Below are 57,671 nucleotides of genomic sequence, written 5' to 3' on the forward strand. Positions count from 1 at the left end.
ATCGCGATCGGCTTCCTGTTGAGATGCGTTGCTCATTGCATGGCTTCCTTGACAGAATCAATCAGCCAGCTTGCATACGCGCCAGTGTTGGCAGCAACATGACGCCATTGAATGTCTTTGTAGGCAATCAGGAGTGTTTCCTGCATCTCGTCATCATTAAAGTCAACAACATGAGGCATATGCATAGATACCGATCGAATCAGTGCGCCGGTTAGCTGGATTTCATAAAAAAGCTCAACACCACCCTTGGCGTTCGGTCGGTAAAATGACAGTTTGCATTTCAGTTCCTCACCATCTGAGCAGGCCTGTGCCAGAATGGGGGAGCTTTTATCGACTCTTTTCACGATTTGAATCGGATGGTGAGTTGAACGGTTATCAAAGGCAATGGCGTGTGAGTAAGAAAGCACGGTAATTTCGTCCTCATGCCCTAACTGGTAAGCATTACCCATGGACAGGGGAGTGTTACACCCTTGGGTTAAGCAGCCAGTAGTTGTTCCTTCAATTGATAAATATGCGATAGTTGCCATGATAATACCTGTCGTAAAAAATCACATATTATCAATCATATATATTGACAGATAGCTGTTAAAATGACTGTGTTGGCAGTCGAATTGACGGTTGCGACCGTAAAAAAGAAAAATGGGGGCGAGATCTAAAATTGTGTTTTCGCAGATAAAAAACGCCCGTCCGCGGCGGTGTTAGAGACGTGAATACCGGGACGGGCAAGGATAGACGCATTGTGGAGACGCGAGTTTTTAGCTCGCTTTTTTCTTAGTTACCATTTCTGGTTCGGTTGTGCCTTCGGCATCGTAGGCTTTTTCGCCATAGACGAAGGTTTTGCTGACGGTGCGGTCATCGCCCAGACTCATCAGCACAAAAAGTTGCTCTTCCAGCGTTTTTGCTTGCTGCATGCGGAAAGACATTAACGGTGTTGCGTGCAGATCCAGTACCACGAAATCCGCTTCTTTACCCGGTTTCAGGTTGCCGATCTTGTCGTCCAGATACAGCGCTTTGGCGCCGCCCAGGGTCGACAGATACAGGGATTTCAGCGGATGCAGTTTCTGCTGCTGTAACTGCAGAATCTTATAGGCTTCGCTCATGGTCTGAAGCATTGAGAAACTGGTGCCGGCACCAACATCGGTTCCCATACCAACACGAATACCGTGCTGCTCCATTTTCGGCAGGTTGAACAAGCCGGAGCCAAGGAACAGGTTAGAGGTCGGACAGAAAGCAATCGCTGAGCCGGTTTCAGACAGACGTTTGCACTCACAGTCGGTCAGGTGCACACCGTGGGCAAAAACGGCCCGGTTTTTCAGCAGTTTGTAATGGTCGTACACATCTAAGTAACTGTCGCGCTCAGGGAAGAGTTCCAGCACCCACTCAATTTCTTTCTTGTTTTCAGAAAGATGAGTGTGCATATACACATCCGGATACTCTTCCAGCAGTTTGCCGACAGTCGCCAGTTGCTCGGGTGTGCTGGTTGGCGCGAAACGCGGTGTCACGGCATACAGCAAACGGTCTTTGTTGTGCCATTTTTCGATCAGCGCTTTTGAGTCCTGATAACCGGATTCCGGGGTGTCTGTCAGGTAATCCGGCGCATTGCGATCCATCAGAACTTTACCGGCTATCATGCGCAGTTTGCGTTTTTCAGCTTCTTCGAAAAACACATCAACAGATTCTTTATGCACTGTACCGAAAACCAGGGCGGTGGTTGTCCCGTTGCTGGCCAGCTCATCAAAGAAAATGTTGGCGACCTGGCGTGCATACACCGGGTTTTTGAACTTCAGTTCTTCCGGGAAAGTGTAGTTTTCCAGCCAGTCTAGCAACTGCTCGCCGTAAGAGGCGATCATGCCGGTTTGCGGATAGTGAATATGGGTATCAATAAAACCGGCAGTGATCAGCTTGTGCTCATATTGCGTGACGGACATTCCGGACGGGTGGCGAGCCAGTACCTCGTCAGCCGGACCCAAGTCCAGAATGTGGCCGTTCTCAACCACCAGAACACCGTCTTCAAAAAATTCAAAGCTGTTATCAAGGCCGACTTCCTGGGGATCGGCAATGCTGTGTAAAATCGCTGAGCGATAAGCCGTGCGTTGTAATGTCATGTATTTATCCTTCGTTAATCGCTGTCAGGCGACTTGATTGTCGGGGCTGTCATCGGGCTCTGTGGCAGCAGAGTCCTCGCGTTTATCGGCCAGGGTTTCGCCCTGATAGTGGGCGATCAGCTCGCCCGCGACAGAAACCGCAATTTCTGCCGGATGCTTACCCTTGACGGCATCAATCCCAATCGGGCAGACCATACGCCGTATGGTTTCATCATCGTAGCCGCGTTGTGACAGTCGATAATCAAACTTCTTCCTCTTGGTCAGCGACCCTATCATGCCAAAATAGGCAGTATCATTTCTGTTGAGGATTTCCCTTGCCAGCTCAAAATCCAGCTGATGATTGTGCGTCATCACCAGATAGTAACTGTTGGCGGGCATATCGCGGATATCACCCACCGGATCATCAGACACCAGCTTGGTCACACCGAGTGGCAGCTCGGCCGGGAATTCACTTTCCCGTTGATCGATCCAGGTAACGCGAAACGGCAATGTACTGACAATATGGATTAATGCTTTCGCAACATGACCTGCACCAAAAAGCACCAGATGGTGTTGTTGCTGACCAATCGGCTCCAGGCTAAGGGTGGCCATGCCACCGCAGCACTGACCGAGTCTGGCACCTAAATTGAAGTGCTCGACTCGCGGGTGTCTGTCTCCGGTCAGCAGCATTTCCCGTGCCAGTTTGATCGCTTTGTGCTCAAGATGGCCGCCGCCAATCGTGGCGATGATCTCGTTACGTGTCACCAGCATTTTGGTACCGGCATCGCGGGGTACTGAGCCCCGATCAGCCAGCACAGTGACCATGACACAAGGTTCACCACGTTGATCCAGTTCAGCCAGGGCATGAATCCAGTTGTCTTTAAACATCGCGCTTTCCTCATCAGGCGAGCCCGAAGGCCCGCCATATACTACTTTTGGCTGTTTTACTGGGCTTGTTCACTGGTTGCTGTCTCGGCCTCTTCTTTCTTCCTGCGACTCAGGAAAGGTTGAGACGAAGACGGTTGCACTTCGTTGATCGCCCAGAGTACGCGTTCTGGTGTTGCAGGGGTGTCCAGTTTGACCAGCGCACCCGGCTCGGCAACCGAACGGATGGCGTCTTTAATGGCACTCCAGACCGACATACCCAGCATGAATGGCGGTTCACCCACGGCTTTTGAGTTGAAGACTGTGTCTTCAGGGTTACTGCGGTTTTCCAGCAGATGCGTGCGGAAATCAATCGGCATATCGGCAATGGCCGGGATCTTGTAGCTCGCCGGGCCGCTGGTCATCAGACGGCCCTGATCGTTCCACACCAGCTCTTCTGTGGTCAGCCAGCCCACACCCTGAATAAAGCCACCTTCAACCTGGCCGATATCAATGGCCGGGTTCAGAGATGCCCCTACATCATGCAGTATGTCAGCACGCAGGATCTTGTATTCACCGGTCAGGGTATCCAGTACCACTTCGGCACAGGCTGCACCGTAGGCGTAGTAGTAGAATGGGCGACCGCGGGCTTTCTCATGATCGTAGTAAATCTTAGGTGTGCGGTAGAACCCTGTGCTCGACAGCGAAACCTGATTGAAGTAAGCCATCTGAATGATTTCTTCAAAGGTTTTCAGCTCCTCACGGATTTGCACCAGGCCGTTTTTAAAGATCACTTCTTCCGGGGTGACTTTAAAGTGGCTGCAGGCAAAGTCGATCAGCCGCTGTTTGATGGTCAACGCTGCGTTCTGCGCCGCTTTACCGTTCAAGTCGGCACCTGAGGAGGCTGCCGTTGGCGAGGTGTTCGGTACTTTGTCGGTGTTGGTCGCCGTGATCTGAATCCGGTCGATATCCACCTGGAACACTTCAGCCACTACCTGAGCCACTTTGATATTCAGGCCCTGACCCATTTCAGTACCACCGTGGTTGAGGTGAATACTGCCATCGGTGTAGATGTGGATCAGTGCACCTGCCTGGTTCAGGAAGGTGGCTGTGAAGGAGATACCGAATTTAACCGGTGTCAGTGCCAGGCCTTTTTTCAGTATCGGGCTGGTTTTGTTGAACTCGGCAATGGCTTTACGGCGCGCTTTATACTCACTGCTGGCTTCCAGCTGCTCGGTAATGTCATGAATGAAGTTGTCTTCCACTTTCTGATAGTAGTGGGTGACATTGCGATCCTCATGGCCGTAATAGTTCACCTTGCGCACATCCAGCGGATCTTTACCCAGATGCTGGGCAATTTCGTCCATGATGTGTTCTATGGTCATCATGCCCTGCGGGCCACCGAAACCACGGTAGGCGGTATTCGACGCTGTATTGGTTTTACAGCGGTGACCTGTCACTGTGGCATCGCCTAAATAGTAGGCGTTGTCAGAGTGGAACATGGCACGGTCCACGATAGAGTTAGACAGATCCGGTGAATAACCACAGTTACCAGATACCGTAATATCAATACCGTGGATCCGGCCGTCATCATCAAAACCGACTTTGTACTGGTTGAAGAACGGGTGACGTTTACCCGTCATGACCATGTCTTCCATACGTGGCAGACGCATTTTGGTCGGGCGGCCGGTCAGGTGTGCAATGACAGCAGCCAGACACGCCGGGCTTGCAGCCTGCGTTTCTTTACCACCGAAACCGCCACCCATGCGGCGCATGTCGATCACCACTTTGTGCATAGGGACGCCCAGCACTTCAGCGACCAGTTTTTGCACTTCAGTAGGGTTCTGGGTAGAGGTGTACACTATCATGCCGCCGTCTTCGGTTGGCATCACAGAGCTGACCTGGGTTTCCAGATAGAAGTGTTCCTGACCGCCGATATGCAGATCGCCTTCCAGCACGTGCTTCGCACTCGCCAGTGCGCCTTCGGAGTCACCGCGCTTGTGCTGGTGACTGCCTGAGACGAAGTGTTTCTTGGCCAGTGCCTCTTCAACATCCAATACGGCTTCCAGTGGTTCGTATTCGATGATGGCCGCCTGAGCGGCTTTGCGGGCAGTTTCCATATCATTGGCGGCTACTGCAATGACTGGCTGGCCATAGAATTCAACAATGCCGTCTGCCAGCAATGGATCACCCGGCAATACTGCACCTATGTCCAGTTGTCCCGGTACATCTTTGCTGGTGATGGCAATGGCGACGCCTTCAAAGGCGTAACACGGGCTGACATCCAGTTTGGTAATTTTGGCGTGCGCGTAGGTACTGGTACGAGCATACACGTGTAATTGGTTGGGAAATTCCAGCCGGTCATCAATGTAAACGGCTTCGCCAGTCACCTGTTTGGCAGCGCTGTCATGCTTTACGCTTTTACCCACGCCGGAAGTCAGATTCTGCGCGAATTTCGCCACCATTTCATCGTGACTCAATGTGTTATGGTGATGATTAGACATAAGCAGTTACCCTTGTTTCAATTTGGCCGTTGGACTGTTGTTCGAGATAGAAACGGTGCAGCATGTTCGCGGCCGTTAATGCACGATATTCCTTGCTGGCCCGGAAATCAGACAGCGGCTCGAAATCGTCAGACAGCGCAGCCATCGCGGTCTTGACCGTCTCCAGATTCCACTTCTGACCAACCAGTGCGGCTTCGCAGTTGGCGGCTCGTTTTGGCACTGCCGCCATACCACCGAAGGCAATACGGGCATCAGCCACTTTTCCGTCATCGCTCAACGCAATAGTGAACGCACCACAGACGGCGGAAATATCATCGTCCAGACGCTTCGACAGTTTGTAAGCCCGGAACTGGCTGCCAATCACAGGCTTAGGCACAATGATTTTCTCGATGAACTCGGAAGGCTGCTGCGCTGTGACTTTATAACTGATGAAGTAGTCTTCCAGCGGCATGGTGCGGCGGTCGTTACCACGACGCAGCACGATCTGCGCATTCAAGGCAATCAGCAGTGGCGGACTGTCTCCGATTGGCGACGCATTCGCCACGTTACCGCCGATTGTGCCCTGGTTGCGTACTTGCAGAGAAGCAAAGCGGTGCAGCAGTTCTCCGAAATCCGGATAGTACTTTTTCAGTGTGGCATAACAGTCGGAAATCGGCAGGTTTGCACCAATTTCAATGCTGCTTTCAGTCTCGGTCAGGATCTTCATATCGCTGACCAGACCCACGTTGATCAGTTTATCGATCGGACGGTGGAATTGAGTGACTTCCAAAGCCAGATCTGTACCACCAGCAACCATACGGGCATCCGGGTGCGTCAGCAGCAGGTTGGCCAGTTCATCGCCAGAGGTTGGTGAGAAGCCATACTGGCCTTCAAACTTCAGTGTTGCATTGGACAGATTGATTTTCGACAGCTTGGCAACCGTCTGGCGCTCCAGCTCTGCGAACTGGTCCATCAGCTGCTCTTCCTGGCTTAGCGACAGGGCAGCATCAACGATAGGGCGATAACCGGTACAACGGCATAAGTTGCCCGCTAACGCTTCCATGACATCTTCTTTATCTGCAGCCGGCTTGTTTTTGCTCAGCGCAAACATCGACATAATAAAGCCTGGTGTACAGTAGCCACATTGTGAACCGTGGTATTCGACCATGGCTTGCTGAACAGGGTGGAGCTGCTTGTTGGCATTCTGCAGATCTTCAACCGTAATCAGCTGCTTGCCATGCAGAGAAGATACAAACGTCAGGCAAGAGTTGACTGAGCGGTATTGCAGTTTTCCGTCGACAAGTTCACCCAGCACTACGGTGCAGGCACCGCAGTCACCAGAGCCACAACCTTCCTTGGTGCCTGTTTTCTTTACATGGGTACGCAGGTAGTTCAGTACCGTCATATTCGGGGAAACATGCTCTTCTTCCCGAATGTCCTGGTTTAACAAAAAAGTAATCAAGTGACCTCCTCACAGGCTCATGATCTGACCTATAAGTCAATTCTGGATATACTTGACCCAGTAGTCAACTTTTGTGTTAACGCTGTGTGACAGACCAGCTTGAGTGAAAAAATACAGTTAATTCTTTTTAATCAATATGTTGCTTCATTTTTGTGCTGTTGCGGCATACCTTCTGTGTCAAATTTGTTTCTAAATGTTGTGATATAGGTAACAAGTCATAGTTTTGATATCACTGTCACCAATTAAACGGAATCTTCATCTGTAAATTTTAGTATTTATTGGTGGAATGTGCTGAGTGATAGGTGTGAGATTGTTTGTGGGTGGTGATATTAACTTATTGATATATATGAAAATAGAATGATTTTCTGCCAATTGGGATTTAATGTAGAGACTCTGTGATCTGACAAGCTTTTTTACGGTAGCAAGCCGTATCCAACCACCGGGCTGAACTAAACTGAAGTGAAGGCAGAGCTGTAATGAGGGACTAGACTGTGCAGAGTACCGGCTTTGCCGGGCGGTGTGTTTTTTAACAGTTGCAGTGGTACGGATGTTAATCGCCTGTGAAAAGAAAGCCTTCGTCATCAAACAGGCTGAAATAGATAAATCAGAGCATGAGTATAAATATGATGAATGAATATGGGAGTAGCATTTTTTTATTTTGTGGATTATAACAGCCCGGTAATACTGAATATTATTCTGCACTGCTTCATAGGTTACTGTCCCTGTATATTTTTGACTTAACAGGCTGAAACAGGATGTTTTCATCCGTTTATGTGGCTTAATACGATGAGTAATTCGTGTGCTTTTACACATAAACAGTCTGTGAGAACATTCCAAGTTCAGGCAAAATTGGGTACTATCAGCAAAAGTTATCCCGCCAATTCCGGCAGGGTGCAGAGCCAAATCATATTGGAGATACAGCTTGATCAATGTATTCCTTGTAGATGATCACGAACTGGTTCGCACAGGGATCCGACGTCTTCTGGAAGATGTCCGTGGTATTAAAGTGGTAGGGGAAGCCATCAGTGGTGAGGACGCCGTAAAGTGGTGTCGAAACGAGCATGCCGACATAATCCTGATGGATATGAATATGCCTGGCATTGGTGGGCTGGAAGCGACACGAAAGATCCTTCGCTTCAATCCGGATGTGAAGATTATCGTGCTGACTGTCCATACGGAAAACCCATTCCCGACTAAAGTGATGCAAGCCGGCGCTTGTGGCTACCTGACTAAAGGTGCCGGTGCCGATGAAATGGTCAACGCTATTCGCACAGTCAATAGTGGTCAGCGTTATATTTCACCGGAAATTGCACAACAAATGGCGCTGAGCCAGTTTGCATCCAACTCAGAGAACCCGTTTAAGGATTTGTCTGAGCGTGAATTACAAATCATGATGATGATTACCAAAGGCCAGAAAGTGACCGAGATTTCTGAGCAGCTGAACTTAAGCCCTAAAACGGTGAACAGCTACCGTTATCGCTTGTTCAATAAGCTGGATATCAATGGTGATGTCGAACTGACCCACCTCGCAATTCGTCATGGCATGTTAGACACAGAGACCTTGTAGTGTCAGAAACCTTCGATGCAAAAAGTTTCCTGAAATCAGTCACAAACCAGCCTGGTGTATACCGGATGTATGACCAGGCTGGTGACGTTATTTATGTCGGTAAAGCCAAAGATCTGAAAAAACGGCTGGCGAGTTACTTCCGTGTTCAGGTGTCGAGTGAGAAGACCCGGGCGCTGGTACGCAACATCTGTAAAATCGATGTCACTGTTACGCACACCGAAACGGAAGCCCTGATCCTCGAGCATAACTACATCAAGCAGTACCTCCCCAAATATAATGTACTGCTGCGCGATGATAAGTCTTACCCCTATATTTTTCTGAGCGGCCAGCATCATCCAAAACTGGCGGTTCACCGGGGGGCGAAGAAACGCAAAGGTGAATATTTCGGCCCGTATCCGGATTCAGGCGCTGTTCGCCAAAGTCTGCACCTTCTCCAGAAAATCTTTCCTATCCGGCAATGTGAAGACTCGGTATATGCTAATCGCAGCCGTCCCTGCCTGATGTATCAGATTGGTCGCTGCCTTGGCCCTTGTGTCAAGGGGCTCGTCAGCGATGAAGAGTATGCTGAGCAGGTCAATTTTGTTCGTCTTTTCTTGCAGGGCAAAGACCGCCAGGTGATCACTTCGCTGGTGGACAAAATGGAAGTGGCCAGTCAGCAGCTCGCGTTTGAGAAGGCGGCACGTTACCGGGATCAGATTCAGGCGTTGCGCCGAATTCAGGAGCAGCAATTTGTCAGCCAGGACAGCGACGATGATCTGGATGTTATAGGTATCGCTCACGACAAAGGCATGGCGTGTATTCATGCCCTCTTCATCCGTCAGGGCAAGGTGCTGGGCAGCCGCAGTTATTTTCCGCGTATGCCAGCCGATACGGATATGAATGAGGTGATCACCAGCTTCATCAGTCAGTTCTATTTCAATCAGGCGGAAGGGCGGACCATTCCTTCCGTTATTCTTGTCAGTGAATCCTTGGGTGATGAACAGGCGGCCCTGTCTGCTGCGCTGACTGAAGTTGCAGGTCGTAAAGTCGAACTGCGTTCACAGGCCCGGGGCTATCGCGCCCGCTACCTGAAACTGGCGCAAACCAATGCCCTGACAGCATTAACCAGCAAACTCAACCATAAAATGACGGTTCATCAGCGTGTGACGGAACTGCGTGAATTGCTGGGACTAGACTCACTTTCCCGTATGGAATGCTTTGACATCAGCCATACGATGGGCGAGAAAACGGTAGCGTCTTGTGTTGTCTTCAATCAGGAAGGGCCGGTCAAGGCTGAGTATCGACGGTTTAACATTACCGGTATCACGGGCGGCGATGATTATGCTGCGATGGGACAAGTGTTGAATCGCAGGTATAGTAAACAGATTGATCCTGATAAGATCCCCGATATTATTTTTATCGACGGGGGCAAAGGGCAACTCTCCCGCGCCCATGAGGTTGTGAGTCCGTTGTGTAGTGACTGGCCAAAAAGGCCGCTGCTGGTGGGGGTGGCGAAGGGCACAACCCGAAAACCCGGCCTGGAAACTTTGTTGCTGGTCACCGGAGAAGAATTTTCATTGCCTGGCGATTCACCGGCGCTGCACTTAATTCAGCACATTCGTGATGAAAGCCATGATCATGCTATCAGTGGTCACAGGGCGCAGCGTGGAAAAGCCCGTAAACGAAGTACACTGGAAGATGTTGAAGGTATCGGGCCGAAACGCCGACAGGCATTGTTGAAGTACATGGGGGGATTACAGGAACTGAAACGCGCAAGCAGGGAAGAAATCGAAAAAGTGCCGGGCATAAGCCGATCTCTGGCCGAAAAAATATACGACGCATTGCAACACGGCTAGCTTTGCGGCACCCTTAAGGTCTGTTTACAGCGGAAAGGCTTTCGTTGGCAGGCACAATACGTTAAACATAAGAACGAACAATATGCGCTTAACAATTCCAAATATCCTGAGTTTCATCAGGCTGGTGCTCATTCCATTCTTCGTGATTACCTTCTACCTACCTTACGAATGGTCACCGTTTGCCACCGCTCTTATCTTCACCATAGCAGGTATCACAGATTGGTTTGACGGTTACCTGGCCCGTAAACTGAACCAGACGTCAAGATTCGGTGCTTTTATTGACCCGGTTGCCGATAAAGTCATGGTAGCAACGGCGCTGGTGCTGGTGACAGAACACTATCATTCGGTCTGGGTAACCATACCGGCGATTACCATGATAGGCAGAGAGATCATTATTTCAGCATTGCGCGAGTGGATGGCTGAACTGGGCAAGCGTTCCAGTATTTCTGTTTCCTGGGTGGGCAAGGTGAAAACGGCCGCGCAGATGTTTGCTCTGGTGATGCTGATGTGGCATCCCAACGAGCTGTTGGAGACAGTGGGTTTTGTTGCCCTCTACATTGCAACAATTTTGACTTACTGGTCAATGTACCTGTATCTGAAAGCTGCAAAGGGTGATTTACTCCATCCCGACAATATGTGACAGAACAATCACCTACCTATTGATAGAAAGCGGCCTTGGCCGCTTTTCTTTTTCGCTTGTAACCAGTGTGTTGAAACAAAGTAGATGAATTTTTTTATTCAATCGCAAATTCTGCTTGGCAATGAAAAGCGCAATATGTTATTTTTCGCGCAATCTCAGGGGGCAACATATCTGAGACACATCCGTCATCATGAACTCAGGCTGATTGCATGTTGACGATCCGTAGGTACTGCTAGCGATGGCGCTGTCAGTAGAAGGGCATTAATAGTGCAATCTTGCGTAATGAAGCAAGGGCATCATTGAGGGAACCCAACTGTGAATACTTTAACGTCTCTAACCCAAATCAGCTTTGTCTTACCCAATTGCAGTATTATTACTGAGCCTTGATCGTCCGATCACCATGTCTTCAGCTGACTATCTATCAAACTACAGTGATGTTTATCGCTGGGGTTGTTAGTTGTGTGCTGAGTGCGCTTTACCGATAAGTTACTGACTTATCAATGTCTTTTATACTCAAAAGTACCACCTTTGGTGGGCTTCACTATTTTGGATTAAAAACCAATGAGTAATGTGTTTGATTTTGACGATGTCAAGCATGCGTCCAATGTTCCTGTAGTTCATGACCTGTATGACCTGACCCCAGATGAGTTGCTGCTCAGTCAGGAGCATTATGAGTCCGAAGTTCGCTCTTATCCGCGTCGTTTGCCGCTGGCGATTATGAAAGCGACAGGTGTATTGGTTGAAGACAGTCGTGGCCAGGTCTTTCTGGACTGCCTGGCAGGCGCAGGTACTCTGGCCCTGGGTTACAACCATCCTGAGATTAACCAAGCAATCATTGACCAGCTGAATGCGGGTATCCCGTATCAGACGCTGGACATGACGACACCAGTAAAAGATAAATTTATCCGTGAAGTGATGAACTTCCTGCCGGATGAGTTTGCTGCCAATGCTCGCATTCAATTCTGCGGTCCGTCTGGAGCAGACGCTGTAGAAGCGGCTATCAAGCTGGCCAAGCAAACCACTGGCCGTAACGTGATGATGGCCTTCCATGGCGCGTACCACGGTATGACCAACGGTACTATGGCCATGATGGGCAACCTGAACACCAAGGCACGCCGCCAGGGTCTGATGGCTGACGTCCACTTCATGCCGTTCCCGTACAGCCTGCGCTGCCCGTTTGGCATCGGCGGTGATGAAGGGGCGAAACAAACGCTGCGTTATCTCGAGCGTATGCTGAACGATGATGAGAGTGGCGTACAAAAGCCGGCTGCGATCATTGTTGAACCCGTACAGGGTGAGGGCGGTGTGATTCCTGCTCCGGCATTCTGGCTGCGTGAACTGCGCCGTATTACCAAAGAACACGGCATCCTGCTGATTTTTGATGAAATTCAGTGTGGTATCGGTAAAACCGGTTTCAATTTCGCGTTCGAAGAATCTGGCATTACCCCAGACATCCTGTGCTTGTCTAAAGCTGTGGGTGGCGGTTTGCCTATGTCTGTGCTGATTTTCGACAAGTCGGTTGACACCTGGCGTCCGGGTGAACACACAGGCACTTTCCGCGGCAATCAGCTGGCGATGGCAACTGGTGCGAAAGCACTGGAAATTATCCGTCGTGACAACCTGGTTGAGCATGCCCGCGTGGCGGGTCAGTACCTGCGCGAAGGTCTGGAGCGCATTGCTACTTACGTTGACTGCATCGGCGAAGTGCGTGGCAAAGGCCTGATGCTGGGTGTTGAGATCGTCAAAGGCGGCAAGAAAAACAAATTCGGCGAGCCGGAAGCGGATCCTCAACTGACAATGCAAATTCAGCGTGCTGCGCTGGAGCGCGGTTTGATCATCGAAAAAGGCGGTCGTCAGGGCTCTGTACTGCGCTTCCTGCCACCTTTGATCATCAGCCTGGAGCAAATTGATTTTGCGCTGGATGCACTGAGCAAAGCGATTATCGCTACTGCCGGTCCAGCGAAAGTGGTTGAAAAGTCAGCGGCCAGCGATGCCGACAAATGGCGCTCATTCTTCATCCAAACCGGTGAAGGTGGTGCTGATCAGTTCGAAGCTGCGCTGAACCAGACAACCAAAGTACTGAAACAAGTATTTGAAAGTACCACTGCGCCGTACTCAGGTATGGAGCCACAGGTGCTGAAAAACCTGATCAACAATATTGAATTGAATGATCAGCAACTGCCGTTGGATGCTGTGATTGATCAGGCTGGCGAGTTGATTGCCAAAAACTCAATCATTGTTCAGCATCCTAACTGCATTGCGCACCTGCACACGCCACCACTGGTACCGGCTGTAGCGGCTGAAGCATTCATTGCGGCTCTGAATCAGTCTATGGATTCATGGGATCAGTCAACGGCTGCCACCTTTGTTGAGCAGAAAGTGGTCGACTGGCTGTGCGGTGTCTATGGTTACGACAAGCAAGCTGATGGTGTATTCACCAGTGGTGGTACACAGAGCAACCTGATGGGTCTGTTGCTGGCACGTGACCGGTTTGCAGATATCCAGTCGGGCCATAACATTCAGAAGCAAGGTCTGCCTGAGTATGCTGGCAAGATGCGCATTCTGTGCTCGAAGAAATCGCACTTCACCGTACAGAAGTCCGCTTCGCTGATGGGCCTGGGTGAGCATGCGGTAGAAACCGTGGATACGCATCCGGACGGCACCATCAAACTGGCATCGCTGGTTACGCGTATTGATGAACTCAAGCGTGATGGTTTGCTGCCGTTTGCGGTAGTGGGTACAGCGGGTACAACAGACCACGGTGCGATTGATGATCTGGATGGTCTGGCAGATATCGCCGCTCAGAACAAGATGTGGTTGCATGTAGACGGTGCTTACGGTGGTGCGCTGATCCTCAGTCGTCACAAAACGCGTCTGCATGGCATAGAGCGTGCGGATTCGATCAGCGTGGACTTCCACAAGCTGTTTTATCAACCAATCAGCTGTGGTGCGGTGATCATCAAAGACAAGAGTAATTTCAAGTATCTGCTGCACCATGCAGATTACCTGAACCGCGAAGACGATATTGTTCCTAACCTGGTTGATAAGTCTATCGCGACAACTAAGCGTTTTGATGCACTGAAAGTACTGATGACAATGCAAGCTGTTGGCACACATTCACTGGGTGCTATGTATGATCACCTGCTGGGTCAGACACAACAGGTTGCAGACATGATCAACCAGTCAGAAGAGTTTGAACTACTGGCTGATCCTGCACTGTCGACAGTACTGTTCCGCTATGTTGGCAATACAGAGGCTGATCTTGACCAATTGAACAAAAAATTGCGTTTTGAGGCCCTGGTGAAAGGTGTTGCAGTATTGGGTGAAACCGTAGTTGATGGCAAAATTGCCCTCAAGCTTACGATTCTCAACCCATGTCTGACCATGGCAGATTTTGAGAACCTGCTAAATGAAGTTAACCAGCTTGCTTGTTCACTGGTTGACTGAATGACGTGGCTTGCTCCAGTGGGGCTGGAGCAAGCCAATGTTTTATCTGAAGAAGACGGAATGAATTAAATGGCAATTTTACAAATCGGTGCTGGGGGTGTTGGCTGGGTTATTGCCCATAAAGCTGCTCAAAACAATGATGTGTTAGGTGATATTACTATCGCTTCGCGTACTGTGAACAAGTGCGAACAGATCATTGAATCCATCAAGGGTCGCAACAATATGAAAGATCCAGGCAAGAAGCTTGAGGCTCGTGCCGTGGATGCTGACGATGTCGATGCCCTGGTGGCACTGATCAAAGAGGTTCAGCCAGATCTTGTTATTAACGCTGGTCCTCCTTGGGTTAACGTTGCAATCATGGAAGCCTGTTATCAGGCGAAAGTGTCCTATCTGGATACATCAGTGGCGGTTGACCTTTGTAGCGAAGGCCAGCAAGTGCCAGAAGCCTATGACCCTCAGTGGGCTTTCCGTGACAAATTTGCAGAAGCGGGTATCACAGGTATTTTGGGTGCCGGATTCGATCCGGGCGTAGTCAGCGTTTTTGCTGCCTATGCAGTGAAGCATCTGTTCGATGAGATTGATTCTATCGACGTGATGGACGTCAATGCTGGCGATCACGGTAAGAAATTTGCGACCAACTTCGATCCTGAAACCAATATGCTGGAAATTCAGGGCGACTCTTTCTACTGGGAAGACGGCGAGTGGAAGCAGGTTGGCTGTCACACCCGCATGATGGAATTCGATTTCCCTCTGGTCGGCTCGCAAAAAGTGTATTCCATGGCGCACGACGAAGTGCGTTCAATGAAAGAATTCATCCCGGCGAAACGTATCGAATTCTGGATGGGCTTCGGTGACAGTTACCTGAACTATTTCAACTGCATGCGCGATATCGGTTTGTTGAGTCCTGAACCTGTCACACTGGGTGACGGTACGGTTGTTGAGCCGCTGAAAGTGCTGAAAGCTTTGCTGCCGGATCCAACCACGCTGGCACCGGGTTACACAGGTAAAACCTGTATCGGTACCTGGGTGCAGGGCACCAAAGGTGGCGAGCCTCGCAGCGTGTTCATCTACAACAACGCTGATCATGAAGTGGCTTACAAAGATGTTGAGCATCAGGCGATTGCCTACACCACAGGTGTACCTGCGATTACTGCAGCATTGCAGTACTTTGGCGGGAAATGGGCAGATGCCGGTGTGTTCAATATGGAGCAGCTGGATCCGGACCCATTCCTGGCAACTATGCCGAAAATTGGCCTGGACTGGCATGTTCAGGAGCTGGAACCTCGCCAGCCACTGATTAATATTCTCAAGTAAGTCACCGACTGTTGAGTTAACCATATTCAAGCCGGCGTTGGAAACGACACCGGCTTCTTTAGATAGAAGCTTAGAATATGCAGCATCCTGAATTAAAAACCCCGTATTTCATGATTGATGAGAGCAAACTGATCCGCAATCTTGAAATTGCCAAGAAACTGAAAGAACTGTCCGGCGTTAAACTGGTTCTGGCCCTGAAGTGTTTCTCTACCTGGGGTGTGTTTGACATCATCAAACCGTACCTGGACGGCACCACCAGCAGTGGACCGTTTGAAGTGAAGCTGGGTTATGACACCTTCGGTGGTGAAACGCATGCCTACAGCGTGGGTTACAGCGAAGATGACGTCAAAGAGGTCGCGGATATCTGCGATAAAATGATTTTTAACTCGCAAAATCAGCTGGCAGCGCACCGTCATCTGGTGGAAGGTAAGGCTGAACTGGGCCTGCGCCTGAACCCTGGTGTCAGCTATGCAGGTCAGGATCTGGCCGACCCGGCACGTCAGTTTTCTCGTCTGGGCGTACAGGTTAATCACATCAACCCGGAAGTATTTAGCAGTATCGATGGTGTGATGTTCCACATGAATTGTGAAAACAAAGATGTGGATGCCTTTATTCGTTTGCTGGATGATATTTCTGAGCAGTTCGGCGCGTATCTGGATCAGTTGAAATGGGTGAGTCTGGGTGGCGGCGTCTTCTTCACCTGGCCGGGCTACGATGTCGAGAAACTGGCAGCAGCGCTGAAAGCGTTTTCTGAAAAACACGGTGTTCAGCTGTATCTGGAGCCGGGCGAAGCCATCATTACTCAAACCACAGACTTGGTAGTGACTGTTGTTGATATTGTAGAAAATGAGCTCAAAACAGCCATCGTCGACAGCGCGACAGAAGCGCACCGTCTGGATACCTTAATCTATAACGAACCTGCTTCGATCCGCGGCGCAAGTGAGAGTGGTGATCACCGTTACGTGATTGGCAGTTGCTCATGTCTGGCCGGCGATCAGTTCTGTGTCACTCAGTTTGATCAGCCGCTGAAAATTGGTCAGCGTCTGCACATCCTGGACAGTGCCGGTTACACCATGGTGAAACTGAACTGGTTCAACGGCCTGAAAATGCCGTCGATTTACTGCCAGCGTGCGAATGGCGAAGTACAAAAGCTGAATGAATTCGGCTATGAAGACTTCAAACGCTCGTTGTCGCAGTGGCCGGTTAATTAAGATTCTGCCCAAACGAAAAATAGAAGGCCGGTTACTGACCGGCCTTTGTTTTATCGGCGCCATCAACACTTTGGTGCAGTTTTTAACTGCTTGAGAGAAAATTTGAACAATTAAACCCAAAATATCAATTAGTGTTTGACTCAAATTTTAAAATCAGTAAATTAGCACCCGCACCGCAGTCAATGAAGCGGTATCACAAAATGGCGCGTTGGCAGAGTGGCTATGCAGCGGATTGCAAATCCGTGGACCTCGGTTCGACTCCGGGACGCGCCTCCATATTTCACCACGCTGAACTATTCAGCCTGGTTGTGCAAAACAGACAAAAGCCAGCATTTCAGCTGGCTTTTTTGTACCTTCGAAAAGTCGTCATCTTGTTAGCCGGACAGCGAAGCCCAGTAGGCCGCCCATTCTGCTGGCTTGCCGAAATAGGCCTGTAGCGGGATATGTTTCAATTGCCCGTCCTGCTCAACCGTCATTGACGGATAGCCGCTCAGCTGATGTTGCCTCATCAGGTTGGCTGTGCGGGCAATAACGGCACCCTCATCCGCCGTGATGAGCGCTTGACGCCAGATCTCAGCCGGAATGCCCATCTCGGCTGCCAGCCCGGTTAATACTTTTTCATCATGCACCGTCTTGCCTTGCTGATAATGGGCAAGCTGGATCCGTTTGAGCATCGCTAACGCCGATTTCCCGCATTGCCCGGCTGCCAGAATGGCACGTACCGGCACGATGGAATCAAGAACCACAGTGTCTGCATGTCGCATCTTTGTCTGATAGGCATCGCCAAAGATGACGCCACTCAGGGCGTGGATACGCTGATCACTGTCGAGAAAGTGCTGGCGGCTCACTTTGTCGAGTGCTCTGCTGTCAAACAAGCCTCCGGGATGCAGTTTAAGCTCAATATCATCGCGCTCAGCCAGGTGTTCAATCAGCGGGCCGGCGCCGAAGCACCAGCCGCAAAGTGGGTCGTAAAAGTAATGGACCGTCACGCCAGTATTTACCATTTCATCTCTCCCATGTGGACTTTTGCACCTATGCTCAGCGCCATCGGCAGGCCAGCATCCGGGTAGCGTGTCTCCATGGTGTCGATGACTTGCTGGCTGTTGTCACTGGATTTCACGGTTTGCTGAAATGCCTTCAGGTAGTTCAGGGCAAACGTGATGTTTTCAGCCGTCATTGGCGTGCCCGCTTTCATGTGGCCCGGAATGACAGTTTGCGGCTTCAGTGCCTGCATGGCTTCCAACTGCTGTGCCCAGGCGCTTTGTTCAGCAGATGTCTGTGCGTCGGCCATCCACAGGTGAACATTACCGTATACGGCAACATTGCCAAGCACGGTTTTACTGGACGGGATCCACAGGTAAGGGCGGTGCGCCAGCTCGCCACTGGTGTCACGGATTTCAATCGTCTCACCGTCAACTGTTAAAGTGGTCTGTGCATACGCGTCAGGAAGCAAAGTTTTCACTGGTGCGTTGTCACCCATTTTGGGTGTCCAGAATGCCAGTTTGCCCGCCATTTTCTCTTTAATCACCGCACGGACTGCAGGCGTGGTGATCAGGCGTGCTTCAGGAAACTGTTCTTTCAGCACTTGTGCGCCAAAGTAGTAATCCGGATCGGCCTGGCTGATGAAAATGGTTTTCAGTGTTTTGCCACTGTCCAGCACCATAGCGGCGATACGCATGGCATCGGCACGGGTAAAACCGGTATCGACCAGCATGGCGTCATGCTCGCCATAGACCAGGGTGGCATTAACATGGAAGCTGTTGCCATCGGCGTTATACACCTGAGTTGAAAGCGGCGCCGCTTCGGCCAGAGTGGCGGTAGAAAGTGCTACAAGGGAGGCTGCCATTAAGAATGTCTTTTTCATGTGTTCGCTCCAGCGAATGTCATTGGGAATGGCATGCATCATAGTGATTTCATTTGATTGGATATAGAATCAATTATCAACAACATTGTTTCTTAAATCGGACAAATAGATGGACAGACTCACGGCAGCAAAAGTGTTTATTGATGTCGCAACGACCGAAAGTTTCACCACGACAGCAGATCGGCTGGAGATGTCCCGCTCTATGGTGACCCGCTATATCGCCACCATGGAAGAGTGGATGAAAGCCCGGCTGTTACAGCGCACAACCCGCAAAGTGGCATTAACAACTGCAGGCCAGCAGTGCCTGAAAGAAATCAAGCTTTGGGTTGAGCAGGCCGAGCATATTGCGGTGATATTGCAGCCTGCAGACCGGCTCACCGGTCATGTCAGATTGACGACCAGTATGTCTTTCGCTCATGCGCAGCTTGCTAAGGCAATACAGCCATTTTTAGCGCTCAACCCTGAGGTTTCTGTTGAAATAGATGTCCGCGATCAGGTAACAGATTTGATTGCAGAAAGATTCGATTTAGCCATTCGTATTGCTATGGCGCCGGATCCGTCATTAATCGGAAAGCCGATAGCAGGTTGCGATTCTGTGATCGTGGCGTCACCTTCCTATCTTAAGCGGTCGTCTGATATACAGGTACCGGCGGATCTCAGTCATCATCAATGCCTTGGTAATCGTAGTTTCGAGCAGCATGTGTGGCACCTGACGAAAAATAACGTTACTGAGTCGGTAGAAGTGACGTGCCGATTCATTTCAAACGAGGCGACCGTATTGAAAGCCGCGGCGATAGAAGGAGCGGGAATTGCAGTGCAACCCACGTATCTGGTTAGTGAAGATATTCAAGCGGGCAGGTTAGCCGTGGTATTAGCGGACTGGGTACCCAAATCAATGTCGGTATATGCACTTTATCCCGCAAGAGAATATCTATTGCCGGCGGTGCGGGGACTGATCGATCACCTGGCACAGTATTTTGAAGACAATCATTGGCCTGCAAAGCCGAATGAATTCGGGATGTAAATAAAAGTGAACAGTTTATGTGAACCAGGTACGGCTTCTCATTACTGTAAATGTGAGATAAGTCATACCTTCTGGTAAATTGAGAGTTAACAGCAGTATTACTTTGGCTTATATAACAAAGTTGGTTTTACGCGGAGTTTTTTCTCGATGTTGGTAGCTGAAACACATATCCGCTTTATGGGTGTGATTTAGCATATCCTAATATGGTATATTGCGCGCTCATTTTTCGATCTGGTTAGTGAGTTGGGCAAGGCGTGAAATCAGGCATTATCAACATCAATTTAGCTGTAAACCGGAATCGGTTGTTAGAAGTCTTTGATGCGGGCAGTGAAGGCCTGTGGGAGATGACGCCAGGGAATGTGGTGAAATTTTATAATACGCGTTTTTATGAAAATTTTGACGTGAACTTGAATGGTTCTCCAATTCATGAGTGGATTGCCATTGTGCATCCTGATGATGTCGAACAATTCCAAAATAATGTGAATCGACAGGTGACGGAGAAGATCAGCTATTTTACCAGCCAATACCGGATTCGGAATCGGCAGAATGATTATCGCTGGATTGAAGCGGTGGGTGTACTGAATACCGACGAGCACGGCGAACTGCAATATCTGGTTGGTTCACATAAAGATATCACTGAAAAAAAATTGCATGATGAAAAATTATTCCAATTAGCTTACCGGGATTCACTGACCGGTTTGTGGAATCGTCGGCAATTGGTTGAGCAACTTAACGTCATTCAGGCGGATGGTGTACCGGGCATTATCATTACTTTTGGGCTGACGAAGTTTAGTCAGTTTGTCGAAGTTTTTGGTTTTGAGGCTGGTAATCAGTTGATAAAGCTGTGTTCTGAGGCGATTACTGAAGTCTTTACTGACACCGATCTGATCTTCCGTTCGTATTCCGATGAATTTGTTGTCATGCTCAAAGACTGCCCTGAAAAATCAACGCTATGTTGCACTATCAATAAAGCGATCACACTGTTTGATCAGCGATTCCGTGCCGTTCACGACACCACAATTCAAAAGTTAAATGCCGGGGTTTATCAATTACCCGGTGGTTCTGCAGCGGCTGAAGATGAAGAATCTATTTTATATAAATCTATGCTGGTTATGCGCCACGGCAAAGAGCACGATTCACGCATTGCATTTTATGCAGACGATGAGCAGCGAGCCATTGAGCGGCATCTTTTTCTGGAAACTGGCATAGAGAAATCTATTCAGGATGATGAATTTTATTTAATGTTCCAACCGATAGTGTGCGCAACGACCGGGAAGATCAAGAGTGTCGAGTCATTGCTGCGTTGGCACAGCGCCAGTTATGGCGAAATTAATCCGGGAGAATTTATTGGGATTGCGGAAGCCAATCAGGACATTATTCCATTGGGATATCATGTGTTGGATTTGGCGTGCTCATATATTGCGGAGTACCGCCGACAGCACCAGCATGATTTTAAAGTATCTGTGAATATTTCTGTTATCCAACTGATGCAGGCAGATTTTGTTCGTAAATTTCTGGCAATTGTCAATCAGTATCAGCTATCCCCGAGTTATCTGTCAGTGGAAGTGACCGAATCGGCCGTATTAGAAACCAATGCATTTGCTGTTGAACAGTTGCTGATTCTTAATGAGTTAGGGTTTTCAATTTCACTGGATGATTTCGGCTCCGGGTATTCCTCATTCAACACCTTCTTTTCTATTCCTTTTTCTCAGCTCAAACTCGACAGATGCATCGTCAAAAAAATGGCTGATGATTCATCCGTATACTCTTATGTCAAATTTCTGGTTGTTATGTGTCGTGAAAAAGGAATTTCTGTTGTCGCAGAAGGCATAGAAGATCTTGCTCATGCCGAATTAGTCAGAGAAGCCGGAGTTGATTTAATGCAAGGCTATTACTTCTATCGACCTATGGTAGGACAAAAATTGCTCGAGTTAGAAATCAGTCCCGATTGAACGTCGCCAGAACAGGGCAATGTTACCTCAGAGCATAATGGAATATGCTCTGAATGATTATTGAAGCATGACTAAGAATATATGCAGTAGCTAGTGTAGCTATAATCTTGCTTATTGATACTGATTTTCCTATATATTTTAGTTGATTTATCTTAATTTCAAATTAAAGCTAGTGGGTTAAGCTGTTTTTCTTCATAGAGTAATTATTCACTATTGTTGATATGTTAATCGTTTATCCTTGTATGGTATATTACGCGCTTCATTTTTTACTGGTACTCAACTGGGCTTAACGTGAAATCTGACATTATCGACAATAAAGTTGTTAATAATCAGCATAGGTTGTTGGAAATATTTGATGCTGGTAGTGAAGGTTTGTGGGAAATGACACCAGATAATATGGTGAATTTCTATAACACACACTTTTATGAAAACTTCGATGTGTCATTACACGGCTCACCATTGGATGAGTGGATAGCCATTATGCATCCTGATGATAAAAGCCAGTTTATTGAAAATATTAGCACTCAGGTTACAGAGAAAATAACCCGTTTTATCAGTCAGTACCGTGTGCGCAACCGGCAGGGGGAGTACCACTGGATTGAAGCGGTCGGTGTTATTCATGCTGATGACAGCGGTAATCTTCTGTATATGGTCGGCGCGCATAAAGATATCACAGAAAAAAAGCAATATGAGGACAAGCTGTATCAGCTGGCTTATTGTGATTCACTGACTGGGTTTAATAACAGACGTAAATTAATTGAAACCCTGACAGAGTTGCTGGAAGCCAAAAGTCATGCGGCGATAATGACATTTGGGTTAAATAAAATAAACCAAATAATGGATGTATTTGGCTACCAAGCGGGCAACAGTATCATATTGCTTTGTGCTGAGTGTCTGAAAGAAGCCTTTGGCTCGAAAAACGTGTACAAAACACAGCCAGATGAATTTGTAGTGTTACAGAAGGGTGTTTACTCTGAGAGCGTATTGAAACAACAAATTGCCTCACTGCTTACTGACTTTGAACAACGTTTTCGCTCTTTTCATCAGTCGACATTACAGTCACTGAATGTGGGTGTTTATTTGTTGAAAGAAGATAACTGCCTTAGTGAAGATGCTGAATCGCTGTTATATAAATCAACGTTAATCATGCGGCACGGTTCAGAAAAAGACGACTGTATTTCTTTTTATGCGGATGAAGAGAAGCGATCGATTGAACGCCATCTCTTTTTGGAAACCGGATTAAAAAAAGCAATTACAGACAAAGAATTATATTTGTTGTTTCAGCCCATTGTCTGTGCTGCAACAGGAAAAACAGTGAGTGTGGAATCTCTGGTTCGCTGGAACAGTGTTCGGTATGGCGAGATCATGCCTACTGAATTTATCAGTGTTGCGGAAGAAAACGGGGATATTGTCGAACTGGGCTACCATGTACTTGTGCTGGCATGTGAATTTTTAAATCAATACAGAGAGGCCCATTCCCGCGTCATTAAGGCGTCGGTGAATGTATCGGTTATTCAGCTGATGCAGCCTGACTTTGTTGCCCATTTTCTCGCTATTGTGCGCCACTATCAGTTACAACCAGAAAATCTGACGATAGAGATGACAGAGTCTGTCATTCTTGAATCGAATCCTTTTGCCGTACAGCAGCTGCTGGCACTGGATGAGGCAGGATTCACCATTTCCCTGGATGATTTTGGTTCCGGATATACCTCTTTCAACACCTTTTTCTCTATCCCGTTCACCCAGCTTAAACTGGACAGAGCCATTATTAAAAAAATGGAAGCGAACAGCGCAGTCCGAGCCTATGTGAAATTTCTGGTCAGCATGTGCAACGAGAAAGGCATCACTGTGGTTGCTGAAGGCATTGAAGACTATGCTCAGGCGGAACGGGTTAAAGAAGCCGGAGTTGATCTGATACAAGGGTTTTATTTTCATAAACCCAAGAGCGGCAAGGCGATTATTGAATCTGAAACTGTATAAATTCGACCTGCCAAAGCCATATGTACTGACCGTTGATACTGATTATTTGAGGTTTATGCAGTACCTGTAGCATCAATGTGTCAGTCACTCTGTTCGGGTTGGTTAAATTCAATTCAGTTTGGTTGTAAAGTCCCGCACTAAGCTGGGCATATCGAAGTCCGGGCTAAACCGCCCGCGGAAAACGCCTTCAGGGTCGATAATGGAAAATGTTACGGAATGTGCAACGCTGTAGTCTTCCTTGTTTGCTGAGACTTCAAAACGGATGCCAAGACTGTTGGCAAAGCGCGTTAACTGCGGCTCACTACCTGTTACACCGTGAATTGAAGCATCAAAGTACTGCAAATATTGGCTGAGTTCGACAACTGAATCCCGTCCGGGATCAACAGACACAAACACAAAACTAACATCATGTTCGCCAGGGTTTTCTGTCAGGGCGGCAGAGAGTCTTGATAGCTGTGCCAGACTGGTTGGGCAGATGTCAGGGCAATGGAGAAAGCCAAATAATACAATGGTCCAATGCCCCATTAATGACTGGTTAGTAAACTCACCGACCTCAGATTCAAGGCTAAAACTTGCCAGACTGCGCGGGTTGTCCAGCCACTCAATGGCTTGTGGTGTCTTGGGTTGCTGTGCGTTGAGTCCGAGGGCTACGATAGCTAATGTTGCCCCCAAGGCGATACTCAGACTAAGTAATAGAAAAACACGCTTTGTACTATTCATGTGCCTGTCCCTTATAACTGGTCACAATCAGCCACAGCGCCAGCAATGCGGGCAGTGTAACGCCGCCAAAATCAATGATCAGAAATTCAGGCCCGCAGATGCCAACAAGCACTTCCCACACATGGAAAATGGCATGGCCGGTTAACCAGGCAGTTGGCATCAACCAAAGCGTCAAGCTATGTCTGGTGTCAATCGCTCCCCAAATAAAAGCGGCACCGATCAGGCTGTAATTCATGCCGATATCACGCAGAAAGTGCTGATTGAACGGTCCCCGGTCTGGCACGCCCGGCACCATCCAATACCAGGGCTCAGGGGCGAGCGTCATAAACACACCGTTACCCAATGCTGCCAATCCGAGCAGCACAGCTATTGTGATGCGCCATTTATTCAGCATTCTCAGCCTCCCCGGTTAAAGCAGCGCTCCGCTCAGGTGTGATGTATGATGCGTTGATCTGAATTCGCTGACAGGTTTTCCCATAGCCCAAAGTGTATTTCAGGGCCGGATAAACCCGATAAGTGCTGATGGCAAAACCAATTGTAATCAGCCCTTTGGGGCCCCACAAAGCCAGTATTTTCTCACGATAATCATCCGCTTCAGGGTGATGAGCCAATACAGATTCAGTAAATTTCACCACCAGGGCAATATCATCAGGCAGATTGTTTAAATCTTTATTGATAATGGCTTGTACAATATCCGGGCTTATTTTTGCCTCCAGAGCCATATTCACCGCCAATTGGGTGCACGGGCCGCAATCGTCCCAGAGAATGGCGCGTATTCTGGCGGCATACAGCGGCCCTGCGGGCAAATTACCCGAATGGGAAGACATGGTCTGGAATCCCATAAACTTCAGGAAAGCCCCGAGATCGGTTTTCAGAATATCCTGCTGATAACGAATGTCGTAATCGTAACGGTTTTTGAATGCCAGAAGCATCTTGCTGAACAGATAGCGAATCATATTGGGTCCTTAGTGTTTGGCTGATAGTGAGGTGGCAGCACACCGGTTTTTGTTCTTTCCTGTGCCTGAACAGGCTTGAATAACAGAAAGAGACACGAGAAAAAGACCAGGGCGCAGGCATAGAGCATGACCGAAAAGTTACCGTTATCTAATAAGCCGGAAGCGAGCAGCGGGCCTGTCGCTAAACCGACGGAAGAAACAACAGCCGCCAGCGCTGAAAGACGCCCTGTGCTGTCCATGTCAGCCGTTACCGCTAACAAATAAGACTGAACGGCAGGCCAGGAAAAAAACAGCAGCGTCATTGAAGTGACATAAAGCAGCGGGGTGAGCGGCGAGACGCTGAGCAAGAGCGCAGAAATGCTCGACAGAGCAACACCAGCGAGAACCCAGGATAAACGACCAAAACGGTTGCCGCTTATCACAGGTAACATTGCCCCCAATAACCCCAGCAATCCGGTTATTGCAATATACAGACTGACATTATCCGTGCTAATGCCCGCACCGAGGCCGATGCGCCCGACATAAGTCCAGATAGCGCTGGCGGCAAGCTGATAGGCGGTGATGGCCAGCATCAGTAACACTGCATTGCCATTTAGCTCGGTCAACAACACCGATTGTTTGACTGGCTTGCGCTCACTGGCAAGAGAAGGCAGAAACAGCATCATAATCAGACTCAATAATGCAAAGCCTGCCATGACATAAAATACCGCATAAGCGCTCAGCAGCGTTTCAAGTGCCGGCAGCAGGTAAATAACCACAGCGCCCAGACTGAACTGTATGAGTAGCAAGGTGCCAAAAGCACGATCCGCATTGTTTAACCTGGCCAGTACAGAAAAGCCGATACCGACGCAAAGCCCACCGAAAAGCCCGGCTAAAAAGCGCCAGCCGAGCATGACACTGTAGGTTTCAATCCATAAAGTCCCTATATCAACGACAGCTAGCAGGGCTAAAAACGTATACATGGCAGACTGCCAAGGCATTCGGCGTACCAGAAAAATAGCCACAGTGCTGCCCAAAAGGCCACCGTATCCATTGAGCGCAACAAGCTGTCCGGCCTGCGCATCACTAAAACCAATACTGCCTGCGAGTGCATTAACCATACCCGGCAGAAAATTAATATAGGAAAGTCCGGCCATAGTGATAAATGCCAGGAAAAAATAAACCAGCGGATGATTGGCGGATACTTTTCTGAACATAATGCCTCATTGAAGTAACAGGATTTGTTGTTGGAGCCTGAATATTAAGATTCAGCAAAGGGAAGAAAAATAGGCCGAAATCCCTTTGAGTCGTGAATACTATTCATGAGTCTTTATTGTTATAGTCAGCCAACGAATAAAATCTTGATGCTCAGTGAATGGATAAACTCAGGTCATTAGAAATATTTTTAGCCACGTGTGATGGTGAGAGCTTTGCAGCAGCAGCACGAAGCTGTAACACAGATCCGTCCACGGTCAGCAAGGCAATCAGCCGGCTGGAAGCGCAGTTAGGACTGACACTTTTTCAGCGCTCTACCCGACAATTGCGTATCACCGCTGCGGGTCAGCGCTATGCCGATACAGTGCGCAAGATGATTCAGGATCTCACCGTCTGCGAGTATGAGCTCAAGCATTTGAATGACTCGCCCAGCGGTACTCTGCGCATCAATTCGGCCGTCTGTTACGGCCATCTCTATCTTCGCCCCTTGCTGCAGGCATTCTGTCAGCGTTACCCAGCCATCAAGCTAGATCTGGAAATTAATGATTTACACGCCGATATCATTGAAAATGATATTGATATCGCACTGCGTACGGGTTACGTCAAGGACAGCCGCTTGGTGGCCCGGCGCCTGAGCCCAATGGACTTTCTTGTTTGTGCCTCACCACACTATTTAGCGGCCCAGGGTACACCCCAATGTGCCGATGACTTTCACCAGCACAGCTGGATTGGTTTTCGTATCAAAGAGACACAACAGCTACAGCCCATCTTTTTGCCGAATGAGCAGGGTGAATATGTTCCTTATGAATTAGAACGAACGCATGTCACTGATGATGGCGAAGCAATGGCCTGTATGTGTGCCGATGGTCTGGGCTTTGCTCAATTACCTCATTTTCTTGCAAAGCAGGGCTTGAACAATGGCTCCTTAGTGTCCCTGTATCCTTATTTCAGACCGCCACAACCTGATAATGGTGTGTTTGCCATCTACCCTAAGCGCGAATATTTACCCGCCAAAGTCAGAGTGTTTATTGAATTTATGACTGCATCTTTGGCAGCTATGGGGGAAAGCACAAATCACACCTGGGCTGAAAACTGGGCGCCTCTTGTGAGTGGCCGGTAGCACCAGAGGGGAGGATCAGAAAAACCGGGATCGCGATTAACAGCCTATGAAACCGGCAAGCCAGTGAATATCGGTTACGGCAAGGAAAGGGACTGTGCTCATACCTCGATACGTGTTCACCGGGTAGGGTAATTGTTAGTTTTTGAAAGAATGGCCGTCGCTGACACTGATGGCCATTTTTTATACGCAATAGATCGGAGATATTCTTCAGGTCGAACTGGTAGATGAGTTCTTTGTTAATTTGATATAAGGTTTTTACTTGTACACAGCCTGTGATGAGCAAAAAGAAATTTTGCTTGTTTATTGAGCGGTGATTGAGTGAGGTTGAAATATGATATACCTCTTGTGTACAGACGGTATAGCCTAATCTGTCTTAATTCTATAAATATGCGCTAGCTTCAAGCTTCCATAATGGATATTATTTGCACTTTGTAACCAGGTGTAAATCGTCAAAAATGTGACGGATTCCTGATTGTTGCTTGTGACTTAATCTCAATTTCTTGGTTGGTATGAAAACAATAATAGGTTTGATATTAGCTACAGTGCTTGCTGTGGTTGTTGGTAATTACTATCTCTGGCATAGCGCAGGCGAAGAGATAGAGCCTACAGAGCAGGAGTACACTAAGGACTCGGCTGATCCCATACTTCTCGAAGATAAATATTCTGTCGAGAAGCTGAACTCACAAGTGAGTGTTCAGCAACTGAGAAAACTTGTTCTGAAGGATGAGCAGGAAACGCTTGTAGAGTCTTCAGATCTTCAGCAAGACAGTCAAGATTATGATCTCAATCAACTTGATGAAGATATTTCCTCATTACAACAATATTTGAATAAGGAATAACAATGCGTCGTTTCATGTTGGCATTGCTCACACTCTTTGTACCTTTTTCATACGCCAGCACAGTGGGCTCTTTACCCGGCGAGTTATTGGTGGATTCTGGTGCTGCTATGTATCAGATACCGCTACAATTACCTGAGGGACGGGGTGGTAATACTCCGCAATTATCTATTTCTTATAGTAGCCAAGGATCCGGCTATAGTGCTTTGGGCCCAGGTTTTTCATTGTCAGGTTTGAGTGCAATTACTCGCTGTGGTTCGACCATAAGCACAGATGGCTTTAAACGTTCACCAAATTACACCCATGAAGATAATTTTTGCCTTGACGGTTCTCGGCTGATTTCAGTGTCAGGCCAGCGCGGTAAGAGTGGGTCAAGCTACAAAACTGAAATTGATCAATATAGCCAGATTACGCTGAGTGGTGATTCGCTTGGCACTAGCAGCCAGTTTATTGTGAAAACAAAATCTGGCGATGTGCTGACCTATAAGAATGACTCAGATAATTTAGTGTGGCTGCTGGCTGAATCTACTGATACAACGAAAAAAAATGTCATCAGGTACAGTTATACAAATAATAATCTGATTCGTCAGATTGTTTATGATGCCTATACCGTAGGTTTTACTTATCAGGCAAACACTTCTTCGTTACAGAATGGCCTCATTAGTAAAGTCAATGGAAAAGTAAAATCTCAGTACGAGAAACTTTCAAAAGTCAGTATTGCGATAAATGGTAAAGTAAAGAATTACTATAATTTATCATACACTGGTGCAGAATTCAGTACGAATACACCAACACGGCTTGCTTCTGTTCAATACTGCAGCGCAAACGGAACCTGTTTGCCGAAAACCAATTTTCACTGGAACGGAAATTCAGCATATAGTTTGAATCGCTCATTAGCAATCAAGGTCCCAAACTGGTCAACGGGTGGTCTATCGGATGGAGCTTGGGTTGATGTAGATGCTGATAAAAAACTTGATTACTGTCAAAAATACTCTCGAATCACTACTGATAGTGTTTCTGCTCTTAACCCCAAGAGAATTGACTGCAGACTTGGTAATGAGAGTACGTTTACTCATACCTTTAAATATAAGGATGCAAGTGAGAGCTGGTGGCTTGATATTAATAATGATGGCAAAACTGAATACTGTGCGTTGTCAGGTAGCAATTTATACTGTTCGAATTTCTCAGCAAGCGGTGTGAGCAGTTTTTCGATTCATATTGGCTCTTGGGGAACGGATAAAAACAGAAGGTGGTGGATTGATCTAAACGGCGACAACCGGATAGATTTTTGTCGTAGTGACGGCAGTTTATTACGTTGCAGTATTAATAAAGATGGACGTTCTTTTTACGAGAAGAAATTTAATATTTCTGATTGGGGTGATATCAAGAGAACCTGGTGGGCTGATATTGACGGCAATGGTTTTCCGGACTATTGCCGTTCTGTAAGAGATTCAGGGAATGGTGGTACGCTCCGATGCGATTTGTTTAATGGCGATAGAATTTCTGCCACTAAGGATATTCATATTGATGACTGGGGCTATGACGATCGTCGTTGGTGGACGGATATCAACGGTGATGGCGCCAGTGATTACTGTCGTGCCGTTGGCGATAAATCTGGTGCCAATAGCCGGCTTCGCTGTTCTCTTGGCTCCGTTGGTAAAGTGAGTGATCTGAAAACGGGTTTTGAAGTCGCTAACTTCGATTGGGGATATAGCGATAAACGCTGGTGGGTGGATTTAAACAAAGACGGAAAGCAAGACTATTGTCGTGCTGTAGGCGATCACCCTAATACCTATATGCGCTGCTCTAGCATGAAGAGTGGAAGTTCATGGGTAGATTATACTTATAAAGTTGGTGATTGGGGATACAGAGATAAGAATTGGTTTGTTGATACCAATAGTGATGGAAATGTTGAATACTGTCGTCATGTTGGTGATAAATCAGGTACGAATAGCTATATTCGCTGTAGTGAAAATACAACAATAAAGCCTTCGCTAAACTTATTTACTGGTGTGACTAATGGATTAGGGCATCATTCTTCTGTTTCATTCACGACACTATTTGATGGTCAGGTTTACCATAAAAATGCGTTATACCCAGGTGATAAACGTAAGCTGAATTATCAGTTTCCGAAGCTAAATGCTTACGGACCAATGTACATTGTGAAACAGCTTAAATCTGAAAATGGGGCTGGCTCAAATCGGTTTAATACGTATGACTTTACTTACGGAAGTGCTAGCTATGATCTGCTAGGTCATGGTTTTTCGGGGTTTAAGTGGATACAGCAGACAGAGAAAAATGATGGTCAATTGACTCGTGTTCGTGAAACTTATTACAACACAGAGTTTCCGCTCAATGGCACTGTAAAAGAAAGTCGTGAATATTTTGGCAACAAATCTGTCTTATTAAATAAAAGTATAACGGAGTTTAGTAACTCTATTTCTTTGACTGCATCCCATTATGAACAACAAATTGCTGAGACGGTGAGCCTCACTCCGGTTTTTGGTAAAGTGGAGTTATTGTCTACAGCAGAAACACATAAGTATGAAATGTACCATGTCAATGGTAAAGATTATTTAAAAGCACCAGATAAATTCATTCCAATTCATGGGGATATAATGATCCCCGTTGTTATCCCTTCTCATGAATATTATGAATTCAGTAAAGCCGGAGTTTACTCTTATGATAAAAATGGAAACCCTACTCATTTTGCTTCAGTAAAAGGTTTGTCAGCAGCAGAAATTGAAAAATTGAGACCGCTAATGCATGGCCCTTCCGATGCCACTTATGTCATTTCTGCAAGTGGTACAGCCTCGAATGGACATGGTTATCAAACCTTAACGAAAACAGTGAATAAAGTGTCGACGGCTCGTGTTTACCAAGTCGAGCAGAAAAAAACAACTGAGCAGAGCTATGATCTGAATAGCCAGTTGGTTTCTACTGTCATTACCGAACATGCCGATATCGATAAATTTGGCAATGTCGGTAAGGTTACAGTATCGACTACAGCGAAGAACCCGCTGACACAAACTAATGAAACATTCACCAAGCAAACCAAAAGTATCTTTAAGAACGATATCGCTAAATGGCACTTAGGCCGTTTGCTGGAATCTGAAGTGGTTCACACTGATGCTAAGGGCGAAACAGAAGTCAGAAAAGCATCGTTTGAATATGATTCCACGACAGGTTTGTTGATCAAAGAAGTATCCGCCGCGGGTAGTCCGCTTGCCTTAACAACGACCTATACCCGCAATGATGAAGGGGTTGTTGAGTCTTCACACATCACTGGGTTTGCTGGAAATGGCGGTATATCTCAACGCTCGTCATCAGTGAAAAAAACTTACGCGGGTGATTTTGTTAATGTTATTAATACCAATACACTGGGTCAGTCATCGACTCAAATAATTAATCGCTACAATAATTCAGTAATTGTCAAAGACAGTAACGGTCTGGTTGCTGCCACTTATTACGATGATTTTGGTCGTGAAGTGAAAAAAGAAGTGCTCAAAGGAACCGCCGCACAACTGAGTACTTCTGTTCAATATCTGCCCGCGAGTCATTCACAGTGCAGCAGCCTTAAACCAAATAATCAGATTGTATATTGTGTGGTGACCCAATCGGATGGTGGCGGTGAAGCTAAGCAATTCTTTGATAAATTTAAGCGAGAATGGCGCACAGCAACGCTGGCGGTTGGCGGTAAGCGCTGGATCATAAAAGATACCTTCTATAATGCTAAGAATCAGATTGTCAAAGTCAGCCGTCCGTATTATCAGGGTGACACACCACAATATTCGAATACCATTTATGATGCTTTAGGTCGTATTCAATCTGTCTCTGAGCCCGGCCCTGCTGGTAAAGGTGATGTGTATGCGTCTTATGTTTACGAGCCGCTAAAGGTCACAGAAACGGATGCCTTAGGTCGCAAAAAGACGACCTTCACCAACGCAATGGGTTGGGTGATTCAGGTTGATCAACCTTTATCTGCAAGTGTGAAGAATCAATATACCCCAACCGGTAATCTGTCGATGGCAACGGGTGCGGGTGGTGCCACTATCGTCAATACCTATGATGATTTGGGTAACAAGACAAGCACAAGGGATCCTGACCTTGGGTTTTGGCAGTATGAATATGACTCTTTCGGAAATCTGCTGAAACAAACGGACGCCAAAGGGCAAAGCGTAGTCATGCAATACGATGCGCTCAACCGAATGGTGAAGCGGGTTGATGAAAAGCTCATTGTTGAAAACCAACAACCGAAAAGCCAGTTTACTGAGAGTAAATGGTATTACGACAGTTATGGCGGGGAAACCTGGCAGGGAGCGTTAATCCGTTCAGAAGCACCTGGCTACCTGAAGAAACTCAGTTATACGAGCTATGGTCAGTTGCGCAAAGAAGAAATTTTCACGGCTGATCACACATTCGCTCGTGAATTTGACTATGACAAGTTTGGTCGTGTGGTGAAAGATGTTCGGCCCAATAACTTCACACTTGAACATGAGTACGATGCCGTTACAGGTGCATTAACCGGTGTTTATGGTGCGCCGAGTCAGTTTAAACTCGATTTCAATCCTGCAGAATATAATCAGGTAATAAAGCCTTTGCTGGCTGAGGCTCTGGCGAAAGCATCTGATTATGTGAATAAATCAAAAGAGCTGCAAAATCAGGCCATCACCTACAATCGACGTCGTGAAGAGTTTAACTCGCTGTTGGATCAGGTCAAAAATGTGAGTGGTGGTACATCTGAGATTTACAATCAGGTGAATCATAAAACACTGACTGTTTACAGAGATTCTGCAGGTGATATTTATCTGGAAGTGCCAGACAACTTTATCCTGATTCACAATGATGTCAGTATTCCGATCATCACACCGCCGTCATATCACTTGAAGCTGGTCGATGGTCAGTTAAGCAAGGTAAGTTTGGCTGACTGGACGAGTAAAGTATCCAGCCTGGAGGCAACAGGTGAGAGCGCGTTCTTTGGTGATTACAATAATGACGGTGTTTATGACCTGACCCGTTTGGCGATCAGCAAGGCGATGCCGCAGATTTATGACAGCCTGGTCAGCAAGTATTTTCAGCGTCTGAACCAGCTTGCGTCTGAAATTCAACGCCTTGAGTATGTGGAAGATCATACTCGCATGCAGGCGACCACATACGCAGCAGCGGCTGCTCAATTGGTGACGTTAACCAAACAGACTTTACTGGTTGCTTCCCGCTATGAAAACTTGAGTGAACAAAATCAAGTTCAGTACGAGCAACTGACAGACTTAACAGAGCAGCATATTAACAAAAATCGTGTTTACTACTGGAAGCTGAACAGCCTGGATGCAGAAGGACGTATTACGGCTGAATCCTATGGTAATGGTTTGTTCAACCAGTACGACTATAACGAAGGGAACGGCCAGCTGCAGAACATTTCGACACATCAGGGTAAGAAAGCAAAACGTCTGCTCCATTATCGCTATGATGCGATGGATAATGTGACTCTGCGTGAAGATATCATGACGGGCATCTCTGAGACGTACACCTATGATGCTCTGGATCGGCTGAAGACCAATAAAATTATCGATACGATAGGAGCTAATCGTGATAACCCATTGTTTAATAAAACATACAGTGTTGACTATGGTGTAAACGGTAATATCACTTATAAGTCGGACGTGGGCCACTACGCGTATCAGGATAAACAACATGTTCACGCGGTGACCAGTGCCGGGGAGCGCACTTATCAATACGATTTGAACGGGAATATGCTCGAAGGCGACGGTCGTGTCTTTGAATGGAGCAGCTTCAATAAACCCACCAAAATTACCCGTGGCGATAGCTGGGCAGCCTTCAGTTATGGGCCGGACAGAGCGCGCTACCTGAAGACCAATCATAAAGGGGATAAAACCTGGTATCTGGGTAAAGCCTACGAGCGGATTGATTACAGCAACGGTGATGTTGAACACAAGCAGTTCATCAATGCTGGCGGTAAGCTGGTTGCGCTCAATATCGACAAGAAAACCACCAAAAACGGTACTGAAGCATCGATCGACAGGCAATTGCGCTATTTCCACAATGATGCGCTGGGCAGCGCTGATCTCATCACGGATATCTGGGGCAATGTGGTCGATCGCCGCAATTTTGATGCCTGGGGCAAAGAGCGGGATTTTGTCTGGGAGACGGATAAGTCGTTTGTACAGCAGGCCTTAATGACCAACCGGGGTTATACCGGGCATGAGCAGGTGGATGAAGTGGACTTGATCCACATGAATGGTCGTATGTATGACGCTACCCTGGGCCGGTTTGTCAGCGCAGATACCTTTATTCAGGCACCGAGCAATAGCCAGTCGTTCAACCGTTATAGTTATGTGCTGAATAACCCAATGAAGTACAACGATCCAAGCGGACATTTCTTTAAGAAGTTGTTTAAGGAAATTGGACGATTCTTGGATAAGTATGCAGTAACGATTATACAAATTGGTTTGATTGCGTTGGCTTCAATGGCTGGGCCATGGGCTGGTGCCGCAATGGCTGGTGTACTTGGATATGCGCAAGGTGGTGTAAGAGGGGCGCTCACATCAATAGCGACGAGCTTGATGTTTATGGGTATTGGTAATGCATTTGGGACGGCAAAAGTTGCATTTGGTAATGCAGCATGGGCTGCAAAAACACTTGCTCACGGTGTGGCTGGCGGTATTTCTTCAGTGATGAGTGGCGGCAAATTTGGTGATGGTTTCTGGTCAGCAGCACTTACGCAGGCGTTTGCTCCTAGTATTGACACTATGATGCCGGGAGAAAGCGGAGTTGCTTTGATGGGACGTGTGGCAATTGCGGCAGTAGTTGGCGGGACTGGCTCAAAACTCAGCGGTGGAAAATTTGAGAATGGTGCTGTCACGGGGGCTTTTTCTAGGCTGTTTAACCATGAGATGCATCCTGCACAAAAGGCGATATCACGGAAACAATGTGTTTTGAATGGAGGAGGTTGTAATTTCGGTGTTGCTGAAAACCCTAATGCGGATGGTAGTATGCCATGGTATGAGATTGGATCTCTATCTCCTGTTGATGACTATGCGCTAACAATTCAAATGTCGGCCAATGCTTTTGGCATTGATCCTAAACTAATTAGCTCAATTATGTTTATGGAAACAACACATGGATATTATGATGTCATATTATCTCCATTTGGAATGAATAAATCCATTTTACCGATGAATATTAATATTGATTATTGGGGGGATGCATTCGGTTCGAGAGGATTTTTGAGCAATCCTCATCACAATATTTGGGCTGGTGCTAAAATGCTTTCTTCTATAATAGAAAATATGCCAAATGCATCGGTTGCTCAGATCGCTACGGTTTACAATAATGTAAACGCAACTAAAGTTAGTGATTATGGTGCTAGAGTTTCTGCGATATATTCTGGGAATTGAGGTGTGCTTTATTATGAGAAAGTATTTTAGAATAAATCTGTACATATCTTCATTCTTATCATTTCTGGTTGGTGGTATGCTTCTCTATATCGGTTTAAAGCATAATTCCCAAGAAGAGTTTTATAGTATTGAGACGGGCCAGATTGATATCGCTTACATTATTTTGGTGTTTTTTTGTTGGGCTATATCAGTGTTTTCTTTTTGTATGATCATTGGGGCTGTAGGATTTTTTTTGTATCGGTTAGTAGTTCGTTTATTAATTAAAAATTAGCCGGCTTTGAAGTATAATAAAGGTGTTCTAAATACGAACTACTTTTTAGATGCTCTTCCATTAATTAACATAAGAGAAGTTGAAATGAAAAAAATACTTTTTACCATGTTAGCTCTGTTGTCACTATCAGCCCACGCAAACTACTATTGTTTAGGCGAAATCAAGCACCTTGGTGTTGATTCTTCAACCCTTCATGTCAGTAATGGTTTTGGTGTGCATAAACTGTGTAATGTGTCTGAAGAACACTGTAAAGCGTGGATGTCTATGGGATTATCAGCCAAAATGTCGAATCGTCAGGTGGTGATTTATTACAGGCATCCGACGTTGGCTGGAAACCTGAGTGGCAGTCGCTGCAATGAAATCGGTGACTGGGTGGTGCCAGAAGATAGTGTTTACTATTTCCAAGTCTATTAAATGACTATGTTGATAATAATTGAGAGCAGAAAATGAATAAAAAATATACAAGTTTGGTTAAGGGATTATTTATTACAGCTGGGTTTCTGATTACACCGTTCGCCGCTGCAGATGTACTGTGCGAAGGGAAAATTCAGAATATATATAAGTGGTCAGACAGACAAACGTTGTCTATTCAGGTAGCTACACCTGAAGGTGTGACGAACTGGATTCGGATGCCAACCAAGTCGGATGAATCGATGGCGTTAACGGCATTTGCCAGTGAAAAAACGGTACAAGTTCGCTGGGAAGGCGATCTGAATTTTACCAAGTGTGTGGATGGATGGCCGCATAATACCGAATTTGAAGGCTGGTGGCTGATTAAGGGCTAACACTCTTGGTTGTTTCACGTTCAGTTGGTTGGAGAATAAAATGAAAAAATGGAATAGATTTTTGCTTGTTGCGTTGTCGCTTTTATCTTTTAGTTCACATGCTGTATACAATGCAAATATGACTGGCGTAGTAACGCAAGTGTTAACTTACACGGATGGCAATCAGATTTATTTCTTGCTGAAGAATCAGCCAACATCACACCCCAGCTGTAAGCCTGATTTGTTCGCCATTGACGCGAGCACTCCTGGTGAAACCCGGCACCAGGTACTGTCACGGTTGCTGACAGCCTATGCAACCGGTAAACCCGTGAATATCGGCTACGACAAAGAAGGGGATTGTGCACATACCTGGATACGTGCTCACCGGGTCGGGTAATTGTTCGTTTTTGCAAGAATGGCCGTCACTGACAATGATGGCCATTTTTTATGTCTGACGCTTAATATCTCCGTCTTTGTCCACACGAAGAAATCATTCCCGCCAGCTCCCATAGAAACCATTGCCAGCCTGGCGGTTTAGTGTTGATATGATTGTTACCGTGCTTTTGCACGAGTGTAATTGTCTGTTGTGGCACTAAAAAGGAGCGTTTCAGTTGAATCCGAACTATAAAGCAAGCGCGATTCTGGTGCTGACGACTATGCTCGCGGCTATCGGGTGGATTTTCTCTAAGGAAACGCTGCAGGGCTTGCCGCCTTTTCTGTTTATTGGCATGCGATTTCTGCTCGCTTCACTGTGTCTGCTGCCGTTTTGTTATGCGGCGTTAAGGCGCATAACGCTCAAGACAATCAGTTTTGCTGCAGTGGTGGGTGTGCTGCTGGGGGTGGCCATGATGTGCTGGATCCATGCCATGTCTAATACGGAAGCCTTAGCGGAAGGGGCGTTTATTGCCAGCCTGTCGATGCTGTTTGTGCCGGTTGTCGCCTGGGTGCTCTTCAGGCAGAAACCGCCGCGGTCATTTTGGATTTCTATGCCAGTCGCGGTGGCTGGCATGGCGCTGTTATCACTATCCGGCGGCTGGCAGCAATCTGACAGCCAGATCTGGTTTGCCGCCTGTGCCTTTATGCTGGCGATTCATTTCAACGTGAACAGCCGGTTTGCCCAGCAGATACCGATACTCTTGCTTGCCTGTATTCAGTTATTTGTCACCGGCTTGCTGTCGTTGACTATGTCATTGACCGTGGAGCAGATACCTGCGCAAGTGCCGGTGTCTGTCTGGGGCTGGTTCGCCCTCAGTACCCTGCTGGCCACCAGTTTACGTTACGTGTTGCAAACGGTAGGGCAAAAACAGATCACTGCATCGAACGCGGCATTGATTATGTTGCTGGAACCTGTGTGGACAGCGACGCTCAGCGTGCTGTGGTATGGCGAAGTGTTCACTTTGAATAAAGCGCTGGGATGTGCGCTGATTTTGTCATCTCTGGTGTTGTACCGCGTGGGAGCCCGGCCATTTTGGGCAGTGCGTCGGGTAGCTCGCATTGAGCGCGGCCCTGATTCTTTTATCAACGCTTCAGCTGAAAAGCAGGCATGCAGTAAGAAGAGAGAAGAGTAACAGAAGCCACCATTTACTAACGTGTATGACTCGTCCTGAACAGTAAAAGGGCCATCAATGATGGCCCTTTACATAGCGAACGGGGTATCTGTGATTACTCCACGACTTCCACTTCGTCCGGTACCAGATTCGCTGCTTTGATGCCGGCGATGGCACACAGCTCATCCAGTTCGGATAAATCACCGCTGATGCCAACCGCACCCAGCAGGCAGTTGTTGCTGCCGCGGATCAGTACGCCACCCGGTACAGGCAGCAAGTTGCCTTCGGCCAGCACATTGACCGCCGACATGAACGCCGGACGCTGTTGGGCATCAATGGCGAGTTTACGGGAAGAACAACCCAGCGCCAGGGCTCCCCAGGCTTTGGCGATGGCAATTTCAGGGCGGAGCATACTGGAGCCGTCCTGACGTTGCAGAGAAATAAGTTTACCGCCGCTGTCGAGAACAGCCACAGTGAGAGGTGCAGCACCTTTGGTCAGGGCAGTGCTGAATGCGCCCTTGGTAATTACCAGTGCTTCGTCCAGTGTTAAGCTCATAGTGATCCCTCCGATCAAGAATTAATTGACTAACTTTTTGAGCGGCAGCCGGTTCCCGACTGCCGGGTATGTTGTTTATGTGCCACCAATCCATGCTCGGTGAGCGGCTTTACTCCTAAAATGCCATTCATACATGATGACCGGGAGTAAACGTCTCTACCGCTCTGGGAAATCCCCTGAGCAGACAATCAGCCTACCAACAGCGGGTAGCTTGGCAATGTCAGGAATGGTGCAAATTCGTCTGATGTCGACAGTTCATCAAACAGTTTGGCTGCATCGTCAAAACGACGATTCTGGCTGTTATCCGTTTGTTCAAGCTTGAGGCTGTCCACTTCCTGTTGCAGCCAGTGGCGGAACAGCTCTGCGGTAAATAGCTGACCATCATCCAGCGTGACGCCGTGGTGTATCCACTGCCAGATATTGGCCCGCGAGATTTCAGCGGTTGCCGCATCTTCCATCAGGCCATGGATTGGCACGCAGCCAAGCCCGCGGATCCAGGCTTCGATATACAGCAAAGCGATGCGCACATTCTTGCGAACACCGGCTTCATTACGGTGACCTTCACAAGGAGCCAGCAGATCGGCAGCTGTGATGTCGTTGGCGGCCGATGGCAGGTAATCAAGCTGGTTTGGCTTACCGCCGAGGCGCTGGTTAAACACTGTCATTGCGGTATCAACCAGACCAGGGTGGGCCACCCAGGTGCCGTCGTGACCATTGCTGGATTCACGCTCTTTGTCTTCGATGACTTTTTCCAGAACCTGCTTCATTTCTTCAGGGTCTTTACTTGGAATAAAGGCAGACATACCGCCCATTGCCAGCGCGCCACGCTGGTGACAGGTAGCAATCAGCAACTGGCTGTATGCCGTCAGGAAAGGCTGCGCCATGGTCACATCGTGACGGTCAGGCAGAATGCGGTCTTTATGTTGCTTGAGAGTTTTGATGTAACTGAAGATGTAATCCCAGCGGCCACAGTTCATGGCAACGATGTAATCGCGCATGGCGTACAGGATTTCATCCATTTCAAAAACAGCGGGCAGGGTTTCGATCAGCACGGTCGCTTTGATGGTGCCTGTCTGCGCACCGAAGTAGTTCTCGGTGAAACGGAACACATCGGCCCACCACTGGCCTTCTTCCATCGACTCCAGCTTTGGCAGGTAATAGTACACACCTAAGCCTTTTTCAGCCCGGGTCTGGTAGTTATGGAAAAAATACAAGCCGAAATCCATCAGGCAGCCAGGGATAGATTTGCCCTGATACTGAATGTGCTGCTCAGGCAGATGCAGGCCACGAGGACGCGCGATCAGCAGGGCCGGATCATCATTCAGGACATATTCTTTCTGACGGTTGTCGTCGAAATAGCGCATTTCGCCCAGGTTGGCATCACGCAGGTTGATCTGGCCTTGTACCATGTTGTCCCAGCTCGGCGCAGTGGCATCCTCGAAACAACACATAAAGACTTTCGCGCCTGAGTTCAGCGCATTGATCACCATCTTGCGATCAACCGGACCCGTAATTTCCACCCGGCGATCCTGAAGCGGAGCAGGGATATCAGCAATTCGCCAGCTTTTATCATTTCTGATGTCTGCTGTGTCGGCTCTGAAACCAGGCAGTTTGCCATTGTCGAATTCACGCTGACGTGCTTCACGGCGGGCAAGCAGATCGTCCAGACGGCCTGAAAACTGACTGACAAGTGCAGTCAGAAACGCCATGGCATCGTCGTTCAGGATAGCCTGATAGTCGGGTGACAGTGAACCAACGGCGAGCTGTAGGGAATCGGCTTGTGCCTCATGATGTTGTTGGGTATCCAATTGCGTCTCCTTAGAACAAACGGTCTATCGTTTTGTATACATTTTATAATTTTCCTATTATCTATAACCTATATGGGCGTATCAGGTAAAGTGGTTTTTATCACTATGTAAATCTGATGTTGTTTTTATGTGTCGCTATTTTTTCAGATAACCTACTGTTATTTAAATAAATAGTGGGATGGCGGCATATTAAGTTTGTTTTAAATCGTAACAGCCCCCTTGCTAAGATCAATTATGTATGTCTAGAATACAATCATACACAACATTGTATACAATTATGCAGGAGGCAGTATGGCGAAGATGAAGGCAATTGAAGCCGCCGTTGAAGTTTTGAAAAAAGAAGGTGTTATTCAGGCATTTGGTGTACCAGGTGCAGCGATTAACCCAATGTATGCTGCACTGAAAAAACTGGGTGGCATTGATCATATTCTGGCTCGACATGTGGAAGGTGCTTCTCACATGGCTGAAGGTTACACGCGTACCAATACCGGTAATATCGGTGTTTGTATCGGTACTTCAGGTCCAGCGGGTACAGATATGATCACAGGATTGTATTCAGCAGCTGCTGACTCCATTCCAATTCTGTGTATCACCGGCCAGGCACCACGTGCTCGTCTGCACAAGGAAGATTTCCAGGCGGTTGATATCGAGAGTATCGCTAAACCCGTTGCTAAGTGGGCAACCACAGTACTGGAGCCAGCTCAGGTGCCACGTGCATTCCAGCAGGCTTTCCATCTGATGCGCTCAGGCCGTCCGGGTCCGGTATTGATTGACTTGCCTATTGACGTTCAGCTGGCTGAGATCGAATTCGATATCGACAGTTATGAGCCTCTGGAAGCGTACAAGCCAACAGCCAGCCGTGCTCAGATTGAAAAAGCATTAACCATGCTGAACCAATCCGAGAAACCACTGATTGTTGCGGGTGGCGGTGTCATTAATGCCGGCGCGTCTGACTTGCTGCAGCAGTTCGCTGAAATCACCGGCGTACCAGTGATTCCAACGCTGATGGGCTGGGGTTCGATTCCGGACAACCACGAATTGATGGTAGGTATGGTGGGTCTGCAGACAGCACACCGTTACGGTAACGCCAACATGCTGGCTTCCGACTTCGTGTTTGGTGTTGGTAACCGCTGGGCAAACCGTCACACAGGTTCTGTAGATGTGTACACCAAAGACCGTAAGTTTGTTCACATTGATATCGAGCCGACTCAGATTGGCCGCGTATTCTGCCCGGACTTAGGTATCGTATCGGATGCAAAAGCCGCACTGGAACTGATTGTTGAGGTTGCCCGCGACATGAAAGCCGCTGGTAAGCTGGCCGACCGCAGCGCCTGGGTTTCTGAATGTCAGCAGCGTAAAGCCACTATGCTGCGTAAGACGCACTACACTGAAACGCCAGTGAAGCCAATGCGTGTTTACGAAGAAATGAACAAAGTGTTTGGCGAAGAGACCTGCTACGTGAGCACTATTGGTCTGTCTCAGATTGCCGCTGCTCAGTTCCTGCATGTGTACAAGCCAAACCACTGGATTAACTGTGGTCAGGCTGGTCCTCTGGGCTGGACAATTCCTGCCGCGCTGGGTGTGCGTGCAGCGGATCCGCAACGTCCGGTTGTGGCACTGTCTGGTGACTATGACTTCCAGTTCATGATCGAAGAGCTGGCTGCGGGTGCGCAGTTTAACCTGCCGTATATCCACGTACTGGTGAATAACTCTTACCTGGGTCTGATCCGTCAGGCACAGCGTCAGTTTGACATTGATTACTGTGTACAACTGGCGTTCGAGAACCAGAATGCGCCGGAGCTGAACGGCTATGGTGTTGACCACGTTGCTGTGGTTGAAGGTCTGGGCTGTAAAGCCATTCGCGTAACGGATCCTGAGAAGATTGCCGATGCCTTACGTGAAGCGCAGGTTCTGATGAACAAGCACAAAGTACCTGTTGTGGTTGAAGTGATTCTGGAGCGTGTAACGAATATCGCGATGGGCGTTGAGATTGACGGCATCAATGAGTTCGAAGCACTGACAGAAGATCAGGCTGATGCGCCGACGGCCATCACCTTTAACCAATAATATTCCACGAATAGCAAAAGGAATGTGACATGCCGAAACTAGCAGCAAACTTATCCATGCTCTTTACGGAAGTACCTTTCATGGAGCGTTTTGAGGCCGCCGCGCAGGCGGGCTTTCGCGGGGTGGAATACTTATTCCCGTATGCTTTTGAAAGCGATGCTATCAAAGCCAAGCTGGATGAGAATGGTCTGACTCAGGTACTGTTCAATCTGCCTGCTGGCGACTGGGATGCTGGCGACCGCGGTATCGCGGTCGACCCTAAGCGTGTGGAAGAGTTTCGTGCCGGTGTACCGGAAGCCATCCGCTATGCCAAAGCGCTGAACTGTACGCAAGTGAACTGTCTGGCAGGGATTGTACCTGCCGGCGTCACCCCGGGGCAGGCGGAAGCAACATTTGTTGATAACTTGCGCTTTGCCGCGGCAGAGCTGAAAAAAGCGGGTATCAACCTGATCATCGAAGCGATTAACACCCGTGATATTCCAGGGTTCTTCCTCAATACCACTCAGCAAGGTCTGGATATTATTGAGAAAGTCGGCAGTGACAATCTGGAGCTGCAATACGACATCTACCACATGCAAATCATGGAAGGTGATCTGGCAACGACCCTGAGTCGTGAACTGGGCCAAATCCGCCACGTGCAGCTGGCTGACAATCCAGGCCGTCACGAACCGGGTACCGGTGAGATCAATTACCACTTCATGTTCAGGCATCTGGATGAAATTGGCTATGAAGGCTGGGTCGGCTGTGAGTACAAACCGCAGACCACCACCGCAGAAGGCCTTGGCTGGCTGAAAGAATTTAATCAAATCTAAGGAGAGGATAATGACGACTATCGCATTTATCGGTACAGGCATCATGGGTAAACCAATGGCCGAGAACCTGCAGAAAGCTGGACACCAACTGGTCTTTTCCGACCATTACAATCCAGCTCCGGCAGATTTGGTTGCCAACGGTGCTCAGGTTGTCCATTCGGCGAAAGCCGCCGCGGAACTGGCCGAATACATCATCCTGATGGTGCCAAATACCCCTCAGGTTGAAGAAGTGCTGTTCGCTGAAAACGGTGTGGCTGAAGTGCTGAAAGCGGGTAAAACCGTTATCGATATGAGTTCTATCTCGCCTATCGAAACCAAAACGATTGCAGCACGAGTAAAAGAAACCGGTGCCGAGTTCCTGGATGCACCAGTATCCGGCGGTGAAGTGGGTGCGATTAATGCTGCGCTGACCATCATGGTTGGTGGTACTGAAGAAGCCTACGCAAAAGCACTGCCACTGTTTGAAGTCATGGGTAAGAATATTAACCTGGTTGGCGATAACGGTGCAGGCCAGATCTGTAAAGTGGCTAACCAGATCATCGTTGCTCTGAACATTGAAGCGGTTGCTGAAGCCCTGGTATTTGCCTCTAAAGCCGGTGCCGATCCGGCGCGTGTTCGCGAAGCGCTGATGGGTGGCTTTGCCAACTCTAAAGTGCTGGAAGTCCACGGTGAGCGTATGGTGAAAGGCACCTTTGATCCGGGTTTCCGCATTCAGTTGCACCAGAAAGACCTGAATCTGGCGCTGTCCGGCGCTGAAGCACTGGGCATGTCTTTGCCAAATACCCAGTCTGCTCAGAACCTGTTTGACGCCTGTGTGAAACTGGGCGGCGAAGGCTGGGACCACTCAGCATTGATTCGTGCGATTGAAGAGCTGGCTAATCATAGCATCCGTCAGTAATCTGATGAAAAGGCGGCATCATTGATGCCGCCCCAGGTATACAGCTGGAAATCGGCTGTATCCTGAATAATTATTGTCACATAACAATTTTTAGTCTCCTTTGGTTATGTGGTCCCGAAACCGCGGGTTGGATATTAGGGCTGGCTTCTTGTCAGAGGTGGCTTAGCCGGCCCTACCAGTTCGATAAACAATGTGGGTGACAGTGACGGTTTCGGGTTTTTTCCCCTGTTGCTTGCCGTAACTGGGAGCTAACTTGACGTGGAGCGCAACATGCAAATGGAAACGCATGCATTTTTGACTGCACTGTTTAATCGTGCAGTAAAACAGGCCCTGCCCGGTGAAACCCTGAAACACTATTTACCTGAAGACAGAACAGGTAAAGCGGTGGTAATAGGGGCGGGTAAAGCCGCCGCCTCAATGGCCAGAGCACTGGAAAGTGTCTGGGAAGGTGAATTGGAAGGTCTGGTCGTGACTCGCTATGGTCACACCGCTGAATGCCAGAAGATCGAAGTGATCGAAGCCGCTCACCCGGTGCCGGATGATGCCGGCCGTGAAGTGGCAGAACGCATCCTGAACCTGGTTACCGGGCTCAACGAAAAGGATCTCGTGATCTGTCTCTTGTCTGGTGGCGGTTCGGCCTTGCTGAGTTTGCCTGCTCCCGGCATTACCTTCTCGCAAAAGCAGCAAATCAATAAAGCTTTGCTGAAATCCGGGGCGGCCATTGATGAAATGAACTGTGTACGCAAGCACCTGTCTGCCATTAAAGGCGGAAGGCTGGCTAAGGCCGTTGCACCTGCACAGCTGATTACACTGGCCATTTCGGACGTACCCGGTGATGAGGCAACAGTGATTGCTTCCGGTCCGACGGTTGCTGATCCCACTACCAGTAAAGATGCCTTAGACATATTGAGCCGCTATCAGGTGAGCGTACCCGACTCAGTGACTGAGTGGTTACACAGTCCTGAATCTGAAACAGTAAAACCGGGCGATGCCTGTCTGGAGCGGGCCAGGTTCGAACTGATTGCCAGCCCTCAGCTGTCATTGGAAGCGGCTGCCGAAGAGGCCAGCCAATGGGGTATCCCGGCGCATATCCTGAGTGACTGCATTGAAGGTGAATCTCGCGATGTCGCCAAGGTACATGCTGCACTGGCGAAACAAATTGCAGACCGCGAACAGCCTTTCACGCCGCCGTGCGTATTACTGTCAGGTGGTGAAACCACAGTGACAGTCCGGGGTGAGGGACGTGGCGGGCGTAACAGTGAGTTTTTGCTGAGTCTTTATCATGAACTGCAGGGCCACCCGCAGATCTTCGCACTGGCCGCTGATACCGATGGTATTGACGGGGTAGAAGATAATGCCGGTGCGGTACTGAACCCGCAAAGTTATCACCAGGGTCAGGCTCTGGAACTTAATAGCCAGGACTATCTGGATAACAATGATGGATACACTTTCTTCAAACAATTGGATTCATTGTTAACAACAGGTCCAACACTGACGAATGTTAATGATTTTCGCGCCATTCTGATTCTTCCGAAGGAGGAATCCGGTAACTGAATAACTCCTTGAGTTATGTTGTAAGTTGTAAGAGGCAACGGTAGGCACAGTTTTCTTTGTCCTTGGAGACTGTGTGCCCTTTGGGAATAGTGTCAGCGGCACTATTCCTTTTTTTATTGTTATTTCACCACGTACCGTCATTTCTGTGCAGGCGAAAATCCAGCCAGTCAGTCAGTACAAAACCCATGATTGATTGAGCAGAAAGGGCAAGGCTGAACTACACAGTCTGCCGGCTGGTTGTATAGGATACTTTGTGATTTTGTCATGCAAAATCTCAGTGAGCAAAAGCACATTAAGAAAAGATGAACACAGGTAAATATTTGTCTGAACAGACTAAAAAGAGGAATGGGTGGGAGCGTGCAGCACCAACTTATACAATACCGAACTGAACACGTAGGCTGCATGCCCCACTGAGAACAGTATAGGGCATGATGACATTGTATACAATGTTGTTCTTTATTTTGCGTTAAATTGTTTACGATTTATCTTCGCTTTAACACAACATCTGAAAAGACAGCGTGGAGGTCACTGCTAATGGCTTCATCATCAAGGGCTAACTTGGCATTGATGTGGCCCAGGTGACTGCGCATCAGTGAAACCGCTTTCTCTGTTTCACCCGCTTCAATGGCGTCCAGCAGCTGGTTATGTTCATCAAAGGAGCATTGACCACGGTTGCCGACTTCATAAAGTGCAATGATCAGAGAAGTTTGCGACACAATACTGCGCTGGAAAGAAAGCAAAGGAGGGTTATTGGCCATACTGGCCAGCTGGATATGGAATTCACCGGAAAGGCGGATACCCCGGCCCACATCGCCTTGGTCAAAAGCTGCATGCTCATCTTTAACCAGTTCACGTAATTTGGCGACTTGTTCGCTGGTTGCATGTTCAACGGCCAGCTCGGTGATGGCGAGCTCCAGCACTTCACGCGCTTTCAGTACCTGCCGGGCTTCTTCAACATTAGGTGCAGCGACAATGGCACCACGGTTCGGGCGAATTTTAACAATCTGCTCGACAGACAGGCGAAGTAAGGCACGGCGGATAATGGTTCGGCTGACACCGAAAATTTCACCCAGAGCTTCTTCATTGAGCTTGGTGTTTGGTGGCAGGCGCTGTTCCAGAATGGCATCAAAAATGTGTCCGTAGACAATATCATCCTGGGTAAGTGTCGGACCCACAGTGGGTGATTTCTTTAACGTTGATTTTTTTTTCACTGGCGTGGTCACTACTTCTCTCCTAAAGCTTCTCCAGCTGCCCCGTTATTGTATGCAATTAACGCAAAAAAGCGAATTAACTTTTCAGAGTAAAATAAATAATCATATTTTCTCCGGCTCGCTTGCGCTCTTGAATCGCGATTGATCAGGGAAAAATGAAACAGAGTGTATAACCGCGTCCTGATGGCGACTCCCTGACGGGGCGAAACTATTGAGTGCTAACCCGGTCCTGATTGAATAAATCTGCAAATTTCGGATAAGCCTCGGAGGCGGTTTTTCTAATAAATTCAATGGGCATGTCATCAAAACAACCGTGGTATTTTACATACTCCATGTGTTTGCTACCATCTTTTGTCGCGGAATGGAGAATAGCGTCATGTTTACCGTCAAATTCCAGGGGTTCAACGTTAAACTTCTCGCATAAAGCACGATCGAATACAGGCGTTACTTTCACCCAGCCCTGGTTCAGCCAGATCTCTGCATAACCATGCAGAGCGAAGTAGTCTGTTCCCAGCCATTCAACCAATGCCGGTGTTGATAAGTGATTGATCACATCCGCGAGACCAAGACGGGCCGGGATACCATGTTGACGGCACAGTGCGACCATCAGCGCCGCTTTTGGGATGCAATATGCCTGATTTTTCTGAAAGCAATAGCTGGCTTTCAGACTGGGCAGGCCATCTTGCAGCGTGTAGGGATTGTAAACAATCTCATCGCGAACCAGATAATAAATACTGATGGCTTTCTCGGCCGCTGTGTTACCTGTCACTTGCTGACTGAAGTTTTGGATAGCCGGGTGATGAAAATCAAAGTAGTCGGTAGCGCTCAATTGCTCTTCCATGTTAAGAGATCCTTATGCTGTTATTCATTAGCAGACTAGAGTCTAAGCTCTATCTTGGCGAGTAGCACGGGAAGGTTTTGTGCGAGAGCTTGAGGTAATTCACATCAATGCTGGCATACCACAGATGACCTGTGGACCCTATCCTATTCTTAGATATGACTGGCGACATACCAGAACCTTGATCTGTCGTGAGACGCAGCATTGCATGGTGGTGACCAGCGGTTGGCCTGATCTGAGATCTGATGTAAAGGTGTGAGTATGGTATTAAAGCGACGGATTAACCGAACACTTCAGTTGCTGTTAAGCGATCTGTCAGATCGAGCTCTTGTCAACGCGAATCAATGGCGGGCAGGTTTGGGGGAGTTTGTTGAAACCGGCTTGCCGCCTGTGCCCAGCGATCTGGTGATCGCCACAATGAACGGTGTGATGGGGGATTCGCTTGAAGAGCGCAAAAGCCGGTTAGCACAGAAAATGGCATTCAGCAGCGGTATGCAGCCACTGAGCCTGGATCCTATTACGCTGGCCGGGCAATTGTCGCTGCCGCAGTCCCGGATTGTGATTTGTGTGCATGGCTGGTGTATGAATGACAGCCAATGGCAACGTAAGCCCCATGATCATGGGCGAAATTTGGCGAAGTTTGGCTATACACCCGTTTATCTGCGTTACAACACCGGGCGTCACATTTCATCCAATGGTGAAGATTTCGCTTTATTGTTAGAGCAGTTGATTGCTGCGTGGCCTTGTCCGGTAGAGGAGATTGTCATTATTGCCCACAGTATGGGGGGACTGGTCAGCAGGAGTGCATGCTTTTATGCCAGCAGACATCAGGTGAGCTGGATAAATCAGCTCACCACACTGATTACCCTGGGCACCCCGCATAACGGTGCGCCTCTGGCAAAATTGGCCAGCTGGGCTGAAACCCGGATTGCGGCTGTGCCTTACCTGCAATCTGTGGTTAACCTGACCCGGCTGCGCAGCGCCGGCAGTAAAGATCTCAGTCTGGGAACCATCTGCCATTCCGACTGGCAACGTGAGCCACCGCCGCCTTACCCGCTTCGTCCTCCCTTACCTGAGGGCGTGGCCTGTTACGCTGTTGCCAGCTGTCTGAGCAAACATATACAGGATGAAAGAAGCCGCCGTATCGGCGATGGCCTGGTGCCGGTCGCGAGTGCGTTGGGGGAAGGGGATGAACAGCAGCTGGCAGTGGGTTTTCCGGCCGTTAATCAGTGTGTCGTTGGCAGTGTGAATCATATGGGATTGCTCACACATCCTTTCGTTGCCAGAAGAATAGAGCAGTGGGTTCTGGCAAATAGCGGATAACCATCAAGCAGATTATTTTATGGTGAGAAACTGTAAAATTTATCCATGAGTTTTTTTTATCTTTCCCATTCAACCAATGATTTGTGACTCGCGAGGTGAGTGTCTATAAAGCTTCAACGCTAGGCTAATACGGACTCATCGCATGGATCTCGACACTATGCTTGATAGCCTGCACACGCAGGGTTGGTGTGTGTGGGACGATTTTCTTTCTGCAAACGAAATATCTGCATTGTTGCAATGCTTACCCTCTGAATGGTCACAAGCTGGCATTGGGCGTCAGGATGCCCATGCGCATGTGGCGTCGATCCGAAGCGATAAGATTCATTGGCTGAAAGAAGAGATGGGCCAGCCGGTTTATCACTATCTGGATAAGATGGAAGTGATCCGACAGGCGGCTAATCGCTACCTTTACCTGGGGCTGTTTGAATACGAGGCGCATTTTGCCAAGTACGAGCAGGGGGATTTTTATAAAAAGCATCGTGATAGTTTTCGTGGCAAAGCCAACCGTATTCTTACGACTGTGCTGTATCTGAATGATCAAGACTGGCAGGAAACGGATGGCGGAGAGCTGGTTATTTACAATAATGATGAGAGCTTTCTGACAAAGCTGGTGCCTAAAGGCGGGCGTCTGGTGATGTTTCTATCTGAAGATTTTCCTCATGAGGTGCTGCCAGCACATCGCCCGCGTTTCAGTATTGCGGGTTGGTTTCGGCTCAATGGCGTGAGCGCGGGCAGTCTGGATATCGCGGTGTAATTGTAGAATGATCATGCGCCCTGCAAGGGTCAACGTATAGGGTCAGCCGTCTTTCATTTCCACGCCCGAAACCGGTAATTCGCAACCAACAACCTGTTATTTTCACTGACAAACACCCTCAAAAACCGTCACACCGCAACCGTCTGCTGGTGGTAATATATCGCGCAAAATGTTTGATATAGCTGCTTTTTTGTTAAGGGGGCATTGTGAGTGCGGATGACGATTCAGTGAAAAAAAGATATCCCAGGGCGTCTTATGCGCCCCTTGAGGATTACTCCACCCTTGCACCTCCGCCGTCGGCAGGGGAAGACCCGGAGCCAGTGGCACAGTTCGAGTACAGTTTTGATCTGTCCTGTTCGGCAGAGTCATTGCACCAGCACAGCACTTGCGAGCAGTGCTGGCGGCGCGGTTGGCAACAAGGCACTCAGTTCGGCCAATAAGGATGCCGCTAACGCTCTCACCAGGCTGACCGGTAAACTCGGCAGTGTGCTGGACGACTATCGGCTGATGACCTCCGGCGGCATTACCTCAGTGCTGATGATGCAGCGTAAAATCTGGCACGATGACGACACCCAGCACACCGAAGAAGAGCTGCACAACCTGGAAAGCGTGCAAAGCCGTATCCGCATCCGCCTGACCGACCCGGCGCCGGGCGAATCTTACCCGCAGGTCCGTGCGTATCACATGGATGACACCCGCATTCCGGTACGTTATGTCGGACTGGATAAAAAGACCAACAGCTACTCCGTTGCGCTGGAGGAAAACGGCCCGCATATTACCTGGACGCCGAATGAAGAGGGCGAGCCAGAGTGGCAGCTGACACCGGATCATGACGACGGTTTTGAGACGGACGATATTCACACCATACCGATATCTGATATGCCAACCCCGACGGTTGAAACCTATCCTGCCGCAGAAGAAGCACACTGGAGTGATGCGATCCTGGTGCTGTTGTGCCGATGAGTCCGCGCACACTGGCACTGGCCCGACGGCCAGAATAACGCACTGCAGCAGCCGAATTAGTGTTACTTGTTCGGCTACGGTAAGATTGGGAGAAATCTTACTGATAAAGCGTTAAGAAGGGCAGGCAGTATGCAAGATGATGAGATCATGACAGGTGAAATGCTGGTTGAAACGGTTGAAAATCAACTGGCTGAAGGCAATCCGATTAAAGTAAAAGAAACGTTGATGCGCCTCGTGATGACTGGGACACCAAGGGAAGAAGCCATTGAGATGATTGCTTGTGCGTTGTCTATTGAAGTGTTTGATGTGGTGAAAAATGATGGTGAGTTTAATCTGAAACGCTATTCAGAGAATCTTGATGCCTTACCCGACATGGATTGGGAAATTGAAGACTGATATTGCACTTTCTGTCGGATTGTCCGCGCCACCTCAGGGTGGCGTTTTTATTTATCCCCGCTGAAATTCTTATCTGCAGTGATAAATCTCCCTAAACAGCGAGACTGCTGGGTAAAAACCAGCATTTTATATGGCTGAAACGAAACTGTCAGTATCTCTGCATTTATTTAGCTAATGAAGAACATCAGTAAAGTCAAAAATGCTTAAAAGACCTTAATATTTAGACTTAAAGCCTGATAAACTGGCTTGAAACTAGTGTCAAGGTCTGATTATTGGTGTTTTCTTGACCTTTTGTAGTGTGATGATCGTCATAAACAGAGTGATGTGCTGCTAAATCTCTTGTGGCTGGTTTCATTTGTTGCTTTTAGGTTAAAAAACGGTGACACATTTCAAATGTATTCCATTATTGTTTTCACAACCTCTGACAAGCAGCAAGGAAACTTACAATGATTATTGGTGTACCAAAGGAAATTAAAGTTCATGAATACCGCGTAGGCATGGTGCCTGCTTCTGTCAACGAAGCGGTTGCCCATGGCCACACTGTGTATGTTGAAACGCAAGCTGGTGTAGGTATTGGTTTCAGCGATCAGGACTACATTGACGCCGGTGCAAAAATTCTGCCGACCGCCGCTGATGTGTTTGCAGAAGCTGAAATGATTGTGAAGGTTAAAGAACCTCAGGCAGTAGAGCGTGCCATGCTGCGCGAAGGTCAGATTCTGTTTACCTATCTGCACCTGGCACCGGATCCAGAGCAGACCAAAGATCTGGTGGACAGTAAAGCGGTATGTATTGCCTACGAAACCGTTACTGATGATTTCGGCCGCTTGCCTCTTCTGGCACCTATGTCTGAAGTGGCTGGTCGTATGTCGATTCAGGCGGGTGCTTTTGCGCTGGAAAAATCTCGCGGCGGCAGCGGTATGCTGCTGGCTGGTGTTCCAGGTGTTGAGCCTGCGAAAGTGGTGATTATCGGCGGTGGTGTTGTGGGTGCGAACGCCGCTCAGATGGCTGTCGGCCTGCGTGCTAATGTTGTTGTTCTGGATCGTAGCATTGATGTGCTGCGTAAACTGGATGCACAGTTTGAAGGCAAGGTTCAGTGCGTGTATTCAACCAAGGACGCGATTGAAAAGCATGTACTGGAGGCTGATCTGGTTATCGGTGGTGTGCTGGTGGCAGGCGCTGCCGCGCCTAAGCTGGTAACGGCTGAGATGGTGAAGAAGATGAAACCTGGCTCTGCCATTGTGGATGTTGCTATCGATCAGGGCGGTTGTGTTGAAACCTCTCATGCTACGACGCACAGCGAACCGACTTTCATCGTTGATGATGTTGTTCACTATTGTGTTGCCAACATGCCTGGCGCCGTTGCCCGCACTTCTACCTTTGCCCTGAATAATGTGACATTGCCATATATCCTGAAACTGGCCAACAAAGGGTATAAAGCGGCGCTGCAGGAAGACAAACACCTGCTGAACGGCTTGAACGTTTACCGCGGTCAGATTACCTGTCACGAAGTATCAACAGCCTTGGCTCTGCCATTCGTCGAGGCTGATAAAGCGCTGGCCTGATAAGGCTGAACTTGACGATAGTATTTATATCCCTGCTTCGGCAGGGATTTTTTATGCCCAAGTAAAGTGAACGAAATTACGATGACTGATAGTGGATAATCTCTGGCTGTGAATCACCGGATTATTAAAGGTGAATGACAGGGTTTAAACTCTCGGAGTGAAGTCAATTAAATCTGTCCTGTGTGTCTGCAAAGCCGGTCATATAAAATGCAATAGTCAACGAAAATGAGACCATCCTAACAACTCTGAATGCCAGATTTTAATTTGATATTACTCTGACAAAACAAAAAGCCCTTATGAGAACATAAGGGCAAGAAATAAAATTAATCAGTCAGGTGACATTACGCTCGAGCGTATATGACGCTGCCACCTTTAATGGTGTCGATGATTTTCTTAGAAAGATTTGCCGGAAGAGCAGGGCAGCCCCAGCTACGGCCTAAATAACCGTGGCGTTGAATGAAATCTTCAGACGCATAGGGAGCGCCGTGAACAACAATATAACGGCGGCGCGCATTGTCATTAAGGCCTTTTGTCAGTCCGTCAAGACGCAGTGAATAGCCATTGCCCCCGAAGTAGGTCGTATCTGTCAGAAAAGTACCCAACGAGGTTTGGCGCGAATTGACGATGTTCGAAAAGTGCTTTGCAACCACACCGCCACTGTTGACACCGTGTGTCACGTAAGTGTGATATAGCAGTTTATTCCGTTTCAGGTCGATAACAAAAAAACGCTTTTCAGTAGATGGCTTGCTGTAGTCAATAATAGTCAGTAATTGCTTTTTTCGTGCCTTGGTATTGTAATAAGCATTATAACCATTTTTAAATACTTCGAAGTCTAACTTTCCTTTCAAACCCGCCTGTTCATAAACATATTTGACAATGACTTCAGGATTTTGAGTTTGTTGTGAAAGTGGTCCCTTAATTGTGCTTGCTGATGCATACTGTGGTAAATAACAAAACAGCAGAATGAATAGGTAGATGGCTTGTTTCATTTCCTTGTTTACACTCTTTTAATTAGTTTGTGCCAGTGACGATAGGACTCTACCATAGGATTTGAATTTTTTTAGCCCTTGCATTGAAAGGGTTAAGTTAAAATTATCCCATCATCAAAGTATTTAAATTTTATATGATTATATATTTATCAATATAAAACAGTGCATTAGAATATGAACATTGTTTAATCGAAAATTAATCTCAACATGTCAGTTTTTTTTACATTTTCAGTAAATAGCCAGGTCTGACACTATTAATCTTCTGTTTTAGAAAAGAAAAATAATGAGGGCATATCAAAAACATCAAATAATCATTCATTTAACGGTTTGTTCGTATTTTGAGCTTGGTATCGCATTTTAATCACAGGAAATAAATTTTGGGGTTAAAAAATGAACAATCTCAGTGCATGAAAAAGCGGGCTTGAGTGCCCGCTTTGGTAAACAACGTAATAATGACTCATGGTTTTGTTATTGAACCGTACAAACGGTATCCCAACTGCCGTCGCTGCCCGGCACTGAATTCGTCCACCATTTAGCCTGGTAAACCACGCCGTTGTAGATAATCTTGTCACCGGTACCAGCGTGGCTTGGATTACCTGCCCAGTCAGATTGCGGCCAGTTAGGGTAGGTATTCACACCTGTGGTTACACAGTCGCCATTATTGCCATCACCGCCACCATTGTCGCCGCCGCCATTGCTTAAGTCTGCAATCGGTAAGTCAGGCTGTTCGAATGCCAGTGCATAGTCAGCATTGTTGACTCGTACGCTGTAGTTCGCCGGGCCGGAAATCGGCAGGAAGTAGTTCAGGGTCAGCTCAAAGCTTTCATTGTTACCCAACTGCTTCCAGCTTGGCAGAGTGAACGCGACACGGTGGAAGTTGCCGTCCAGGCCGCCAATGTTGTCGCCTCGGGTGTGGCCAGAGGAAATGACCTGCAGATTGGCTCCTGATTGATCCGACATGTTATCCGGTGTTGAGGTTGGAATGTCGAACTGGAACTCGGTGCCGCCAGGCAGAGTCTGACCTGTTTTATTGGTTAACGTCATTGTCGGGTTGAGCGGGTAGTTCTGATCGCCCACCTTGAATCCGGTGACAGACACGTCGATATTGACAGCTTCTGTCGGGATCGCGCCTTCGGCAAGGGTATTGCCATAAGGTGTCGCAGTGGCAAACTTGTTATGAATGGCCTTGGTCATGGTGTCGCCCATGTGGTATTCACCGTTGCCTGTTTTACAGGCGTTTTCAGTAGGATCCACTGTGGTGCGGTTACCGTTGGCATCCAGGTTGTAACAGCTGTAGTCACCGGCCAGTTCCCAGAACATGATACCGCCGATACCCTGTTCAATCACATAGTCTGCCTTGGTGTTGATCGATTCTTTATCTTCGGTCGACAGGAAGACTTTTTTGTCTGCGTTCCACAGCCAGGGGGCGACAGAGACACTGTCGTAGTGGCGGGTATAGGTACCAGTCAGCGCGTCCTGAGGATCGTTAACCGGATCTAAGCCATAGGCTGCGGTATAGCTGCCGTAAACACCGTTTGCCAGGTTCATGGCATGCCACATAGGGTTAGAGCCGGCGCCCATTTCATTGCCGTTGGCGTCTTTGTCGTGCCACATATTATCGATACCGATGGCACCATAACCGCAATTACTGGTACCAGCACCGGTACCGGTTGGGCAATCGCTCTGATTAGGCAGCGCCGCTTTACCCCAAAGTCCGTTGGTTCCGCCTGTGACGCCTTGCCAGCCACGGGTGTAATAAGGCACACCAATGTTGATCCGTCCCGCAGGCATTGAGCCGCGGAAATAATGGTAAGCCCAGTCAGTATTCAGATAACCGGTTTTTTTGTACTGAGCTGTACCGTATACGTTACCGGCTTCCAGCTCCGCATCCAGGCCGCTGTCAAACAGTGATGCGTTGTGACCTACGTAGTCGTTCCATGCACCGTGCAGGTCATAGCTCATGATGTTGACATAGTCGAGGTACTTAGTGACCGACATGGTTTCCATACCGCGCAGCAGGTACCCGGATGAAGGTGCGGCAATGGTCAGCATATAGTGGTGGCCGTCTTGCGCACTGGCCTGATCCAGTTTTTCACGCAGTACTTTCATCAGTTCATGGTAAGACTTCATTAAATGAGGACGCATTGCATCAGAGTAAGCGAAGTCATCCGGGTTACCTGCACCTTGCATACTGGTGGGGTATTCGTAGTCGATGTCCAGACCGTCAAATTTGTACTGGCGCATCATAGCCACGGCAGAGTCAGCAAAAGTCTGAATTCCCTGATGATTGATACTGCCGTCTGCATTGGTTGTCATGGTATAAAAGCCGCCGTCAGCAACACGGTTGCCGTTGTCATCAAAGTGACCTCCGGTTTCCGCCCATCCTCCGATGGAAATCAGTGTCTTAACACCATGCTGAGCTTTGGCTGTTGCCAGCGCCCCGAAGTGGCCTTTAAAGCCGAGTGCCGGGTCTATCTCAACGCCCGGCCATTCTTTGCCGACCGCAGGGTTGTCCGGGTTATTGACATTACCGATGTTTACTTTGCCGTCAGAGCCGATACTGACGAAGGCGTAGTTAATATGAGTCAGGCTGTCCCAGGGAATATCATTGACCAAGTAGCTGCTTTGCGGGTCGTTACCGCTGCGCCAGCTGGTGAAGTAGCCGATAACGCGGCGCGGGTGGTCTACACCCATTTTTTCGCGGCCATCCTGATCGTACACAGTACAATAAGGCACAGTCACACCCGGTGTTTGATACAAGCCGTCCGGGCGGCAGTTAGCGGCTGCCTGGGCCTGAAAGCTCAGCATACAGGCTGCGCTGAGAGTCGCGAGAGCGAAGCCCTGTTTAGCACGCTTGCGCTTCATATTTAGCTTTAGCATTAATGGTTCCTCAGTGAAAAAAATCAAACGATAAAATAAGTAACAGGCTTATGTTTAGCCGTAAAATTACTATAGGTTTTCCATCGGAACTCCGAGGTTTTTTGTTAAAATATTGATCTAATATCACATTAATAAAGTGATTATCTGTAACATTTTCGTTATTATTTTGCGTTGACAACCAAATGGTGTACTTAATTGTGTTTATAAAATAAATCGGTTAATCAATAGATTAGTACACTACCACCTGTACACCTGTGCAGCCTATAGAGTATAAAGTGGGGCTTTGGAATTACTTTCAGGATCAGAGATGGATATCACCTTATTCCACGCCGCATTGCTCATAGGTACTGGGTTCCTTGCCGGCATTATCAACACCCTGGCAGGAGGCGGATCAAATTTAACCTTGCCAGCCTTGATGGTGATGGGCATGCCAGCAGAAGTGGCGAATGCGACAAACCGGCTGGGTGTCGTTTTACAGGCTGTGACTGCAGTGCTGGGCTTCAAACGGCA

At 48.0% G+C, this 57,671-nt stretch carries 43 protein-coding genes, 1 tRNA gene and 1 pseudogene (2 of these 45 cut by a window edge); 27 read left to right on the forward strand and 18 right to left on the reverse strand.

Features of this window, described 5'->3' with window-relative positions:
* The 6 genes from Q4491_RS08025 to xdhA all read right to left on the reverse strand — a co-directional run.
* Nucleotides 1-36, reverse strand: partial view of a DUF4225 domain-containing protein gene (locus Q4491_RS08025; RefSeq protein WP_303456231.1) — the 5' portion only. Its footprint begins 753 nt before the window's first position; the window shows 36 of its 789 coding nt (coding positions 1-36); it begins with the start codon at nt 34-36; the stop codon falls past the left edge of the window.
* A complete protein-coding gene (locus tag Q4491_RS08030) occupies nt 33-527 on the reverse strand; it encodes an Hcp family type VI secretion system effector (RefSeq protein ID WP_192016471.1) in 495 nt (164 codons plus the stop codon). The genes Q4491_RS08025 and Q4491_RS08030 overlap by 4 nt, the downstream gene beginning before the upstream one ends.
* Before the next feature lie 228 nt (nt 528-755).
* Nucleotides 756-2,105 (reverse strand): guanine deaminase, encoded by a 1,350-nt coding sequence (gene guaD, locus Q4491_RS08035; RefSeq protein WP_303456235.1) that lies wholly within the window; start codon nt 2,103-2,105, stop codon nt 756-758.
* A 24-nt stretch (nt 2,106-2,129) separates the two neighbouring features.
* Nucleotides 2,130-2,972 carry a xanthine dehydrogenase accessory protein XdhC gene (xdhC, locus tag Q4491_RS08040; protein ID WP_303456237.1) on the reverse strand — a complete coding sequence of 281 codons (843 nt, stop codon included), beginning with the start codon at nt 2,970-2,972 and terminating at the stop codon, nt 2,130-2,132.
* Between the two features lie 56 nt (nt 2,973-3,028).
* Entirely contained in the window at nt 3,029-5,452 is a 2,424-nt protein-coding gene (gene xdhB / locus Q4491_RS08045) for a xanthine dehydrogenase molybdopterin binding subunit (protein WP_303456239.1), read from the reverse strand.
* The gene (gene xdhA, locus Q4491_RS08050) at nt 5,445-6,893 is read right to left on the reverse strand and encodes a xanthine dehydrogenase small subunit (protein WP_192016475.1); all 1,449 of its coding nucleotides are present in this window, start codon (nt 6,891-6,893) and stop codon (nt 5,445-5,447) included. Before xdhA ends, xdhB begins: the two co-directional genes overlap by 8 nt.
* A 922-nt stretch (nt 6,894-7,815) precedes the next feature.
* Here xdhA and uvrY point away from each other — a divergent pair.
* The 7 genes from uvrY (at nt 7,816) to Q4491_RS08085 (ending at nt 17,183) form a co-directional block, all read left to right on the forward strand.
* Entirely contained in the window at nt 7,816-8,460 is a 645-nt protein-coding gene (gene uvrY / locus Q4491_RS08055) for a UvrY/SirA/GacA family response regulator transcription factor (RefSeq protein WP_027252441.1), read from the forward strand.
* Nucleotides 8,460-10,295 (forward strand): excinuclease ABC subunit UvrC, encoded by a 1,836-nt coding sequence (gene uvrC, locus Q4491_RS08060; protein WP_192016476.1) that lies wholly within the window; start codon nt 8,460-8,462, stop codon nt 10,293-10,295. The genes uvrY and uvrC overlap by 1 nt, the downstream gene beginning before the upstream one ends.
* Nucleotides 10,296-10,377: 82 nt before the next feature.
* On the forward strand, nt 10,378-10,935 hold the full coding sequence (gene pgsA / locus Q4491_RS08065; RefSeq protein WP_027252439.1) for a CDP-diacylglycerol--glycerol-3-phosphate 3-phosphatidyltransferase: 558 nt from the start codon (nt 10,378-10,380) through the stop codon (nt 10,933-10,935).
* A 561-nt stretch (nt 10,936-11,496) separates the two neighbouring features.
* Nucleotides 11,497-14,382 carry a pyridoxal phosphate-dependent class III aminotransferase gene (locus Q4491_RS08070; protein WP_218386393.1) on the forward strand — a complete coding sequence of 962 codons (2,886 nt, stop codon included), beginning with the start codon at nt 11,497-11,499 and terminating at the stop codon, nt 14,380-14,382.
* 69 nt (nt 14,383-14,451) lie between these two features.
* Entirely contained in the window at nt 14,452-15,696 is a 1,245-nt protein-coding gene (locus Q4491_RS08075; RefSeq protein ID WP_218386394.1) for a carboxynorspermidine synthase, read from the forward strand.
* A 77-nt stretch (nt 15,697-15,773) separates the two neighbouring features.
* Nucleotides 15,774-16,907: a carboxynorspermidine decarboxylase gene (nspC, locus tag Q4491_RS08080; RefSeq protein WP_303456245.1), complete on the forward strand. Its 1,134-nt coding sequence runs from the start codon at nt 15,774-15,776 to the stop codon at nt 16,905-16,907.
* Nucleotides 16,908-17,109: 202 nt separating this feature from the next.
* A tRNA-Cys gene (locus Q4491_RS08085) sits at nt 17,110-17,183 on the forward strand.
* 98 nt (nt 17,184-17,281) lie between these two features.
* Here the strand turns inward: Q4491_RS08085 and Q4491_RS08090 are convergent.
* Nucleotides 17,282-17,911 (reverse strand): DsbA family protein, encoded by a 630-nt coding sequence (locus Q4491_RS08090; RefSeq protein WP_303456247.1) that lies wholly within the window; start codon nt 17,909-17,911, stop codon nt 17,282-17,284.
* The gene (locus Q4491_RS08095) at nt 17,905-18,771 is read right to left on the reverse strand and encodes an MBL fold metallo-hydrolase (protein ID WP_303456249.1); all 867 of its coding nucleotides are present in this window, start codon (nt 18,769-18,771) and stop codon (nt 17,905-17,907) included. Before Q4491_RS08095 ends, Q4491_RS08090 begins: the two co-directional genes overlap by 7 nt.
* 109 nt (nt 18,772-18,880) lie before the next feature.
* On the opposite strand from Q4491_RS08095, the gene Q4491_RS08100 reads away from it, so the two are divergent.
* The 3 genes from Q4491_RS08100 (at nt 18,881) to Q4491_RS08110 (ending at nt 23,727) form a co-directional block, all read left to right on the forward strand.
* The gene (locus Q4491_RS08100; protein WP_303456251.1) at nt 18,881-19,795 is read left to right on the forward strand and encodes a LysR family transcriptional regulator; all 915 of its coding nucleotides are present in this window, start codon (nt 18,881-18,883) and stop codon (nt 19,793-19,795) included.
* A gap of 254 nt (nt 19,796-20,049) precedes the next feature.
* Nucleotides 20,050-21,747 carry a GGDEF domain-containing phosphodiesterase gene (locus Q4491_RS08105; RefSeq protein WP_218386398.1) on the forward strand — a complete coding sequence of 566 codons (1,698 nt, stop codon included), beginning with the start codon at nt 20,050-20,052 and terminating at the stop codon, nt 21,745-21,747.
* A gap of 381 nt (nt 21,748-22,128) precedes the next feature.
* Nucleotides 22,129-23,727: a GGDEF domain-containing phosphodiesterase gene (locus Q4491_RS08110; protein WP_303456254.1), complete on the forward strand. Its 1,599-nt coding sequence runs from the start codon at nt 22,129-22,131 to the stop codon at nt 23,725-23,727.
* Between the two features lie 108 nt (nt 23,728-23,835).
* Here the strand turns inward: Q4491_RS08110 and Q4491_RS08115 are convergent, their stop codons facing one another.
* Genes Q4491_RS08115 through Q4491_RS08130 form a run of 4 tightly spaced genes read right to left on the reverse strand, consistent with a single transcriptional unit; the run spans nt 23,836 to nt 26,599 of the window.
* Nucleotides 23,836-24,447 (reverse strand): SCO family protein, encoded by a 612-nt coding sequence (locus tag Q4491_RS08115; RefSeq protein ID WP_192016485.1) that lies wholly within the window; start codon nt 24,445-24,447, stop codon nt 23,836-23,838.
* On the reverse strand, nt 24,440-24,841 hold the full coding sequence (locus Q4491_RS08120; RefSeq protein WP_192016486.1) for a hypothetical protein: 402 nt from the start codon (nt 24,839-24,841) through the stop codon (nt 24,440-24,442). The genes Q4491_RS08115 and Q4491_RS08120 overlap by 8 nt, the downstream gene beginning before the upstream one ends.
* Nucleotides 24,831-25,403, reverse strand: coding sequence for a hypothetical protein (locus Q4491_RS08125; protein ID WP_303456259.1), 573 nt, complete (start codon nt 25,401-25,403; stop codon nt 24,831-24,833). The genes Q4491_RS08120 and Q4491_RS08125 overlap by 11 nt, the downstream gene beginning before the upstream one ends.
* Complete coding sequence (locus Q4491_RS08130; RefSeq protein ID WP_303456261.1) at nt 25,400-26,599, reverse strand: MFS transporter; 1,200 nt, start codon at nt 26,597-26,599, stop codon at nt 25,400-25,402. The genes Q4491_RS08125 and Q4491_RS08130 overlap by 4 nt, the downstream gene beginning before the upstream one ends.
* 158 nt (nt 26,600-26,757) lie before the next feature.
* Between Q4491_RS08130 and Q4491_RS08135 the strand changes: the two genes are divergently transcribed.
* From Q4491_RS08135 to Q4491_RS08165, 7 genes are all read left to right on the forward strand, one after another.
* Complete coding sequence (locus tag Q4491_RS08135; RefSeq protein WP_303456263.1) at nt 26,758-27,717, forward strand: LysR family transcriptional regulator; 960 nt, start codon at nt 26,758-26,760, stop codon at nt 27,715-27,717.
* A gap of 509 nt (nt 27,718-28,226) precedes the next feature.
* The gene (locus tag Q4491_RS08140; RefSeq protein WP_303456265.1) at nt 28,227-28,556 is read left to right on the forward strand and encodes a hypothetical protein; all 330 of its coding nucleotides are present in this window, start codon (nt 28,227-28,229) and stop codon (nt 28,554-28,556) included.
* Nucleotides 28,557-28,558: 2 nt separating this feature from the next.
* Nucleotides 28,559-35,968, forward strand: a complete 7,410-nt coding sequence (locus Q4491_RS08145) for an RHS repeat-associated core domain-containing protein (RefSeq protein ID WP_303456267.1) — start codon at nt 28,559-28,561, stop codon at nt 35,966-35,968.
* A 355-nt stretch (nt 35,969-36,323) separates the two neighbouring features.
* Nucleotides 36,324-36,653 (forward strand): hypothetical protein, encoded by a 330-nt coding sequence (locus Q4491_RS08150; protein ID WP_303456269.1) that lies wholly within the window; start codon nt 36,324-36,326, stop codon nt 36,651-36,653.
* A gap of 32 nt (nt 36,654-36,685) precedes the next feature.
* On the forward strand, nt 36,686-37,024 hold the full coding sequence (locus tag Q4491_RS08155) for a hypothetical protein (RefSeq protein ID WP_303456271.1): 339 nt from the start codon (nt 36,686-36,688) through the stop codon (nt 37,022-37,024).
* A gap of 118 nt (nt 37,025-37,142) precedes the next feature.
* Nucleotides 37,143-37,400, forward strand: coding sequence for a hypothetical protein (locus Q4491_RS08160; RefSeq protein WP_303456273.1), 258 nt, complete (start codon nt 37,143-37,145; stop codon nt 37,398-37,400).
* A 214-nt stretch (nt 37,401-37,614) separates the two neighbouring features.
* Complete coding sequence (locus Q4491_RS08165) at nt 37,615-38,571, forward strand: DMT family transporter (RefSeq protein ID WP_303456275.1); 957 nt, start codon at nt 37,615-37,617, stop codon at nt 38,569-38,571.
* A 94-nt stretch (nt 38,572-38,665) separates the two neighbouring features.
* On the opposite strand, the gene Q4491_RS08170 is transcribed toward Q4491_RS08165, so the two are convergent.
* Both Q4491_RS08170 and aceB read right to left on the reverse strand, forming a co-directional pair.
* A complete protein-coding gene (locus tag Q4491_RS08170; protein ID WP_218386408.1) occupies nt 38,666-39,106 on the reverse strand; it encodes a heme-binding protein in 441 nt (146 codons plus the stop codon).
* Nucleotides 39,107-39,294: 188 nt separating this feature from the next.
* The gene (aceB, locus tag Q4491_RS08175; protein WP_303456280.1) at nt 39,295-40,914 is read right to left on the reverse strand and encodes a malate synthase A; all 1,620 of its coding nucleotides are present in this window, start codon (nt 40,912-40,914) and stop codon (nt 39,295-39,297) included.
* 291 nt (nt 40,915-41,205) lie between these two features.
* On the opposite strand from aceB, the gene gcl reads away from it, so the two are divergent.
* The 4 genes from gcl (at nt 41,206) to Q4491_RS08195 (ending at nt 46,245) form a co-directional block, all read left to right on the forward strand.
* Complete coding sequence (gcl, locus tag Q4491_RS08180) at nt 41,206-42,981, forward strand: glyoxylate carboligase (RefSeq protein ID WP_218386411.1); 1,776 nt, start codon at nt 41,206-41,208, stop codon at nt 42,979-42,981.
* 29 nt (nt 42,982-43,010) lie between these two features.
* The gene (hyi, locus tag Q4491_RS08185) at nt 43,011-43,793 is read left to right on the forward strand and encodes a hydroxypyruvate isomerase (RefSeq protein ID WP_192016496.1); all 783 of its coding nucleotides are present in this window, start codon (nt 43,011-43,013) and stop codon (nt 43,791-43,793) included.
* Nucleotides 43,794-43,803: 10 nt separating this feature from the next.
* Nucleotides 43,804-44,691, forward strand: coding sequence for a 2-hydroxy-3-oxopropionate reductase (locus Q4491_RS08190; protein WP_192016497.1), 888 nt, complete (start codon nt 43,804-43,806; stop codon nt 44,689-44,691).
* A 270-nt stretch (nt 44,692-44,961) separates the two neighbouring features.
* Nucleotides 44,962-46,245 (forward strand): glycerate kinase, encoded by a 1,284-nt coding sequence (locus Q4491_RS08195; RefSeq protein ID WP_218386412.1) that lies wholly within the window; start codon nt 44,962-44,964, stop codon nt 46,243-46,245.
* 482 nt (nt 46,246-46,727) lie between these two features.
* On the opposite strand, the gene Q4491_RS08200 is transcribed toward Q4491_RS08195, so the two are convergent.
* Together Q4491_RS08200 and Q4491_RS08205 are read right to left on the reverse strand one after the other, a co-directional pair.
* Nucleotides 46,728-47,456, reverse strand: coding sequence for a GntR family transcriptional regulator (locus tag Q4491_RS08200; protein WP_192016499.1), 729 nt, complete (start codon nt 47,454-47,456; stop codon nt 46,728-46,730).
* Nucleotides 47,457-47,664: 208 nt separating this feature from the next.
* Nucleotides 47,665-48,297 carry a transglutaminase family protein gene (locus tag Q4491_RS08205; RefSeq protein ID WP_303456285.1) on the reverse strand — a complete coding sequence of 211 codons (633 nt, stop codon included), beginning with the start codon at nt 48,295-48,297 and terminating at the stop codon, nt 47,665-47,667.
* Between the two features lie 258 nt (nt 48,298-48,555).
* On the opposite strand from Q4491_RS08205, the gene Q4491_RS08210 reads away from it, so the two are divergent.
* The 5 genes from Q4491_RS08210 to ald all read left to right on the forward strand — a co-directional run bounded on the left by Q4491_RS08210 (nt 48,556) and on the right by ald (nt 53,292).
* Nucleotides 48,556-49,617 carry an alpha/beta hydrolase gene (locus Q4491_RS08210; RefSeq protein WP_303456287.1) on the forward strand — a complete coding sequence of 354 codons (1,062 nt, stop codon included), beginning with the start codon at nt 48,556-48,558 and terminating at the stop codon, nt 49,615-49,617.
* Between the two features lie 142 nt (nt 49,618-49,759).
* Nucleotides 49,760-50,371: a 2OG-Fe(II) oxygenase gene (locus tag Q4491_RS08215; RefSeq protein ID WP_192016502.1), complete on the forward strand. Its 612-nt coding sequence runs from the start codon at nt 49,760-49,762 to the stop codon at nt 50,369-50,371.
* A gap of 342 nt (nt 50,372-50,713) precedes the next feature.
* Nucleotides 50,714-51,334: an S-type pyocin domain-containing protein gene (locus Q4491_RS08220; protein WP_303456291.1), complete on the forward strand. Its 621-nt coding sequence runs from the start codon at nt 50,714-50,716 to the stop codon at nt 51,332-51,334.
* Nucleotides 51,335-51,463: 129 nt separating this feature from the next.
* Nucleotides 51,464-51,730, forward strand: coding sequence for a hypothetical protein (locus Q4491_RS08225; RefSeq protein WP_192016504.1), 267 nt, complete (start codon nt 51,464-51,466; stop codon nt 51,728-51,730).
* A gap of 446 nt (nt 51,731-52,176) precedes the next feature.
* On the forward strand, nt 52,177-53,292 hold the full coding sequence (gene ald / locus Q4491_RS08230; protein WP_303456294.1) for an alanine dehydrogenase: 1,116 nt from the start codon (nt 52,177-52,179) through the stop codon (nt 53,290-53,292).
* Between the two features lie 341 nt (nt 53,293-53,633).
* Here the strand turns inward: ald and Q4491_RS08235 are convergent, their stop codons facing one another.
* Both Q4491_RS08235 and Q4491_RS08240 read right to left on the reverse strand, forming a co-directional pair.
* Nucleotides 53,634-54,281: a murein L,D-transpeptidase catalytic domain family protein gene (locus Q4491_RS08235; RefSeq protein ID WP_192016506.1), complete on the reverse strand. Its 648-nt coding sequence runs from the start codon at nt 54,279-54,281 to the stop codon at nt 53,634-53,636.
* A 468-nt stretch (nt 54,282-54,749) separates the two neighbouring features.
* Nucleotides 54,750-57,056, reverse strand: a pseudogene (locus tag Q4491_RS08240) (glycosyl hydrolase family 18 protein); the annotation flags it as partial.
* Nucleotides 57,057-57,468: 412 nt separating this feature from the next.
* Between Q4491_RS08240 and Q4491_RS08245 the strand changes: the two are divergent.
* On the forward strand, nt 57,469-57,671 hold the 5' end (the start) of the coding sequence (locus tag Q4491_RS08245) for a sulfite exporter TauE/SafE family protein (RefSeq protein ID WP_218384807.1). Its footprint extends 556 nt past the window's final position; the window shows 203 of its 759 coding nt (coding positions 1-203); its start codon is at nt 57,469-57,471; the stop codon falls past the right edge of the window.

The organism is Photobacterium sp. 2_MG-2023 (genome assembly GCF_030547675.1).
GTDB classification, from domain to species: Bacteria; Pseudomonadota; Gammaproteobacteria; order Enterobacterales; family Vibrionaceae; genus Photobacterium; species Photobacterium arenosum.

Excerpts from the sequence above, each read along its gene's own strand:
- Q4491_RS08160 (WP_303456273.1), top strand. The coding sequence starts at position 37,143 with ATGACTGGCGTAGTAACGCAAGTGTTAACTTACACGGATGGCAATCAG.
- Q4491_RS08115 (WP_192016485.1), bottom strand. The coding sequence starts at position 24,447 with ATGAATAGTACAAAGCGTGTTTTTCTATTACTTAGTCTGAGTATCGCC.
- xdhC (WP_303456237.1), bottom strand. The coding sequence starts at position 2,972 with ATGTTTAAAGACAACTGGATTCATGCCCTGGCTGAACTGGATCAACGT.
- Q4491_RS08095 (WP_303456249.1), bottom strand. The coding sequence starts at position 18,771 with ATGAAAAAGACATTCTTAATGGCAGCCTCCCTTGTAGCACTTTCTACC.
- gcl (WP_218386411.1), top strand. The coding sequence starts at position 41,206 with ATGGCGAAGATGAAGGCAATTGAAGCCGCCGTTGAAGTTTTGAAAAAA.
- Q4491_RS08130 (WP_303456261.1), bottom strand. The coding sequence starts at position 26,599 with ATGTTCAGAAAAGTATCCGCCAATCATCCGCTGGTTTATTTTTTCCTG.
- Q4491_RS08030 (WP_192016471.1), bottom strand. The coding sequence starts at position 527 with ATGGCAACTATCGCATATTTATCAATTGAAGGAACAACTACTGGCTGC.
- Q4491_RS08235 (WP_192016506.1), bottom strand. The coding sequence starts at position 54,281 with ATGAAACAAGCCATCTACCTATTCATTCTGCTGTTTTGTTATTTACCA.
- ald (WP_303456294.1), top strand. The coding sequence starts at position 52,177 with ATGATTATTGGTGTACCAAAGGAAATTAAAGTTCATGAATACCGCGTA.
- xdhB (WP_303456239.1), bottom strand. The coding sequence starts at position 5,452 with ATGTCTAATCATCACCATAACACATTGAGTCACGATGAAATGGTGGCG.
- Q4491_RS08100 (WP_303456251.1), top strand. The coding sequence starts at position 18,881 with ATGGACAGACTCACGGCAGCAAAAGTGTTTATTGATGTCGCAACGACC.
- Q4491_RS08125 (WP_303456259.1), bottom strand. The coding sequence starts at position 25,403 with ATGATTCGCTATCTGTTCAGCAAGATGCTTCTGGCATTCAAAAACCGT.
- Q4491_RS08140 (WP_303456265.1), top strand. The coding sequence starts at position 28,227 with ATGAAAACAATAATAGGTTTGATATTAGCTACAGTGCTTGCTGTGGTT.
- Q4491_RS08070 (WP_218386393.1), top strand. The coding sequence starts at position 11,497 with ATGAGTAATGTGTTTGATTTTGACGATGTCAAGCATGCGTCCAATGTT.
- Q4491_RS08195 (WP_218386412.1), top strand. The coding sequence starts at position 44,962 with ATGCAAATGGAAACGCATGCATTTTTGACTGCACTGTTTAATCGTGCA.
- Q4491_RS08225 (WP_192016504.1), top strand. The coding sequence starts at position 51,464 with ATGCAAGATGATGAGATCATGACAGGTGAAATGCTGGTTGAAACGGTT.
- Q4491_RS08135 (WP_303456263.1), top strand. The coding sequence starts at position 26,758 with ATGGATAAACTCAGGTCATTAGAAATATTTTTAGCCACGTGTGATGGT.
- Q4491_RS08190 (WP_192016497.1), top strand. The coding sequence starts at position 43,804 with ATGACGACTATCGCATTTATCGGTACAGGCATCATGGGTAAACCAATG.
- Q4491_RS08145 (WP_303456267.1), top strand. The coding sequence starts at position 28,559 with ATGCGTCGTTTCATGTTGGCATTGCTCACACTCTTTGTACCTTTTTCA.
- Q4491_RS08075 (WP_218386394.1), top strand. The coding sequence starts at position 14,452 with ATGGCAATTTTACAAATCGGTGCTGGGGGTGTTGGCTGGGTTATTGCC.
- Q4491_RS08090 (WP_303456247.1), bottom strand. The coding sequence starts at position 17,911 with ATGGTAAATACTGGCGTGACGGTCCATTACTTTTACGACCCACTTTGC.
- nspC (WP_303456245.1), top strand. The coding sequence starts at position 15,774 with ATGCAGCATCCTGAATTAAAAACCCCGTATTTCATGATTGATGAGAGC.
- pgsA (WP_027252439.1), top strand. The coding sequence starts at position 10,378 with ATGCGCTTAACAATTCCAAATATCCTGAGTTTCATCAGGCTGGTGCTC.
- Q4491_RS08170 (WP_218386408.1), bottom strand. The coding sequence starts at position 39,106 with ATGAGCTTAACACTGGACGAAGCACTGGTAATTACCAAGGGCGCATTC.
- hyi (WP_192016496.1), top strand. The coding sequence starts at position 43,011 with ATGCCGAAACTAGCAGCAAACTTATCCATGCTCTTTACGGAAGTACCT.
- Q4491_RS08205 (WP_303456285.1), bottom strand. The coding sequence starts at position 48,297 with ATGGAAGAGCAATTGAGCGCTACCGACTACTTTGATTTTCATCACCCG.
- guaD (WP_303456235.1), bottom strand. The coding sequence starts at position 2,105 with ATGACATTACAACGCACGGCTTATCGCTCAGCGATTTTACACAGCATT.
- Q4491_RS08155 (WP_303456271.1), top strand. The coding sequence starts at position 36,686 with ATGAATAAAAAATATACAAGTTTGGTTAAGGGATTATTTATTACAGCT.
- Q4491_RS08150 (WP_303456269.1), top strand. The coding sequence starts at position 36,324 with ATGAAAAAAATACTTTTTACCATGTTAGCTCTGTTGTCACTATCAGCC.
- Q4491_RS08215 (WP_192016502.1), top strand. The coding sequence starts at position 49,760 with ATGGATCTCGACACTATGCTTGATAGCCTGCACACGCAGGGTTGGTGT.
- Q4491_RS08120 (WP_192016486.1), bottom strand. The coding sequence starts at position 24,841 with ATGCTGAATAAATGGCGCATCACAATAGCTGTGCTGCTCGGATTGGCA.
- Q4491_RS08110 (WP_303456254.1), top strand. The coding sequence starts at position 22,129 with ATGACACCAGATAATATGGTGAATTTCTATAACACACACTTTTATGAA.
- Q4491_RS08210 (WP_303456287.1), top strand. The coding sequence starts at position 48,556 with ATGGTATTAAAGCGACGGATTAACCGAACACTTCAGTTGCTGTTAAGC.